At 67.2% G+C, this 57671-nt stretch carries 52 protein-coding genes and 1 pseudogene (2 of these 53 cut by a window edge); 18 read left to right on the top strand and 35 right to left on the bottom strand.

Features of this window, described 5'->3' with window-relative positions:
• Together EDF39_RS16040 and EDF39_RS16035 are read right to left on the bottom strand one after the other, a co-directional pair.
• Positions 1-572: the 5' portion of a hypothetical protein gene (locus EDF39_RS16040; protein ID WP_123944673.1), read on the bottom strand. 28 nt of this gene lie to the left of the window's left edge; only the first 572 of its 600 coding nucleotides appear in the window; it begins with the start codon at positions 570-572; the stop codon falls past the left edge of the window.
• 162 nt (positions 573-734) lie between these two features.
• A complete protein-coding gene (locus EDF39_RS16035; protein ID WP_123944671.1) occupies positions 735-1916 on the bottom strand; it encodes a cysteine desulfurase family protein in 1182 nt (393 codons plus the stop codon).
• 121 nt (positions 1917-2037) lie between these two features.
• Between EDF39_RS16035 and glgX the strand changes: the two genes are divergently transcribed.
• The 5 genes from glgX to glgB all read left to right on the top strand — a co-directional run bounded on the left by glgX (position 2038) and on the right by glgB (position 9459).
• The gene (glgX, locus tag EDF39_RS16030) at positions 2038-4053 is read left to right on the top strand and encodes a glycogen debranching protein GlgX (RefSeq protein ID WP_370275201.1); all 2016 of its coding nucleotides are present in this window, start codon (positions 2038-2040) and stop codon (positions 4051-4053) included.
• The gene (ybaK, locus tag EDF39_RS16025) at positions 4050-4532 is read left to right on the top strand and encodes a Cys-tRNA(Pro) deacylase (protein WP_123944667.1); all 483 of its coding nucleotides are present in this window, start codon (positions 4050-4052) and stop codon (positions 4530-4532) included. The genes glgX and ybaK overlap by 4 nt, the downstream gene beginning before the upstream one ends.
• Before the next feature lie 118 nt (positions 4533-4650).
• Entirely contained in the window at positions 4651-4941 is a 291-nt protein-coding gene (locus EDF39_RS16020) for a DUF3072 domain-containing protein (RefSeq protein ID WP_123944665.1), read from the top strand.
• 324 nt (positions 4942-5265) lie between these two features.
• Positions 5266-7278: an alpha-1,4-glucan--maltose-1-phosphate maltosyltransferase gene (locus tag EDF39_RS16015; protein WP_304999873.1), complete on the top strand. Its 2013-nt coding sequence runs from the start codon at positions 5266-5268 to the stop codon at positions 7276-7278.
• 9 nt (positions 7279-7287) lie between these two features.
• Positions 7288-9459, top strand: a complete 2172-nt coding sequence (gene glgB / locus EDF39_RS16010) for a 1,4-alpha-glucan branching protein GlgB (protein WP_123944663.1) — start codon at positions 7288-7290, stop codon at positions 9457-9459.
• 107 nt (positions 9460-9566) lie between these two features.
• On the opposite strand, the gene EDF39_RS16005 is transcribed toward glgB, so the two are convergent.
• The gene (locus EDF39_RS16005; RefSeq protein ID WP_123944661.1) at positions 9567-10550 is read right to left on the bottom strand and encodes a tetratricopeptide repeat protein; all 984 of its coding nucleotides are present in this window, start codon (positions 10548-10550) and stop codon (positions 9567-9569) included.
• The gene (locus EDF39_RS16000) at positions 10547-12325 is read right to left on the bottom strand and encodes a hypothetical protein (protein WP_123944659.1); all 1779 of its coding nucleotides are present in this window, start codon (positions 12323-12325) and stop codon (positions 10547-10549) included. Before EDF39_RS16000 ends, EDF39_RS16005 begins: the two co-directional genes overlap by 4 nt.
• A gap of 217 nt (positions 12326-12542) precedes the next feature.
• On the opposite strand from EDF39_RS16000, the gene EDF39_RS15995 reads away from it, so the two are divergent.
• On the top strand, positions 12543-14303 hold the full coding sequence (locus EDF39_RS15995; RefSeq protein WP_123944657.1) for a DivIVA domain-containing protein: 1761 nt from the start codon (positions 12543-12545) through the stop codon (positions 14301-14303).
• Positions 14304-14310: 7 nt separating this feature from the next.
• Entirely contained in the window at positions 14311-15369 is a 1059-nt protein-coding gene (locus tag EDF39_RS15990; protein WP_055958725.1) for an AI-2E family transporter, read from the top strand.
• Positions 15370-15402: 33 nt separating this feature from the next.
• On the opposite strand, the gene EDF39_RS15985 is transcribed toward EDF39_RS15990, so the two are convergent.
• The 10 genes from EDF39_RS15985 to EDF39_RS15940 all read right to left on the bottom strand — a co-directional run bounded on the left by EDF39_RS15985 (position 15403) and on the right by EDF39_RS15940 (position 24061).
• Positions 15403-16137, bottom strand: a complete 735-nt coding sequence (locus EDF39_RS15985) for an alpha/beta hydrolase (protein ID WP_233573172.1) — start codon at positions 16135-16137, stop codon at positions 15403-15405.
• Positions 16134-16433, bottom strand: coding sequence for a hypothetical protein (locus EDF39_RS15980; protein WP_123944653.1), 300 nt, complete (start codon positions 16431-16433; stop codon positions 16134-16136). The genes EDF39_RS15985 and EDF39_RS15980 overlap by 4 nt, the downstream gene beginning before the upstream one ends.
• Positions 16434-16484: 51 nt before the next feature.
• Positions 16485-17315, bottom strand: a complete 831-nt coding sequence (locus EDF39_RS15975; protein ID WP_123944651.1) for a transglycosylase SLT domain-containing protein — start codon at positions 17313-17315, stop codon at positions 16485-16487.
• Positions 17316-17361: 46 nt separating this feature from the next.
• Positions 17362-17928: a DivIVA domain-containing protein gene (locus EDF39_RS15970; RefSeq protein WP_055958734.1), complete on the bottom strand. Its 567-nt coding sequence runs from the start codon at positions 17926-17928 to the stop codon at positions 17362-17364.
• 58 nt (positions 17929-17986) lie between these two features.
• A complete protein-coding gene (locus EDF39_RS15965; RefSeq protein ID WP_084815904.1) occupies positions 17987-18964 on the bottom strand; it encodes a phosphatidate cytidylyltransferase in 978 nt (325 codons plus the stop codon).
• Complete coding sequence (gene frr / locus EDF39_RS15960) at positions 18964-19479, bottom strand: ribosome recycling factor (protein ID WP_055961960.1); 516 nt, start codon at positions 19477-19479, stop codon at positions 18964-18966. Before frr ends, EDF39_RS15965 begins: the two co-directional genes overlap by 1 nt.
• A 107-nt stretch (positions 19480-19586) precedes the next feature.
• Entirely contained in the window at positions 19587-20306 is a 720-nt protein-coding gene (gene pyrH, locus EDF39_RS15955; RefSeq protein ID WP_123944649.1) for a UMP kinase, read from the bottom strand.
• Positions 20307-20428: 122 nt separating this feature from the next.
• The gene (tsf, locus tag EDF39_RS15950) at positions 20429-21262 is read right to left on the bottom strand and encodes a translation elongation factor Ts (protein ID WP_055958740.1); all 834 of its coding nucleotides are present in this window, start codon (positions 21260-21262) and stop codon (positions 20429-20431) included.
• A 91-nt stretch (positions 21263-21353) separates the two neighbouring features.
• On the bottom strand, positions 21354-22337 hold the full coding sequence (gene rpsB / locus EDF39_RS15945; protein WP_123944647.1) for a 30S ribosomal protein S2: 984 nt from the start codon (positions 22335-22337) through the stop codon (positions 21354-21356).
• A gap of 284 nt (positions 22338-22621) precedes the next feature.
• Positions 22622-24061 carry a sugar porter family MFS transporter gene (locus EDF39_RS15940; RefSeq protein WP_123944645.1) on the bottom strand — a complete coding sequence of 480 codons (1440 nt, stop codon included), beginning with the start codon at positions 24059-24061 and terminating at the stop codon, positions 22622-22624.
• On the opposite strand from EDF39_RS15940, the pseudogene EDF39_RS17935 reads away from it, so the two are divergent.
• Positions 24046-24723: pseudogene (locus EDF39_RS17935) on the top strand (M23 family metallopeptidase); the annotation flags it as partial. The gene EDF39_RS15940 and the pseudogene EDF39_RS17935 overlap by 16 nt on opposite strands.
• Positions 24724-24802: 79 nt before the next feature.
• Here the strand turns inward: EDF39_RS17935 and EDF39_RS15930 are convergent.
• The 9 genes from EDF39_RS15930 to EDF39_RS15890 all read right to left on the bottom strand — a co-directional run bounded on the left by EDF39_RS15930 (position 24803) and on the right by EDF39_RS15890 (position 32152).
• Complete coding sequence (locus EDF39_RS15930) at positions 24803-25726, bottom strand: tyrosine recombinase XerC (protein ID WP_233573171.1); 924 nt, start codon at positions 25724-25726, stop codon at positions 24803-24805.
• Positions 25727-25792: 66 nt separating this feature from the next.
• A complete protein-coding gene (gene dprA, locus EDF39_RS15925; protein ID WP_233573170.1) occupies positions 25793-27001 on the bottom strand; it encodes a DNA-processing protein DprA in 1209 nt (402 codons plus the stop codon).
• Complete coding sequence (locus EDF39_RS15920; protein ID WP_123944641.1) at positions 26998-28533, bottom strand: YifB family Mg chelatase-like AAA ATPase; 1536 nt, start codon at positions 28531-28533, stop codon at positions 26998-27000. The genes dprA and EDF39_RS15920 overlap by 4 nt, the downstream gene beginning before the upstream one ends.
• Positions 28530-28901, bottom strand: a complete 372-nt coding sequence (locus tag EDF39_RS15915; RefSeq protein WP_123944639.1) for a YraN family protein — start codon at positions 28899-28901, stop codon at positions 28530-28532. Before EDF39_RS15915 ends, EDF39_RS15920 begins: the two co-directional genes overlap by 4 nt.
• A gap of 107 nt (positions 28902-29008) precedes the next feature.
• A complete protein-coding gene (locus EDF39_RS15910) occupies positions 29009-29332 on the bottom strand; it encodes a DUF2469 family protein (RefSeq protein ID WP_055958787.1) in 324 nt (107 codons plus the stop codon).
• A gap of 106 nt (positions 29333-29438) precedes the next feature.
• Complete coding sequence (locus EDF39_RS15905; RefSeq protein ID WP_123944637.1) at positions 29439-30074, bottom strand: ribonuclease HII; 636 nt, start codon at positions 30072-30074, stop codon at positions 29439-29441.
• Positions 30075-30108: 34 nt separating this feature from the next.
• Complete coding sequence (lepB, locus tag EDF39_RS15900; protein ID WP_123944896.1) at positions 30109-30903, bottom strand: signal peptidase I; 795 nt, start codon at positions 30901-30903, stop codon at positions 30109-30111.
• 138 nt (positions 30904-31041) lie between these two features.
• Complete coding sequence (gene rplS / locus EDF39_RS15895; protein ID WP_055958791.1) at positions 31042-31392, bottom strand: 50S ribosomal protein L19; 351 nt, start codon at positions 31390-31392, stop codon at positions 31042-31044.
• Between the two features lie 184 nt (positions 31393-31576).
• Positions 31577-32152: a hypothetical protein gene (locus EDF39_RS15890; protein WP_123944635.1), complete on the bottom strand. Its 576-nt coding sequence runs from the start codon at positions 32150-32152 to the stop codon at positions 31577-31579.
• A 38-nt stretch (positions 32153-32190) separates the two neighbouring features.
• Between EDF39_RS15890 and map the strand changes: the two genes are divergently transcribed.
• Positions 32191-32961 carry a type I methionyl aminopeptidase gene (map, locus tag EDF39_RS15885; protein ID WP_123944633.1) on the top strand — a complete coding sequence of 257 codons (771 nt, stop codon included), beginning with the start codon at positions 32191-32193 and terminating at the stop codon, positions 32959-32961.
• A 49-nt stretch (positions 32962-33010) separates the two neighbouring features.
• Here the strand turns inward: map and trmD are convergent, their stop codons facing one another.
• The 8 genes from trmD to aroA form a co-directional block, all read right to left on the bottom strand.
• Positions 33011-33715: a tRNA (guanosine(37)-N1)-methyltransferase TrmD gene (gene trmD, locus EDF39_RS15880; protein ID WP_123944631.1), complete on the bottom strand. Its 705-nt coding sequence runs from the start codon at positions 33713-33715 to the stop codon at positions 33011-33013.
• Positions 33716-33719: 4 nt separating this feature from the next.
• Positions 33720-34421, bottom strand: coding sequence for a ribosome maturation factor RimM (rimM, locus tag EDF39_RS15875; RefSeq protein WP_123944629.1), 702 nt, complete (start codon positions 34419-34421; stop codon positions 33720-33722).
• On the bottom strand, positions 34399-34635 hold the full coding sequence (locus tag EDF39_RS15870; RefSeq protein ID WP_055958803.1) for an RNA-binding protein: 237 nt from the start codon (positions 34633-34635) through the stop codon (positions 34399-34401). Before EDF39_RS15870 ends, rimM begins: the two co-directional genes overlap by 23 nt.
• A gap of 3 nt (positions 34636-34638) precedes the next feature.
• Positions 34639-35058 (bottom strand): 30S ribosomal protein S16, encoded by a 420-nt coding sequence (gene rpsP / locus EDF39_RS15865; RefSeq protein ID WP_055958806.1) that lies wholly within the window; start codon positions 35056-35058, stop codon positions 34639-34641.
• A gap of 233 nt (positions 35059-35291) precedes the next feature.
• Positions 35292-37406 carry an FAD-dependent oxidoreductase gene (locus EDF39_RS15860; RefSeq protein WP_199726230.1) on the bottom strand — a complete coding sequence of 705 codons (2115 nt, stop codon included), beginning with the start codon at positions 37404-37406 and terminating at the stop codon, positions 35292-35294.
• Complete coding sequence (locus EDF39_RS15855; protein WP_123944627.1) at positions 37378-38238, bottom strand: SDR family oxidoreductase; 861 nt, start codon at positions 38236-38238, stop codon at positions 37378-37380. The genes EDF39_RS15860 and EDF39_RS15855 overlap by 29 nt, the downstream gene beginning before the upstream one ends.
• 35 nt (positions 38239-38273) lie before the next feature.
• Positions 38274-39452: an acyl-CoA dehydrogenase family protein gene (locus EDF39_RS15850; protein WP_123944625.1), complete on the bottom strand. Its 1179-nt coding sequence runs from the start codon at positions 39450-39452 to the stop codon at positions 38274-38276.
• A complete protein-coding gene (gene aroA / locus EDF39_RS15845; protein WP_123944623.1) occupies positions 39449-42601 on the bottom strand; it encodes a 3-phosphoshikimate 1-carboxyvinyltransferase in 3153 nt (1050 codons plus the stop codon). The genes EDF39_RS15850 and aroA overlap by 4 nt, the downstream gene beginning before the upstream one ends.
• Positions 42602-42746: 145 nt before the next feature.
• Here aroA and EDF39_RS15840 point away from each other — a divergent pair, with 145 nt between their 5' ends.
• Positions 42747-43901, top strand: coding sequence for a glutamate--cysteine ligase (locus EDF39_RS15840; protein WP_123944621.1), 1155 nt, complete (start codon positions 42747-42749; stop codon positions 43899-43901).
• 30 nt (positions 43902-43931) lie between these two features.
• Here the strand turns inward: EDF39_RS15840 and ffh are convergent, their stop codons facing one another.
• Together ffh and ftsY are read right to left on the bottom strand one after the other, a co-directional pair.
• The gene (gene ffh / locus EDF39_RS15835; RefSeq protein ID WP_123944619.1) at positions 43932-45494 is read right to left on the bottom strand and encodes a signal recognition particle protein; all 1563 of its coding nucleotides are present in this window, start codon (positions 45492-45494) and stop codon (positions 43932-43934) included.
• Positions 45495-45864: 370 nt separating this feature from the next.
• The gene (gene ftsY / locus EDF39_RS15830; RefSeq protein WP_055958824.1) at positions 45865-46734 is read right to left on the bottom strand and encodes a signal recognition particle-docking protein FtsY; all 870 of its coding nucleotides are present in this window, start codon (positions 46732-46734) and stop codon (positions 45865-45867) included.
• Between the two features lie 242 nt (positions 46735-46976).
• On the opposite strand from ftsY, the gene EDF39_RS15825 reads away from it, so the two are divergent.
• The 8 genes from EDF39_RS15825 to EDF39_RS15790 all read left to right on the top strand — a co-directional run bounded on the left by EDF39_RS15825 (position 46977) and on the right by EDF39_RS15790 (position 53899).
• Positions 46977-47978 (top strand): TerC family protein, encoded by a 1002-nt coding sequence (locus EDF39_RS15825; protein ID WP_055958828.1) that lies wholly within the window; start codon positions 46977-46979, stop codon positions 47976-47978.
• A 77-nt stretch (positions 47979-48055) separates the two neighbouring features.
• Positions 48056-48685: a histidine phosphatase family protein gene (locus EDF39_RS15820; protein ID WP_233573169.1), complete on the top strand. Its 630-nt coding sequence runs from the start codon at positions 48056-48058 to the stop codon at positions 48683-48685.
• Positions 48686-48841: 156 nt separating this feature from the next.
• Positions 48842-49132, top strand: coding sequence for a hypothetical protein (locus EDF39_RS15815; protein WP_055958831.1), 291 nt, complete (start codon positions 48842-48844; stop codon positions 49130-49132).
• Positions 49129-51030: an alpha/beta hydrolase gene (locus EDF39_RS15810; protein WP_055958833.1), complete on the top strand. Its 1902-nt coding sequence runs from the start codon at positions 49129-49131 to the stop codon at positions 51028-51030. Before EDF39_RS15815 ends, EDF39_RS15810 begins: the two co-directional genes overlap by 4 nt.
• Positions 51031-51229: 199 nt before the next feature.
• Positions 51230-51583 (top strand): hypothetical protein, encoded by a 354-nt coding sequence (locus EDF39_RS15805; protein ID WP_055958836.1) that lies wholly within the window; start codon positions 51230-51232, stop codon positions 51581-51583.
• Positions 51584-51593: 10 nt separating this feature from the next.
• On the top strand, positions 51594-52091 hold the full coding sequence (locus EDF39_RS15800; RefSeq protein ID WP_123944617.1) for a hypothetical protein: 498 nt from the start codon (positions 51594-51596) through the stop codon (positions 52089-52091).
• Position 52092: 1 nt separating this feature from the next.
• Positions 52093-52992 carry a hypothetical protein gene (locus EDF39_RS15795; RefSeq protein ID WP_055958842.1) on the top strand — a complete coding sequence of 300 codons (900 nt, stop codon included), beginning with the start codon at positions 52093-52095 and terminating at the stop codon, positions 52990-52992.
• 4 nt (positions 52993-52996) lie between these two features.
• A complete protein-coding gene (locus EDF39_RS15790; protein WP_123944615.1) occupies positions 52997-53899 on the top strand; it encodes a hypothetical protein in 903 nt (300 codons plus the stop codon).
• Between the two features lie 106 nt (positions 53900-54005).
• Here the strand turns inward: EDF39_RS15790 and EDF39_RS15785 are convergent, their stop codons facing one another.
• The gene (locus EDF39_RS15785) at positions 54006-55028 is read right to left on the bottom strand and encodes a PrsW family glutamic-type intramembrane protease (protein WP_123944613.1); all 1023 of its coding nucleotides are present in this window, start codon (positions 55026-55028) and stop codon (positions 54006-54008) included.
• 9 nt (positions 55029-55037) lie between these two features.
• On the bottom strand, positions 55038-57671 hold the 3' portion of the coding sequence (smc, locus tag EDF39_RS15780; RefSeq protein WP_123944611.1) for a chromosome segregation protein SMC. 1050 nt of this gene lie beyond the right edge of the window; 2634 of the gene's 3684 nt are visible here — the last part of the coding sequence; its start codon lies beyond the right edge, outside the window; the stop codon is at positions 55038-55040.

Below are 57671 nucleotides of genomic sequence, written 5' to 3'. Positions count from 1 at the left end.
GCGAACTCGGCGAGCTGCCGCTGCTCGAGATCGTCGCCGGCGCTCCACGCCGCCACCGGGTTCGGGCTGAGCCGCAGCAACCCTGCGGAGTCGCCGGTTGCAAGCGCCCGGAACGCCAGCAACTGGAGCCCGCCGTCGGTCAACGAGAGCCCGCGAACCTCGGCCACCCGCCGTACAAAGCGCAACCGGGGGCGCAGCCACACCACGAGGATGACGGCGATCGGTACGAGGCTCACGACGAGCCCAGCCGTGAGACTGAGATGCCCGATCAGCTCCTGCTGCCGCTGACCGGCATCGACGAAGGTGTCGCCGACCTGACTCGCCTGCTGCAATGGCGCGCTGGCCGATTTACCGACGAGGGGCACTCCCCCGAGCGTCTCGGCGGCGTCACCAAGCGTTGATCGAAGGCGGGAGCCGGCGTTCTCGACGGTCCGGCCGACGTCGGCGAGGGCCGCTATGACTCCCGCGACGACCACGCCGAGCACGACGAACAGCACTATGCCGACGACGGCCACGACATCACCGGCGATCTGGCGGGTGCGGGCGGCCGGAGCTGCCGAATAGATCTGCATACCGGCGATCCTGGCCCGTGCTTCGCCCGGCCGCCGACATTGGCTAGCCGTTTTCTGCATTGCTTACCGATAATTCGGTAAGCGATGCGGGAAACGGTAAGCGACGCAGCACGAGCGCGACAGCGCGAATCGCAGCAGCGCGTGGCGCAGCCGACCGCGCGGCTAGTGCCCGAGCGCCGGCACCCGCGCCGAGAGCCCGGCCCGGCTCGCCCGCGCCACGGCCTCCGGCAGTGCGCCGAGGAAGGCGTCGACGTCGGCGTCGGTCGTCGAGTGCCCCACCGTGATGCGGAGAGCACCGCGTGCCTCGTCGTCGTCGAGCCCCATCGCGAGAAGCACGTGCGACGCCTCCGGAATGCCCGCCTGGCACGCCGAGCCCGTCGACACCGAGACGCCGGCAGCGTCGAGCAGAAAGAGGAGTGAGTCGCCCTCGCACCCGGGGAAAGTGAAGTGAGCGTTGCCCGGCAACCTGTCGATCGGCGCACCCCGGAGTACGGCCGACGGCACGGTGGCCCGCACCCCGTCGATCACGCGGTCGCGCAGGCGCTGATAGCGCGACGGGTCGGCGGCCGAGGCCGACGCCGAACGGGCCGCGACGGCGAAGGCGACCGCCGCGGGGGCGTCTTGCGTGCCCGAGCGCACCTGACGCTGCTGCCCACCCCCGTGGATGAGCGGCACGACCGTGGCGGTGCGCGAGAGCACGAGAGCACCGATGCCGATGGGCCCGCCGACCTTGTGCGCCGAGACGCTGAGCGCCGCCAGACCGGTCGCACGGAAGTCGATGGGCACCTGCCCGTACGCGGCCACCGCATCCGAGTGCACCGGAACGCCGAATGCCCCGGCGAGCGCGACGATCTCGCGCACCGGCTCAAGGGTGCCCACCTCGTTGTTGGCCCAGAGGAACGTGACGAGGGCGATGTCGTCGTGGGCCTCGAGCGCCGCGGCGAGCGCTTCGATCTCGATCGTGCCCTCGGCGTCGAGGGGAATCCACTCGATCACTGCGCCCTCGTAGCGTTCGAGCCATTCGACCGTGTCGACGGTCGCGTGGTGCTCTCCTCGGGCGACGAGGATCCGGGGGCGCGACCTCTCTGACTGCCTGGCCCACCAGAGCCCCTTGACCGCGAGGTTCACGCTCTCGGTGCCGCCCGAGGTGAAGACGACCTCGATGGGATCGCAGCCGAGCGAGGAGGCCACGGTTTCGCGGGCTTCTTCGAGCACCCGCTTGGCGCCCTGGCCCGCGCTGTGAATGGACGAGGGATTGCCGACCGCTCCGAGTGCCTCGGTGTACGCCGAGATGGCCTCGGGGAGCATGGGGGTCGTCGCCGCGTGGTCGAGGTAGACAGGCAAGGCTCCTCCTTCGTCGGTCACTACTCTAGATCGCGTGTCTGACGTCGAACTCCTCCCCCGCGACGGCGGCGATGCCGCGACGCGCGATTCTGCCGAGGCTGAGAGCGCTCGGGCCGATCCTCTGAGAGATCTCGGCGTCCGCGTCACCGCCGACGGTCCGACGATCCGTGTCTGGTCGGGGCGGGCGACCGGTATCGACCTCGTGATCGACGATGCCCCCGCCGAGCACGTCGTTCCGCTCACGCGCGACGTGCACGGGGTCTGGAGTGGCTCGGATCCTCGCCTCGCGCCCGGTCGCCGCTATTGGTTGCGCGCCGACGGCCCGGTCGTCGGTGACGACGGGGTGCGCACGCCGTTCGATCCGGGGGTGAACCTCCTCGATCCGTACGCCCGAGGGCTCGGTCGCACCGGTCGCGGTGAGTGGCGCGGTGTCGTCGTCGATGAGTCGTTCGACTGGGGCGGGGTCGAGAAGCCGCGTACGCCTCTCGACCACACCGTCGTCTACGAGGCCCACGTCCGCGGCCTCACTCGACTCGCTCCGTTCGTCCCCGACGATCTGCGCGGCACCTACGCGGGCCTGGCCCACGAAAACACGATCGCCTATCTGACCGATCTCGGAGTCACGGCCGTGCAGCTCCTGCCGGTGCACCAGCACGTCGACGAGCAGCGACTGGTCGCTCAGGGCTTCGAGAACTACTGGGGCTACAACACGCTGTCGTATTTCGCGCCCCACGCCGGCTACGCCTCCCGCGACGCTCAGCTCGGTGGGCCGAGCGCGGTGCTTCGCGAATTCAAGGGCATGGTCAAGCTGCTGCACGCCGCCGGCATCGAGGTCTGGCTCGACGTGGTCTACAACCACACCGCAGAAGAGGGCGAAGACGGCCCGGTGACGAGCCTGCGGGGGCTCGACGGCAGCTACTACCGGCACGACGCCGAGGGCAACCCCATCGACGTCACCGGGTGCGGCAACACGCTCGACACGAGCCTCCCCGCGGCGTCCCGCCTGGTGCTCGACTCTCTCCGCTACTGGGCGAACGACCTGCAGATCGACGGCTTCCGTTTCGACCTCGCCGCGACGCTCGGTCGTGGCCCCGACGCCGTCTTCTCCCCCGATGCCCCGCTGCTGACGGCCATTCGCGACGACCCGGCGCTCGAGGGCGTCCGGCTCATCGCCGAGCCGTGGGATGTCGGCCTCGGCGGCTGGCAGACCGGCAACTTCCCTGTCGGCTGGAGCGAATGGAACGACCGCTTCCGCAACCGGGTTCGAGAGTTCTGGCTGCGCGACATCGCTCACGCGAGGGGCTCAGGATCCAGCACGAACGGTCTCGGATCCTTCGCTTCGAAGCTCTCGGGGTCGAGTGGCCTCTACGCTCACGATCGCGGTCCGCTCGCGGGCGTCAACTTCATCACGGCGCACGATGGCTTCACGCTCGCCGACGTCGTGGCGTACGACCAGAAGCACAACCTCCGCAACGGCGAAGACAACCGCGACGGCACCGACGACAACCGCTCCTTCAATCACGGGGCCGAGGGGCCGACCGACAACCCGTGGATCCTCGACGCCCGAAGGCGAGCCTCGCGCAACCTGCTCGCGACGCTCTTCCTGTCGGCTGGAGTGCCCATGCTCACCGCGGGTGACGAGATCGGGCGGACCCAGCGGGGTAACAACAACGGCTACTGCTCCGACGACGAGACCTCGTGGGTCGACTGGAACCTCGACGACGAGCGGGAGGCGCTGCTCGCCGACACGAAGGCGCTCATCCGGCACCGGCGCGAGAACCCGGCGCTTCGCCCCGTGCGCTTCGGCACCTTCGGCGACGTGACCCCGAGTGCCACCGACATGACCTGGTTCGGAGCCGACGGCGGGCCCCTCGAGCCGGACGACTGGCGCAACCCGGCGCACCGCACCCTGCTGTATCTGGCCGCGTCCACTCCCGAGTTCGAGGCGTTCAACCGCGTTCTCATCGTGGTGCACGGCGCCGAAAGCCCGGTGACCGTCACACTGCCCGAGTACAGCGACATCGAATCGTACGAGGTGCTCTGGACGAGCGGCGACGCCTTCGACCCGCGGCCGCGGCTGCCCGGGGAGTCGTACGGGATCCTGGGGCCGACGGTGACGCTCTGGCGGGTCGTGTGACCGCCTCGCCCGCTACCCCGGCCACCGCACTGCTCGGTGACCTCGGGATCGTCTTCACTCCTCACGCGTACGAGCATGCCGACACGGTGACGAACTTCGGCGAGGAGGCCGCGGCCGTGCTCGGGCTCGACGAAGACCGCGTGTTCAAGACCCTCGTCGTGCAGGCCGACGATGCACTCGTCGTCGCCGTCGTGCCGGTGTCGGGCAAGCTCGACCTCAAGGCGCTGGCCGCGGTGGTCGGGGCGAAGAAGGCGGCCCTCGCCGACCCATCGGTTGCTGCGCGCCGAACCGGCTACATCGTCGGGGGGATCAGCCCGATCGGTCAGAAGACGCGGCTCCGCACCGTGATCGACGAGACGGCGGAGCTGTTCGACACGGTGTTCGTCTCGGGAGGCCGGCGCGGATTCGACGTGGAGCTCACGCCGAGCGATCTCGCTCGGGCCACTGACGCGACGTTCTCCGCGATCGCCCGGTCCTAGCTGTCACCGGCTGGTACGGAGCCGATTCGCGAGCAGAACCGGGGCCGAGGATCCGCCAGCCGCCGCGGGGTACAGCGCATGCCGGGCTGTGTCGGTGGCTCGGCGTACCGTTCCCCGCATGACTGATGCACCGGAAGACCAGACCCCCACCCCCGCCGACGCCCCCGAGGCCACGCCCGACACCGCCACCGGCGAGACCCTCGGCGGCGCCCAGCCCGAGCCGGGCAACTCCGCCTCCAAAGACCCCGAAGAGTGGGTGACGGGCGACGAGCCCATCACCGGGCCGCAGAAGAGCTACCTCGACACGCTGGCGCGCGAGGCCGGCGAAGAGCTGTCGGCCGACATGACCAAGGCGGAGGCGAGCGAGCACATCGACCGCCTGCAGCAGAAGACCGGTCGCGGCGCGTAGCCACAAGGTACTGACGCACACTGCACGCCCGCACCGACCGACAGGGCCCATTCGGGTGAGGTCCTGGCGGTCGGGCGGTGCCGCGGCGGTGAGCCGGAGCGGGTGTGCCGGAGCGATTTCGGGTCTTCTCGGCGCACGACCGACATTAGCGGTCCCCCATTCTGCGGACACGATTCATTCGTGATTGACCTGCACCCAGTTCGGGGGCCAGCACCATCTGCTCCCATCTGTCCCACGTCGTCCGGGAGACGCCTTCCGATCGACCGGGGTACCCCGAATGCGTCCGCTAGGCCAGGGCCCGGGCGAACCGGGTACGGTCAAGGTGTGGCGAAGCGAACAGAATCCAGAGCCGGAACATCCACAGGACGAATCCCCATTGCGGGCCTCAGTCCCCGAACTCCCGACGACGTCTTCGATACGAAGGCTTTCGTCGGAGAAGTCGTGCCCTTCGAGGCCACGGTCTTCCGCGAGGGCCACGACATCATCGATGCCGCGCTGGTCGTCGCCGACCCGACCGGCGCCGTCACGAGGTCGCCGATGATTCTCGGGATCCCGGGCACTGACCGGTGGAGCACCGAGCATCTCTTCGAGGTCGAGGGCACCCACACGTGGTGGATCGAGGCCTGGAACGACGACTGGGCGACCTGGATGCACGCCGCCGAGATCAAGGTGCCCGCCGGGCAAGACGTCGACAACATGCTGGCGCTCGGCACCGAGCTGCTGCAGCGGGCCGCGCAACGCGATCCCGCCTCCGCTCTCTTCCGCGACGGGGCGAAGGCCCTCGGCAATGCCTCCCTGAGCGCAACCGCCCGCATGAGGGTCGCGAGCGACTCCCGCATCGCCGCCGCACTCGCGGCGCAGCCTCTGGCGAGCCTCGTCACGGCGAGCCCCAAGAAACACGTCCGAGTCGAGCGGACTCGTGCAGCGGTGGGCAGCTGGTACGAGTTCTTCCCTCGGAGCGAAGGGGCGAAGATCCGCGACGACGGTTCGTGGACGAGCGGCACCTTCCGCACCGCCGCCCGTCGCCTTCCCGCAATCGCCCGCATGGGCTTCGACGTGGTCTACATCCCGCCGGTGCACCCGATCGGCCGTACGTTCCGCAAGGGGCCGAACAACACCCTCGAGGCCGGCCCCAACGACCCAGGGTCCCCCTACGCCATCGGCAGCGCCGACGGCGGGCACGATGCCGTCGACCCCGCGCTCGGCACCGTCGCCGACTTCGAGTGGTTTGTCGGCGCCGCCAAGAACGTCGGGCTCGAGCTGGCCCTCGACCTCGCTCTGCAGTGCTCCCCCGACCACCCGTGGGTGCAAGAGCACCCCGAGTGGTTCACGACGCTCCCCGACGGCACTATCGCCTACGCCGAGAACCCGCCGAAGAAGTACCAAGACATCTACCCGCTCAACTTCGACAACGACTACGAGGGCTTGAGCGCCGAGATCCTCCGCATCGTCCGGCTCTGGATCGACCGCGGGGTCACCATCTTCCGAGTCGACAACCCGCACACGAAGCCGGTGCACTTCTGGGAGTGGCTGCTCCGCGACATCCGCGAAGACCACCCCGAGGTGGTGTTCCTGGCCGAAGCGTTCACGAAGCCCGCCATGATGCAGGCACTCGCTCAGGTGGGCTTCCAGCAGTCGTACACCTACTTCACCTGGCGCAACGAGAAGTGGGAGCTCGAGGAGTACCTCGCCGAGCTCTCCGACGAGACGGCCGCTTGGTTCCGACCCAACTTCTTCGTCAACACGCACGACATCCTCACCCCCTACCTGCAGTACGGCGGGGTTCCGGCCTACAAGGTGCGTGCAGCGATCGCGGCGACCGCTTCACCGACCTGGGGGGTCTACTCGGGCTACGAGCTGATCGAGAACGTCGCACGACCGGGTTCCGAAGAGAACATCGACAACGAGAAATACGAGTTCAAGCCGCGCGACTGGGCCGCCGAAGAAGAGGCCGGAGCGAGCATCGCGCCCTACCTGACCCAAATGAACAGGATCCGCGGGCAGCACCCGGCACTGCGTCAACTGCGCAACCTGACGATTCACGGCAGCGACGACGACGCGATCCTCGTCTACTCGAAGTTCCTCGCCGGAAAGCACACCCGCTCCGGTCGCTCCGACGCCATCATCGTCGTGGCCAACACCGACCCGCACTCGGCCCGCGAGACCACCGTCCGGCTCGACCTCCGGGCCCTCGGGCTCGAACCCGGGTCGACCTTCACCGTCCGCGACCTCATCACCCAGCAGACCTGGACATGGACGGACGACAACTACGTTCGCCTCGACTCGTTCGTCGAACCCGCCCATGTGCTGTCCGTCGACTTCACCCGCACGCCCTAGGAGGCACCCGTGAGCACACAGAACCTCGTGATCCCCGCCCTCGACCCGAACGAGGCGCACCTCGTCTCGGTCGGCAGCCACCCGCGACCGCACACCGTGCTCGGGCCGCACCACGTCGACGCCGGCGTCCTCGTTCGCGTTCTCCGACCGCTCGCCTCGCAGGTGACGCTCATCATCGAGACGGGGGCGCGACTCTCCATGAGCCACGTCACCGACGGCGTGTGGGAGGCGCTCGCCATCATCGAACCGGGCGCATACCGCATCGAGGCGACGTACGACGGAGGGGACGCCCCCTGGGTCGCCGACGACCCGTACCGGTTCTGGCCGACGGTTGGCGAGCTCGACCTCTACCTGTTCGGCGAAGGACGCCACGAAGAGCTCTGGAGGGTCTTCGGCTCGCACGTCCGCGAGCAGCAGGGCACCCTCGGCACCTCGTTCGCCGTCTGGGCCCCGCACGCGCAGGCCGTCCGGGTCATGGGCGACTTCAACGGCTGGTACGGCGTCGCGCACGCCATGCGCCGTCTCGACGGCAACGGCATCTGGGAGCTCTTCGTCCCCGGTCTCACCGAAGGCACCTACAAGTACGAGATCCTGACGGCCGACGGCCGCTGGGTCGAGCGGGCCGACCCGATGGCACGGCAGGCCGAGATCCCCCCGTCGACCGGCTCCGTCATCACGAAGGCCGCCCACGAATGGGCCGACGCCGAGTGGATGGCCAAGCGTGCCAGCGTCGAACCGTCCACGCAGCCGATGAGTGTGTACGAGCTGCACGTCGGATCCTGGCGTCCTGGCCTCTCGTACCGCGAATTGGCCGACCACCTCATCGGCTACGTCTCCGATCTCGGGTTCACCCACGTCGAGTTCATGCCGTTGGCCGAGCACCCGTTCGGCGGATCCTGGGGTTATCAGGTCACGGGCTACTACGCCCCGACCTCGCGCTTCGGCTCCCCCGACGACCTCCGGTACCTGATCGACCGTCTCCACCAGGCCGGCATCGGCGTGATCATGGACTGGGTTCCCGGGCACTTCCCCAAAGACGAATGGGCCCTCGCCAACTTCGACGGTCAGCCCGTTTACGAGCACAGCGACCCGCGCCTGGGTGAGCAGCCCGACTGGGGAACGCTCGTGTTCAACTTCGGTGACTCGCAGGTGCGCAACTTCCTGGTGTCGAACGCGCTCTACTGGCTCGAGGAGTTCCACATCGACGGCCTCCGGGTCGACGCGGTGGCCTCCATGCTGTACCTCGACTACTCCCGCAACGAAGGAGAGTGGGTGCCGAACAAGTTCGGCGGCCGCGAAAACCTCGAGGCGATCTCGTTCCTCCAGGAAGCCAACGCGACGGCGTACAAGCGCAGCCCGGGCATCATGATGATCGCCGAGGAGTCGACGTCGTGGCCCGGCGTCACGCGCCCCACCAGCGAGGGCGGCCTCGGCTTCGGACTCAAATGGAACATGGGCTGGATGCACGACTCGCTCGAGTACATCCAGCGAGACCCGATGTACCGCAGATACCACCACTCCGAGATGACGTTCTCGTTCGTCTACGCGTTCAGTGAGAACTTCATGCTGCCCATCAGCCACGACGAGGTCGTGCACGGCAAGGGCTCCCTCATCGGCAAGATGCCAGGAGACGAGTGGCAGAAACTCGCCAACCTCCGCGCCTACCTGGCCTTCATGTGGGGCCACCCGGGCAAGCAGCTGCTCTTCATGGGCTCCGAGTTCGGCCAGCAATCGGAGTGGAGCGAGCAGCGCGGCCTCGACTGGTGGGTGCTCGACCAGCCCGAGCACCAGGGCCTGCACTCACTCGTGCGCACCCTGAACCTCGTCTACAGCGCCGAGAAGCCGCTCTGGGAGCACGACTTCGACACCGACGGCTTCGAGTGGATCGACGGCGGTCTCAGCGAAGACAGTGTCGTCGCCTTCCTGCGCAAGTCCGATGACGGATCGAAGGTGGCCGTTCTCGCCAACTTCTCCGGTCAGCCGGTCACCCGTCGACTCGGGCTTCCCGTTGCCGGCGAATGGCACGAGATCCTCAACACCGACGCCGGTGAATACGGTGGATCCGGTGTGGGCAACTTCGGTGGCGTCACGGCGACCAACGACCCCTGGGGCGGACGCCCGGCCTCGGCCGAGGTCACACTGCCGCCGCTCGGTGTCGTTTGGCTGAAGCTCGGCGCCTGAGCCGCACGGCCCGGTGCCGTAACACGTATCCCGGTCTCTCCGACCAGCCTCGGCAGGCCGGTGAGACCGGGATTCGTGTGTCGGCGGATGCCGAGAGCGGTCAGCGCTTAGTACAGCAGCATCGTCAGGCGACGCCGCGCGGCCACGACCTCGGGTGCGTCGAGCCCTGCGACCTCGAAGTACTCGAGCAGACGCGTGCGCGCCGCGTCTTTGCCCGGCTGGTCGAGCTTCGGAAAGAGCGTGAGGATCCGATCGAAGGCGTCAGTCACGTGCCCACCGCTCAGGTCGAGATCGGCGACTGCCAGCTGGGCGTCGAGATCGTCGGGCGACGAGGCTCCCGCAGCCCTCACGTCGGCCATCGTCACTCCCTGGAGGCGAGCGAGCAGCGAGACCTGCGCCAGCCCCGCTACCGCTAGGCTGTCGCGGGGATCCTGAGCGATCGCCGTGGTGTACGCCGCCTTCGCCGCGTCGTAGTCACCCCGCTCGATGGCGTCGTAGGCGTCTTGGTGGTGCGGCGGCAGCGGCTCGGGCTCGGGTTCGCCAGTGGCCTCGGCAGCGGCACCGTCGACGGAGAGCCGCCCGGTCACGCCGTTCTGCTCGGCCAGCTCGAGCACCTGCTCGAAGACATCGCGCACCTGCGCTTCGGGAAGCGCGCCGACGAAGAGCGACACGGGGCGCCCCGCGATGACGGCCGCCACGGTCGGGATCGACTGGGCCTGGAAGGCCTGCGTCAGCTGCGGGTTCGTGTCGGCGTCGACCTTGGCAAGCACCAACCGGCCGGCGTATTCGACGATCAACTTCTCGAGGATCGGCGAGAGCTGCTTGCACGGGCCGCACCACTCGGCCCAGATGTCGACAATGACCGGCACCTGGTTGCTCAGGTCGAGGATGGACGAGAACGTAGCGTCGGTGACGTCGACCACGAGCGAGGGGACGCCCGCTGCGGGTGCAGCGCCCTCGGAGCCGGATGCTGCGGGCGTCGCCGGGGATCCTTCGGTGTGACCGGGAGCGGGTGCTGCCGGACGGTTCACCAGGGAGGAGAGGTCGACGGCGCCGCGAAGACTGGCGGCGCTCGGAGGGACGTTGCTCATGAGACTTCTTTCGCTGAGATCAGTGCTTGGCTGAAGCCGAGGAGGACGATCTTGTCGTCGCTGCCGACGGGCGGGACGGAGAAGAGGAGTTCGACGCCATACGTCGCCTCGATGCCCTTCGTCGACTTGTCGACACCGGAGAGCGATTTGACCTCGCCCTCGGTGTTGACCTCGGCACCCTTTTTAGTCGGTGTGACGGTCTCGGTCTCGTTGATGGCCACCGAGACGATCGCACCGGCGTCGTTGGTCGCGAAGGCGATGCTCGGCTCGTCGTTCACTGAACTCGAGTAGGCGATCTTGGCCGTGGCAGGCAGTGCCGCCGCCTTCTTGTCTTTGTACGACTTGCCGATCTTGGGGCGGAGCGTGTCGCCGCTCGTCTGGAACGCCGCGGCTGAAGCGCTCTCCTTGCCGTCTTTCAAGACGTCGGCGTAGGCGGCGGCGATCTTGTCGGGTTCCATCGCGAGCAACTTGACGTCGGGTGCGAGACGAGCCGCCCCGGTCGTCGCCGGAGCGACCTTGGGAATCTCGGCACCCGCCTCGAGGCCGACGAGATAGTCGACCTTGAACGCGTCGCGCGCGGACTCCTGCGTCAGCATCACGCCGACCGGCGCGACCTTCGTCGAGTCGTTGTCTTTGACCAGCGCGAACACGGTGCGCGGCCACGAGTCGGTCTGCTGCGGAAGCGTCAGCGTCACCGAACCCGTCGGGATCGACACGGGCAGAGCGGCCGAATCGTCGTTCTTGCGGATCGCATAGCTGGCGGTGCGCTGCTCAAGTGCGGGGCCGGTGAATCGAGTCGACGCCAGGTCGGTGCTGCCCGCCTTGTCGGCTCGGGTCTGCACGCTGACGATGCGCTCGATGATTCGCTTGGCCTGCGCGACCGTTACTGCCGGCGGCTGGAGGGCGTCGCCGGGTGCCTCGGCGGAGGCGGACGGTGTCGGCGTTGCCGTGGCGGCCGTCGAATCGGACGGCCCCTGGGGCCAGTAGTCGGACGAGCAGCCAGCGAGGCCGAGGGCCCCGACGAGCACGATCGGCACGACGGCGACCATGCGCCGACCGCGACTGCCCTTGCCCGCCGACGCACCGAGCGCTGCACGGCGTGACGAACGCACAGAGCCCTGACGCTCGGCACGAGGAAGCTTGGGGCGGCGACCGCCACCTGATGAACGACGAGGCCCGCGGGTGCGACGGTGGTGGACGATCGCCCACACGAAGAGGCCGATGCCGATGAGGAACACGAGGAGGCCGGCCGTCACGAGCGGTCCGACGAGCGGGGTCGCGGTCGACAGCGGCCAGCTCACCGAGAGGTTCGACGGCGCCGGCTTGGTGCCGTCGGTCGCCACGATGAGAGAGATGTCGTCGGGCGCGTCGAGTGAGAAGTTGAGGGCCTGGCCGGAGAACTCGGTGTACCAGAGATCGGAATCACGAGGATCCGGCACCGACCCCGATGTTCCCTCGACGGTCTTGCTCACCAGCTTCTTCAGCGAGGTGTCGTACGAAACCGTGTTGTGAGCGGAGTCGCCGACCCAGGCGGTGATGTCGGCGGTCTTCGCGTAGGCGGCGAACGACGTGCCATCCCCTTCGATGTGGATGCTCTCCCGCCCCGGGTACGCCTTCAGGGCGCTGGCCGGGATGATCGTGACGGGGGCGGACGACGTGGTCGTCACGGACGAGGTCACCGAGTCGGGCGGCGCGAATACCGTCCGCTGAGCAAGCCCGAGGAGCACCAACAGAGCCGCGATCACCAGGGTGATGACGGCCAAGACGAAACGCACGAGATTTTCTCCCTTCGTGCCACCATCCGGGTATCTGGCGGCAGCGAATTTAAGACCCTTCAGGGTAGCCGACGACTCTGAGAGACGCCTAGCCAGCATGAGAGGCCGGGAATCCCGCTAAAATGTGGAGGTTGGCCGCCCTCGGGCATGCCACCGCCGTCCACCGTTCTCGTGTCCCGTTAGATATCCGGGCTCGCCCCAACCACAGGGAGACATCGTGGCCACTGATGAGGCTGAATTCGGAACCGAACTCCGCGGGTACAAGAAGGAGGAGGTCGAGAAAGCTCTCGGCGATCTCCGGCGAGAACTGATCAAGGCGAACAACGACCGAGCCGAACAGGCCGAATCGGCACGGCAGCTGTCGCACCGCATCGAAGAGCTCGAAGACGAACTCGAAGAGGTCGGGGAGCCGAGCTACAAGGGCCTCGGGGCCAAACTGGAAAACACGCTTCGGCTCGCGGAAGAGCAGTCGAACGACCTCATCGCCAAGACCGAGCGCGACGCAGCCGAGCTTCGCTCGACGACCAGCGCCGAGGCCGAGCGAGTCACCGACGAAGCACGTGAGCGCGCCGCCGACATCCTCGACGACGCTCGCGGCCGCGCCGCCGCCCAGGTCGAAGAGTCGACCGGAGAAGCCGATCGTCTCGTGGCCCGGGCTCGCGACGATGCGGCGGCAATGATCGCCGATGCCGAGCGCGATGCGGCTGCTACGCGCACGAACGCCTCCACCCAGGCCGCCGAGGCCATGTCGACAGCAAAGCGCGAAGCCGCTGCCCTTCGTGCCGCCGCCGAACGCGAGGTCGCTGACCTCAGGGCGGCCGTCGAGGCCGAGGTCGCCGAGGCACGCGAAGGTGCAGCCGACCTCGCACGCGACACCGAGGAGGGCCGCGCCCTCCTCGCAAGCGACACCGAGCGCCAGCGCGCCGAGCTCGAACTCGAGTCCACCACCGTCCGCGACGATCTGGCCCGGCTCGACGAGACGACCCGCGCCGACCTCGAACGCGAGGTCGCCGCACGGCGCGACTCGCTCGATCGCGAGGTCGTCGGCACCCGAACCGAACTTGCCGAAGAGATCACGAACGGCCGAGCCGAACTCGACCGCGAGATCACCGCGGCCCGGGCCCTTCTTGCAAGCGACACGGCGACCGCCCGCGAGGCCCTCGCTCGAGAGGCCGAGAGCACCCGCGCCGAGCTCGACCGCGAGGTCGCCGACGCGCACGCCGATATCGAAGCCGCCCGGCTGGCCAGCGCGGAAGAGATCGAACGCACCACCCGCGAGACCCGTGAGCAGATCGACCGCGACTTGACGCAGACCCGCGACCGCATCGAGCGCGATCTCGCTGATCATCAGGCCGGGATCGCCGCCGAAGCTGCTCGCGCCCGCTCCGAGCTCGACGCTGATCTCGCCGAGACGCGCGCCCGCCTCGCCCACGACGACGACGAACAGCGCACCCGCCTCCGTGGCGAGCGCGAGACCTTCGATGCCGAGATCGCCGCCGATCGCGACCGGATCGCTGCTGAACTCGAGCGGGAGGCGCACACGGCCCGGACCGCTCTCGAGGTCGAGCTGGCGACGCGACGCGACGAGGCCGAGCAAGACTACGTCCAGCGGCACCACGACGCCGTCGAAGAGACTCAGACCTTCCTCGACGAGGCGAACGCTCAGCTCGCCGACGTGACCGAGCGTGCAGAGACCAAGCGCAAAGAGGCCCGCGAGGCGGAGGCGAACGCCTACGCCGCGGCGCGCAAGACCCGCGCCGAGTCGGAGCGAGTGGCGAACGAGACCCTGAGCAATGCCCGCTCGCGCGCCGAGTTCCTCGTCACCGATGCGGAGCGCCAGGCGCGCGGCATCATCGGCGACGCCGAGGAGCGCCTGTCGGCAATCAACCGGGAGCGCGACTCCGTGGCGGCCTACTTCGAGAACCTCCGGGGCATGGTCGGCCAGGTAGCCGAGTCGCAGTCCCAGCAGGGCGAGTGATCCTCGCGTGAGAATCTCCAACGCTTACCGTCTCGGCCTCCTCGGTGGCCTCGGCGTCTTGACGGCGATCCTCATCGGCACCGCCCTCGGCGAGCTGTCGACGATCATCACCTACGTGGGCGTGGCCCTCTTCCTCGCCCTCGGGCTCGACCCGGTGGTGCGGTGGCTCGAGAACCGTCACGTCCCCCGGCCTCTGGCGATCACCATCGTCATGGTCGGAGTCCTCCTCGCCTTCGTCGGCGTCGTCTTCGCGATCGTGCCCACCATCGTGCAGCAGACCTCGACGCTCGTCACCAACCTCTCGACCTACCTGCAGAGCGTGACGGCGCAGCAGTTCGTCGACAATCTCCAGTCGCTCGTCCCCAAAGACGCCTTCGACGTGCAAGACAGCCTCAACTCCGTCGTGGACTTCCTCACCGATCCGAAGAACGTCGTCGCCATCGGCGGAGGCGTGCTCGCGGTGGGGGTGGCGATCTCGAACGGCCTCGCCGGGGTCCTGATCGTGCTGATTCTCACGCTCTACTTCATGGCGTCGCTCGACAGCATGAAGCGCGGGGTCTCGCAGTTGATTCCCCGCTCGAGTCGACCCGAATACATCCGGCTCTCCGATCAGATCTCGAGCTCGATCGGTCGCTACGTCATCGGGCAGGTGGCTCTGGCGCTCCTCAACGGAATCCTGAGCTTCGTCGTGCTGTCGATCTCGGGTGCGCAGCTGCCGGCCTTCTTCGCCTTCATCGCGTTCATCGGCGCCCTGATCCCGCTGGTAGGCACAGTCGGGGCGGCAGCCGTCATCGTCCTCGCCCAGGTAGCGCTCCTTCCCCTCTCCCCCGCGACCTGGATCTTCCTCGCGATCTACTACCTCGTCTACATGCAGGTAGAGGCGTACATCCTCGCGCCGCGTGTGATGCGACGCGCAGTCAAGGTTCCGGGCGTGATCGTGATCATCTCAGCCCTCGTCGGCGGCACTCTGCTGGGCGTGCTCGGCGCTCTCATCGCCGTTCCCGTCGCCGCGGCTGTCCTCTTGATCGTGCGCGAGGTCGTCATCCCTCGCCAGAACACGAAATAGGCGCCTTCGGCCGCTCCGGCAGGGGCCTGCTCTCTACGACCAGATCTCGCCGAGAGGGAGTGCCGTCGGGTTGACGACCTCGACAATCTCGGTAAGCACGCGCCGGGTCTGATTCTCTCCGACCCACAGGTGCTTGCCGCCGGCGACTTCGATGAGCTCTGTCTCGGGCGCGACCGCGAAGCGTTGACGGGCTGCCTCGGGGCGGAGGAAGTCATCGAACTCGGGAATGATCGCGACGAGACGACGCCCACTCCCTGCCCACCGACGCAACTCATCGTCGGTCGTGCGGGCGAGGGGTGGCGAAAGGAGAATGGCACCCGCGATGTCATGCTCGAGGCCGTGCTTGAGCGCCACCTCGGTGCCGAACGACCAGCCAACCAGCCACGGTGTCGATAGCCCGCGCTCGGCGACGAAGGCGATCGCCGCTGCAAGGTCGAAGCGTTCGGTCTCGCCGTCGCCGAATTCACCTTCGGAACGACCCCGGGGCGACGAGGCGCTACGGAAGTTGAACCGCAAGACGGCCATGTCGGCCTGGGCCGGCAGACGAGCGGCGGCTTTGCGAATGACGTGGGAGTCCATGAACCCTCCTGCGGTCGGCAGGGGGTGCAGGGTCACAAGGGTGCCCGAGGGCGCAGCATCGACCGGCAGCGCCAGCTCTCCCACTAGCGTGAGCCCATCGGCCGTGTGCAGCTCGATGTCGCTTCGTCTCGCCGGAAGCTCGACTCCCCCGCGAACGTCGATGGTCGATCTGGACGGCTGCTCTGTCACGCGATCCTCCAACAGTGGGTGTGCCAGTGACGCCGCGCAGCGAGGTCGCTCTCGGCGCCGAAGAGACCGTCGGCGCGCCAGGCGACCACGTGGGGTGTGCCAGGTTCTATCGACTTGCTGCACCCGGGGCAGACGTACGCCTTCAGCGACGAGGCCCCCGAGATCGACTGGACGACGAACTCGCGCCCCCGCTTGACCTCGGTCTGTTGACCACCGAAGAGGATCCGGCCGAGGTCGCTCGACTCCGACTCTGCCCCACGACCCCGGGGGCGCCGAGGTCGGTTACTTCGAGGCATAGATAAAATCTTATCGAACGAGACGAAAGTAAGCCTCGATCGAGGAGTCGCTCAGTACCAGTTGTTGGCGACCGAGTGCGCCCAGGCGCCACACGGGTTTCCGTAGCGACCCTGGATGTAGTTCAGGCCCCAGGTGATCTGGGTGGCCGGGTTGGTCTGCCAGTCGGCACCGACGGACGACATCTTGCTGCCAGGAAGGGCCTGCGGGATTCCGTAGGCACCGGACGGGTTGGCCGCGTAGACGTTCCAACCCGACTCCTTGTTCCAGAGCGAGACGAGGCAGTTGTACTGGTCCGTGCCCCAGCCTCGGGCGGCGACGAGCTCGGCGCCGATCGCCTGGGCGCTGCCGGGCGTCGCGGCCGCAGCAGCGGGAGCCGCAGTGACTGCAGGTGTCGCCGATGCGGACGAGTCGGTCGCAGTAGCGGTGTCGGTCTCGGTCGTGTCGGTCGTCACCACCGGTGCCGCCTTCTTGACGACGGGCGCGGTGTACTCGACGGTGTAGGCGTCGCGACTAGTCGCCACGGTGGTACCGGAGGCGACCGTGTAGCTCTGGCCGGCTGCTACCTGAGCCGAGGGTGCAGTTGGCGCGAGTGAGACGGGCGCTGCGGTTGCGGCCACGGCCCCCGACAGCGGGTTCACGAGCGAGGCGGAGACAAACGCGAAGCTGGCCGCGAAGCCGACCAGGGGAACGATGACTCGCTGGCTGGTACGACGCCGATCTGCGGGGCGGGCCGCGAAGGACGCACCCGCCGCTTCAGCAGGACGAACCTGGCGGACCGGAGCGGAAACGCGAGGTCGGGGAACGACTGCCCGGTGCTCGTGCCTCGACGTGCGGTCGGAGGACGGAACTGCGGATGCCTGAACTGCGGAGTGCCTACCCATAAGTTCGACAACTATAACGGATGGATCACGCTCCGCCAAGGGCGACTCACCGGACGGCGAGCATCACATCGATCACCGAATCGAGCACCAGGTCGACCTGGCCCTCGCGGTAACCGCCGCGTTTCGGGCGGAACACACTCGTGCGCACCTCTTCGATGCTCAGCGCGCGCCCCTCCGAGAAATACCCCTGCAGCCGCTCGACCAGGCTGTCGACGTCTTTGGGGTGGTACCCCGCCGAAAGGAACGTGACACGGTCGAAACGCCGCCCCTCCGGCCTCTCCAACCGGGCGACGATGGCCTCGGCGGTCGATCGGGCCTCGGCGAACCAGGTCTCGTCGCCCGTAGCCCGGAGCACCCGGTCGCGCTCCCTCATGGCGAAGGCGTCTTCGAGACGCTCGAGTGCTGCGTCGACATGCGCGGGCTCGTAGCCCTTCTTGACCATGCCGAAGGCGGTGTGCCGAATCGTCTCGGCCGAGACGGTCGCCTCGGAGACGGTCGTGGAGTCGCTCGAATACGCGGCTCTAGCCCGCTTCAAGAACTCCTCCACCTGATCGATGTCGTAGCCGCGGGTCGAACCGGTCACTCTCGGGAAAGTCGCACTCACGCCGACCATTGTGCCGCACGAACAGCCCGGCCCGAACTCCCAGAGCAGAAGAGCCCAGGATCCGACGTCAAGCGAAGATCAGATAGAGCGCATACGCGACTACCGCCGACGGCAGAGTCGAGTCGAGTCGATCCAGGAATCCCCCGTGGCCGGGCAACCAGGCCGAGATGTCTTTGATGCCCAGATCGCGTTTGATCAGCGACTCCGTCAGGTCGCCGACGGTCGCGGTCAACGTGAGAACGGCTCCGAGGATGATGCCGAGCCACCAGGGCTCGTGAATCATGAACACGGAGATCAAGACTCCGGCGATCATGGCGGACGCCGCGGATCCTGCGAAGCCCTCCCAGGTCTTCTTGGGCGAGATACGCGGGGCCATCTTGTGCTTGCCGAAATTGAGCCCGGTCGCGTACGCGCCCGTGTCGACCGCGATGACGATGATGAGTGTGCCGAGCGCCCACCACTGGCCGCCCTCCTGGGCGGTGAGGAGAACGAGAAACGATCCGAGGAACGTCGTATAGATCTGCACGAAGGCGCCGGCTGCGAGGTCGCGACCGGTGTCGGCCGCCGACGCCCGTCGAGACGGCAGAGCTTGTTCGACAAGCCGCCAGACGGAGATGACGACGACGCCGCCCAGAAGGACGAGCCACTGCCCCTCCGCCTTCCAGACGTAGGAGGCGACGACCACGGCCATCGCCACGACCACGCTTGGGATGCGCGGCACCTTGCGACCCGCTGACCTCAGCGCGTTCGTCAGCTCGATGACGATGAAGAAGATCAGCGCGGCCGCGACGATGACGAAGACCCACTTGACCAGAACCAGGCTAAGTAGCACAGACCCGCCGAGACCGACCCCAATGCCGATAGCCGCAGGGAGATTGCGGCCCGTGCGCGCCGTCAGCTTCTCGTTGCTGGCCTCGAGTCGCGCGCGCTGCGCACGGAGATTGGCCTCGAGCTCGTGGCGAGCGTTGTGCGCGCGCTCGTCGAAGTCGGGTCTCTTCTGGTTCGACGAACCAGACTGATCAGGATCGGAAGGAGCCGTGCCCATCAGACTTCGAGCAGCTCCGCTTCTTTCTTCTTCAAAGCGTCGTCGATCTGGTCGACGAAGCCCTTCGTGATCGACTCGAGCTCTTTCTCGGCGCGAGCCACCTCGTCATCGCCGACCTCGGTCTGCGAGTCGAGGTCGTCTTTCGCCTTACGGCGGATGTTGCGGACGGCGATCTTCGCGTCTTCACCCTTGCCACGAACGATCTTTACGAACTCTTTGCGGCGATCCTGCGTCAGCTCGGGAATGGTCACCCGAATGATAGTGCCGTCGTTCGACGGAGACGCGCCGAGATTCGGGAAGGTCGTGATGGCCTTCTCGATCTCTTTGAGAGCGGTCTTGTCGTACGGGGTCACGATGAGCGTGCGTGCCTCAGGCGCCTGTAGTGAGGCGAGCTGAGCCAACGGCGTCGGGGTGCCGTAGTAGTCGACGGGGATCTTCTGGAACAGCGCCGGGTTGATGCGTCCGGTTCGTACGGTGTTGAAGTCGTCTTTCGCAACCTCGACCGCCTTGCGCATCTTGTCTTTGGTCTCGGTCAATACGTCGGTGATCGCCACAGTGCTCCTTAGTTCGTCGTCAGCTTACCCGGGCCACCCCGGTGGTTACCGGGGCCGCGCCGAGCCCGTCAGTTGCTGACGAGCGTTCCAATGCGCTCGCCACGGATTGCGCGAGCCACGTTGCCCTCGCCCTCCATGCCGAAGACGTGCATCGGCATTCCGTTGTCCATGCAGAGGCTGAATGCAGTCGAGTCGACCACTTTCAGACCCTTGACCAGGGCGTCTTGGTAGGTGAGATGTTCGAGCTTGACAGCTGTCGGATCGAGGCGGGGGTCGGCCGAATAGACGCCGTCCACTCCGTTCTTCGCGACGAGCACCTCTTCAGCACCGATCTCGAGGGCCCGCTGAGCCGACACGGTATCGGTCGAGAAGTAGGGCAAGCCGGCGCCGGCACCGAAGATTACGATGCGGCCCTTCTCGAGGTGGCGTGCGGCACGGCGCGGAATGTAAGGCTCAGCGACCTGCGTCATCGAGATGGCCGACTGGACCCTTGTGGAGGCTCCGGTCTGCTCCAGGAAGTCTTGCAGGGCGAGGGCGTTCATCACGGTGCCCAGCATGCCCATGTAGTCGGCGCGGCCGCGATCCATTCCGCGCTGGCTTAGCTCGGCCCCGCGGAAGAAGTTGCCTCCGCCGACGACGATCGCGACCTCGACCTCGCTAGAGGCCTCGGCGATCTCGCGGGCCAGTGCGCTCACGACGTCGGGGTTCACTCCCAGCGAGCCTCCGCCGAATGACTCTCCCGAGAGTTTCAGGAGGACTCGCCTGCGTGCGATCTTCGGTGTCTTCATCGTGCTGGTCTCCCTCTGGTGATGTCTCAGGTCAGGTTATCGAGAAATGGTGGCGGTGAAATCAGGGCAGAGAAATGGGGCCCGAGACGAGTTATCGTCTCAGGCCCCAATCATGCAGGACGCTACGCGCCGACCTTGATCCGGGCGAAGCCCTGAACGGTCATGCCGGCCTCGTCGAGGACCTTCTGCACGGACAGCTTGCTGTCTTTGGCATAGGCCTGGTCGAGAAGGGCGATCTCCTTGAAGAAGCCCGTCAGGCGACCCTCGATGATCTTCGGCAGAGCAGCTTCCGGCTTGCCCTCGTTCTTCGCGGTCTCGGTGACGATGGCGCGCTCGCGCTCGACCTCGTCGGCCGGAACCTCGTCGCGGCTGATGAACTTCGGGTCAGCGAAGGCCACGTGCTGCGCAATGGAGCGAGCGGTCTCGGCATCGCCACCGGTGTACCCGACGACCACGCCGACCTGCGGGGGCAGGTCTTTGGATGTCTTGTGGAGGTAGATGGCGAACTCGGTGCCCGGCACGGTAGCGACGGTGCGGAGTTCGACCTTCTCACCGAGAAGGGCGGCCTCCTGGTCGACATACGCGGCGACCGTCTGGTCATCCGCGAGGATGGCAGCGTTGCCGGTCGCGGCATCGTCGGCGCCCGAGGCGGCGACGGCGTCGAGAACGGTCTCGGCCAGAGCGATGAACTTGGTGTTCTTCGCAACGAAGTCGGTCTCGCTGGCGAGCTCAATGATCGTGGCGGTGCCGGCGGTACCGGGCTTGGCGGTCACGAGACCGGCGGTCGTCGTGCGACCCTCGCGCTTTGCAACGCCCTTCAGGCCCTTGACGCGGAGGATCTCGATCGCCTTGTCGAGGTCGCCGTCGGCTTCGACGAGTGCGTTCTTGCTGTCGAGCATGCCCGCGCCGAGACGGTCGCGAAGCACCTTGACATCGGCAAGTGAGTAGTTGGCCATAGATGTGCCCACCTTTCGTGGATCAGAGGCTGAATCGTGAGGAAGGGATCACCGGGCGCCGAAACACCCGATGATCCCGACGGGGAGGGTGTTACTTGGCGTCGGCGGCGGCGTCGACAGCAGCAGCGTCGGCGTCGACCGCGTTCGCGACCTCGGGGTCGGCCTCGGCGACCGGGTTGGCGACGGGCTCGCCCAGTGCCTTCTCGGCGACATGAGCGTCGGCGTCGTTCTCTTCGGTCGGCTCGGCAGCGGGGGCTGCGTCGGCGGCAGGAGAGGCGTCGGCAGCCGGGGCAGCGTCAGCGACGGGAGCGTCGGTCGACTGCGCGAGCAGCTCGGCCTCCCACTCGGCGAGGGGCTCGACCGGGGTCTCACCGGCCTCGGGCTTCTGGTGACGCTGAATGAGGCCCTCGGCAGCGGCGTCGGCGACGATGCGCGTCAGCAGACCGACGGAACGGATCGCGTCGTCGTTGCCCGGAATCGGGAACTGGATCTCGTCGGGGTCGCAGTTGGTGTCGAGGATGCCGATGACGGGGATGCCGAGCTTCTTGGCCTCGTCGATCGCGAGGTGCTCTTTCTTGGTGTCGACGACCCAGAGAGCCGACGGCGTCTTCGTGAGGTTGCGGATACCGCCGAGAGTCTTGTGAAGCTTGTCGAGCTCGCGCTTCTTGATGAGGAGCTCTTTTTTGGTGAAGCCCTGAGTCGTGTCGTCGAAGTCGATCTCTTCGAGCTCTTTCATGCGAGCGAGGCGCTTCGAAACCGTCTGGAAGTTGGTCAGGAGACCACCGAGCCAGCGCTGGTTGACGAACGGCTGGCCGACGCGGATAGCCTGCTCGGAGATGGACCCCTGAGCCTGCTTCTTGGTGCCGACGAAGAGGATGGTGCCGCCGTGGGCGACCGTCTCCTTGACGAAGTCGTACGCCTTGTCGATGTAACCGAGCGACTGCTGGAGGTCGATGATGTGGATGCCGGAGCGCTCCGCGAGGATGAATCGCTTGACCTTCGGGTTCCAGCGCCTGGTCTGGTGTCCGAAGTGAACGCCGCTGTCGAGCAGCTGGCGGATGGTGACGACGGCCATGGCCGTTCTCCTTCTCTACGCGCGAAGACGCGCGTCTTTTCGGTTGAATGGACGACCGGTCGGTCGCCTCTGCCTGGTGCCCGGCCTCACACCCGCCCCCGAGATCGTGATGATCGTCGAGAGACCGAATGGGTGGAATTGCCGCCGCGTCTTGTGCTGATGCACATACGGCTAGGGCACGCGAAGTCAGCCTGCAAGCAGACTGCTTGCTAATAGTAACACCACGAACGCCCCGTCTCCGTCTGGAGAACAGGGCGTCCGTGTGTGTCGCGAGCGGTGGGATCCTAAGCGTTCGCTCCGACCGCCGCCGTGCCCATCTCTTCGAGTGAGCGACCCTTGGTCTCTTTGATCTTGAAGAACACGAAGATCAACGACAGAAGGGCGAAGAAGGCGAAGATGCTGTACGCGAGAGTCAGGTTGATCGCCGACAAGACGGGGAACGCGACGGTCACGACGAAGTTCGCGATCCAGTTGGCGGTCGAACCGATGCCGAGGGCGGCCGCACGGATGCTCGGCGGGAACATCTCACCGAGCAGGACCCACATGAGCGGGCCCCAGGTAGCGCCGAACGAGACCACGAAGAGGTTGGCCGCGACAAGGGCGATGGGGCCCCAGGCACCGGGGAGCTGCGGGTCTCCGGAGACGATGTCGGCCTGGCTGAACGCGACGGCCATCGCGGCGAGGCTGAGGGTCATGCCGATCGAACCGGCGAGCAGCATCGGACGACGGCCCACCTTGTCGACCAGGGCGATCGCCACGAAGGTGACGGCGACGTTGACCACGGAGGTGATCGTCGAGATGAGGAATGCGTCGCTCTCTTGGAAGCCGACGGCCTTCCAGAGGGTCGTCGAATAGTAGAAGATCACGTTGATGCCGACGAACTGCTGCAGGACGGCCAGGATGATTCCGACCCAGACGATGCCCTGGAGACCGGCGACCGGCCCGCGGACGCTCGACTTCTTGGCGAGCTTCGCCTCGGTGTTGATGGCGTCTTCGATGTCATGGAGGCTGGTCTCGACGGTCTCGGTCGGGACTATCTGGCTGAGCACGCTCCGGGCTTCGTCGCGACGGCCCTCGCCCGCGAGGTAGCGGGGCGACTCGGGAAGACGCAGAGCGAGGATGCCGTAGACCGCGGCGGGGACGACGCCGACGATGAACATCCAGCGCCAGGCCTCCAACGGCCCGAGCATCGCCGAGGCACTGCCCGCACCGGTGGCGAGAAGCTGATCGGAGAGCAGCGCGGCGAAGATACCGAGCGTGATCGCCAGCTGCTGGAAGGAGCCGAGACGGCCACGGATCCCCTTGGGCGAGACCTCCGAGATGTACGCCGGAGCGATGACCGACGCGATGCCGATGCCGATGCCGGCGATGACGCGCCAAAGCACGAAGTCCCAGACCGCGAAAGCGAGACCCGCGAGGATCGACGAGGCGAAGAACAGGATCGCCCCGAGGAGCATGACCTTGATGCGACCGAAGCGATCGGCGAGACGGCCGGCGACATAGGCGCCGACGGCGCAGCCCAGAAGGGCCGAGGCGACCGTGATGCCGGTGGCTGCCGCGGGGATGCCGAATTGCTGAGCGATCGAGTCGACCGCACCGTTGATGACGGAGGAATCGAATCCGAAGAGGAACCCGCCGACGGCCGCGGCGACAGCGAGGGCCGTCACCCGCCTCTCGAGCTTCTTCGCTTCTCCGGGCGGAGTGGTGGATGTCGTGTCGGACACTGTTCTCTACTTTCCAAGCCGTCGATCCAGCCTGGGGCGGCGAGACCGACAAGATTATTCAGGAAGCAGCGACTCGTGACCGCCGCCTCCCCACATGCGACGTGCACGAATCGTTGTGCACAGAAAGACCCTACGCCCGCCGAGGCGCTTGCGCCGACGCGAGCATTGGGGGCATGGTTCTCCGCCTTCTCGCAGCGCTCCTGCTCGCCGTCGCTCTCGGCCTGGCCCCGCAGCTTTCCCCCGTCCGAGCGGTCACGACTGCCGGAGCGACTGTCGCCACGGTCGTCGCGAAGGATCCCGGTGCTGCGGTCGCAGGGCGCTGGTCGTGGCCGTCTCCCCCACCCCACCGGATCGTCACACCGTATGAAGCACCCGGCGCGGTCTGGTCGCCGGGGCACCGCGGTATCGACGTGGCGTCGATGCCGGGCGTGGTCGTCGTCGCCCCGGAGGCGGGCGTCGTGCACTTCGCCGGAACCGTCGTCGATCGGCAGGTGCTGTCGCTCGAGCACGCGGGCGGAGTGCTGTCGAGCTTCGAGCCGGTGCGCGCGATTGTGGCCCGTGGTCAGCACGTCGACCGCGGGCAGCCCATCGGCGTAGTCGAGCCGGGCCATTGCGCGTCGTCGTCGCCCTGCTTCCACCTCGGGGCCCGGGTCGACGGCCGCTACGTGTCGCCGCTCCTCCTCCTCGGCGAGCTGCGTCGCTCCGTTCTCCTGCCGACACGGCCCCTGTCGCCCGAGAACGTCAGGCGCGGGGGTGCGCCGATCGATAGCTTTCGCGCAAGCGTTCGGTCGAGACGTGCGTATAAATCTGCGTCGTGCCGAGGCTGGCGTGACCGAGCTGCTCCTGCACGGCACGGAGGTCGGCCCCGCCGTCGAGCAGGTGAGTCGCGGCCGTGTGCCTCAGCGCGTGCGGCCCCGCCGGTCCTGAACCCGGAAGAGGCTCGAGGATCCGGGCCACCAGCGCGTAGACCGACCGTGCCCCCAGACGCGAGCCCGATCGCCCCACGAAGAGCGCTGCACGATCGGCGTCGGCGCCTGGTGCGAGCTGTGGCCGGCCTCGGGTGAGGTAGTCGTCGAGAGCGGCCGACGCCGGCACGCCGAAGGGGACGACGCGCTGCTTCGCGCCCTTTCCGAGCACGCGCACGACGAGCCGTTCGAAGTCGACGTCGCCGAGGTCGCAGCCGACGAGCTCGCCGACGCGGAGCCCCGCCCCGTAGAGCAGCTCGACGACGGCCAGGTCGCGGAGGGCGGTCGCGTCGCCGCCGACGGCTGCGGCGGCCAGCTCATCGAGAATCCCGCCCATTTGGTCCCGGGTCAGCACCCGCGGCAGGTGACTCTCCGCCTTCGGCGCTCGAAGCCGGACGCCCGGATCGACGTCGACCCGCCCGGTCTCGTGCAGCCATCGCGTGAAGGCGCGGGCGGAAGCCGATCGCCGGGCGATGGTGGAGCGGGCGAGGCCCCGGTCGGTGGACTCCCACAGCCAGTCGCGCAGGGTCTCGAGGTCGAGGCCGGCCGTGCGCGGATCCTCGTCGAGTCGGCCGCGGACGAAAGCGAGCAGATCGGCGAGATCGGCCCCGTACCCGCGCACGCTGTGCTCGCTCAGCCCGCGGGCGGAGCGAAGCCACGACCGGAAGTCGTCGATGTCGCGCGCGAGGGTGTCGTCCACGACGCCAGCGTAAGCCCGCCCGGACGGCGACGAGGCGCGGCACCCCGTCGCCCGGATGGCGCCTCGTCATCTCACGAGCCGCACCCACCCCCGCTCGCGCTCTTCGACCTGACCGGCGAGCTCGAGCACGGCGAGAGTCGCCTGCACCTCGGCCGCCGTCAGCCCCGACTCCCGCTCGATGCGATCCTCGTGGCGGGCCTGCCGCCCGCTCAGTGCGTCGAGCACGCGGTGTTCGGCGGCGGACCTCCGGCGTCCGGTACCGCCGGAAGACGTATCGACCAGATCGGGGCTAGCGGCGCCCACGATGTCGTCGACCCCCTGGATCAGCACGACCTCGGGATCGCGCAGCAATCGATGGCACCCGGCCGACGAGGGCGACGTGATCGGCCCCGGCACCGCACCCAGGGGCCTTCCGAGGCTCCGCGCGTGACCGGCCGTGTTGAGCGCGCCCGACCGATGACCCGCCTCGACGACCACCGTCGCTGCCGTCAGCGCGGCTATCACGCGATTTCGCTGCAGAAACCTCCAGCGCGACGGCACCGTGCCGCACGGCACCTCCGACGCGACCGCGCCGGTCTCGGCCACGCGCACGAGAAGATCGTGGTGCCCTGCCGGATAGAAGCGGTCGACTCCCCCGGCCATGATGGCGACGGTAAGGCCGCCGGAGGCGAGCGCGGCTCGATGAGCAACGCCGTCGATGCCGTAGGCGCCGCCCGACACCACGCCAAAACCGCGGAGCACCAACCCCGTGCCGAGCTCGGTGGCGACCTGCTCCCCGTAATTCGACGAGGCTCTTGATCCCACCAACGCCACCGAGGGTCGAGAAGACAGCGCGCCCGCGTCACCCCGGATCCAGAGCGTTGCGGGGGCGTGCACCCCCAGCTCGTCGAGGCTCGTCGGCCAAGCCGGATCGCCCGGGAGCAACAGCCGGGCCCCCGCAATGCTCGCGGCGCGAAGGGCAGAGCGGATCGCGACCGGCTTGAGCCGCGGAGCCCAGCGGGCTCTTGCCGCAGCGATGTCGAGACCCTCCGTGCCGAATCCTGCCTCCACCAGCGCTCGAACGACGTCGGAGTCGTCGCGGCGGAGGACATCGAGGGCCCCCGCGGGCCCGAAGGCCGCTCGGAGCAACCCGCCCACCGAATCGCCCGGTTCGACAAGGCACGACCAGACAACCGAGGCGAAGTCGTCGCCAGCAGTCTCGGTGCGGTCTCGACCCACACCCCCGAGGAGGGCGACGACCTCGGCATCGCCGATTCCGCCGAGGCCCGGGATCACCGCGGCCTCCTGAGCGCGAGGGCCGCTCCGACGTGACCGGCATCCGGGCGGTCCTGGGCGTCGAGGTCGGCGAGCGTCCAGGCGAGGCGCAACACGCGGTCGTAGCCCCGCATGGTGAGGGTGCCGCCTTCGAGCGCGCGGTCCATGTCGGCGGTGTCTGCGGCGGCCAGGCGCTGGGGTTCAGCGCGCAACCACGCACCCGGTACCTCCGAGTTGAGGCGCCAGGGTGTCGACGCCAGCCGAACGGCGGCTCGCTCTCGAGCCCGTTCGACCCGAACACGCGCCTCCGCCGTGCTGTTCGTGTCTACCGCGCCGTCGGTCGCGAGGTGAAACTGCGCCGCGTCGATCCGCGTGAGCCGCAGGTGGATGTCGATGCGGTCGACGAGCGGCCCGGACACCCGGGTGAGGTACCGCCGCCTGGCGAACGGAGTGCACTCGCAGGGGACGTCGCGACTGCCGTACTGCCCGCAGCCACAGGGGTTCGCGGCGAGGACGAGCTGGAAGCGCGCCGGAAATACGGCACCGACGGCGGTGCGCTGGAGCTGGATCTCGCCGGACTCGAGGGGCTGACGGAGCCCGTCGAGCACGTGGGCCGGAAACTCGGGTGCCTCGTCGAGAAAGAGAACCCCGCGCGACGCCCTTGACACGGCACCCGGTCGCAGCACACCGCTTCCGCCACCCACGAGAGCCGTAGCGCTGCAGGAATGATGCGGGCTTTCGAAAGGCGGGCGCCGCTCCAGCTCGCCGCTGAGGGGCAGGCCGCAGAGCGAGCGGATCGACGACACCTCGAGGGCCGATTCGACGTCGAGGTCGGGCAGGAGACCGGGTAGCCGCGCCGCCAGCATGCTCTTGCCCGACCCGGGCGGCCCGACCATCATCGTGTGGTGCCCGCCCGCCGCAGCGACGACGAGACCCTCGACGGCCGCCCGGTTGCCGATCACCTCTCCCAGGTCGAGCTCGCTCTCCGGTCGCGGGACGGCCGCCGGGAGCGTCAGCGGCTCGACCTTCTCGGGCGTGAAGTCGCCGCCGTGCCAGATCGCCGCCTCTCGAAGACTTGCGACGCCGACCACCCTGACCCCGGGCACGAGTGTCGCCTCGGCCGCATTGGCCGTCGGGACCATCACGCGTTCGGCGCCGGCGCGGACAGCCCCGAGTACGGCGGGCAGCACACCCGACACCGGCCGGAGTCGACCGTCGAGCCCGAGCTCTCCGATGTGGACGACCCGGTCGATCGACTGGCGGTCGACCAGATCGGATGCCGCCAGTGCGGCGACGGCGATCGCCAGGTCGAACGATGCGCCCTGTTTCGGCAGTGCGGCCGGCGACAGGTTGACCGTCAGTTTGCGCGGCGGCAGCGCGCAGCCCGAATTCGCCGCAGCGGCTCGCACCCGGTCGCGGGCTTCGCCGAGCGACGTGTCGGGCAGTCCGATCAAGACGAAGCCCGGCAGACCGTCGCTGATGTCGGCCTCGACTTCGACGAGCTGGCCACCCACTCCGACGAGGGCCACTGCCTCGGTGCGTGCGACGGTCACGCGACGTTCTCGAGGTGCTCGATGACGGGTCGCGTCGAGGCATCAGCCTCGAGGGTGACCGCGACCACGTCGACCCGCAGCCGCTGGCCGGAACGCGGGTTGCCGTGAGCCCAGGCCAGCGCCAGTCGCCGTAGCCGCTGCACTTTCGCGGGCGTCACCGCCTCGAACGGATGCCCCGCCGCGTGGCCCGTGCGCGTCTTCACCTCCACCACGACCACGTAGTCGTCGTCTTCGGCGACGATGTCGACCTCACCCTCGGGGCATCGCCAATTGCGATCGAGGATCCGGTAGCCCCGCTCAGCGAGATGCTCGGCAGCCGCCTCCTCGCCGAGGGCACCGACTTCTTGATTCGTGTTCTTCTTCGTCATCACGACCTCCTGCTTCGAGGATCGCGAAACGGCGCCGTCTCAGACGGAAGAGACGTCAGACTGGGGAGAACTCGAGGCGGTCGACCGCCTGGGGAGACGAGGCCCGGCTACTCGTCGAGCGCGAGCTCTTTGGGCAGTTCGAGATCGCGCGTCGTGAGCTCTTCGACGTTGACGTCTTTGAAGGTCAGCACCCGCACCGACTTTACGAACCGGTCGGAGCGGTAGACATCCCACACCCAGACGTCGCTCATGGTCAGCTCGAAGTAGAAGTCGTGCTCGGTGTCGCGGCGCAACAGTTCGACCTCGTTGGCGAGGTAGAAGCGTCGCTCGGTCTCGATCACGTACCGGAACTGCGACACGACGTCACGATATTCGCGGTAGAGAGCGAGCTCGACCTCGCGGTCGTAGTCTTCGAAATCGTCGTCGTCCATCGAGGAGTCATCTTACCCGCGACCACTGGGGAGCCGAGCGTCGCCGCATCGGCGCAGGAGAGCCGAGTGTCTCGTCGCCGGCGCGGGAGCTCCGGCCTTGGCCGGGTCAGTGCAGCCAGGTCAGCCGGTGCAGCGGAGACGGCCCGAGAGCCTGGAGCGCTTCGTAGTGCGTCGCCGAGCCGTAGCCCTTGTTGCCGGCCCAGCCGTAGCCGGGATGCAGGGTGTCGAAGTCGATCATCATGCGATCGCGGTGCACCTTGGCGATCACCGAGGCGGCGGCGACCGAGGCGCAGTCGCGATCCGCCTTGATTCGAGTGGTGATGCGCGGAGGATGCGTCAGTGCGGACGACAGGTAGTCGTGGTTGCCGTCGAGCACCACGACGGAATCGAGGATCCCGACGCCCTGCTCATGCAATTGGACGAGCGCGCGTCTTCCGGCGATCCCCAGAGCGGCGATGATGCCGAACTCGTCGACTTCGCCGGGCTCTGCCAATCCGACTGCCGACGCATGCGACCAATCGACGGCCAGCGGATACATCGACTCGCGACGTTTCTCGCTGAGCATCTTGCTGTCGCGAAGGCCAGCGGGGTGCGGATCGCACGCGGCGATCACCGCGCTCATGCCGACCGCGACCGGCCCGGCGATGGCGCCGCGGCCTACCTCGTCGCAGCCCACGACCCAGGTGACGCCCTCGGCGTGCAGTGACCGCTCGAAGTCGAGGGTCGGATCGGCGACCACCATCAGCAGCAGCCCGGAATCAATCGGATGCGTTCCATCACTGTGTCGATTTGTCGGTGCCGCGGAAGACGCTCTGGTAGTCGTCGAGCCACGTCCAGCGACTGACCGGCCAGGTGATGACGAAGGCGCGACCCACGACGTCGGACTCGGGCACGAAGCCCTTCGACGGCGTTCCGGTCTGAAGACGGCTGTCGGCGGAGTTGTAGCGGTTGTCGCCCTCGACCCAGAGCGAGTCGGCCGGAACCGTCACGCTGAAATCGTCTTTCGACTCTTTGGTCACACCGGCCGGAAGCTTCGTGTAGGCCTTCTCGTCGAGCGGAACACCGTTCACGGTCGTCTGGCCGAAGTCGTTGCAGCAGGCGACCTTGTCGCCCGGCAGGCCGATGACCCGCTTGATGAGGTGGTCGTCGCTGTCTTGCGTGCCGAGCCCCACCTGGGTGAGCGCCCACTGGAATCCGTCGATGACCGGGTTGCCGGTGGTCGACGACACCTGGTCGGTGGACCCGAGCCATCCGCCCGGGTCTTTGAAGACGACCACGTCGCCGCGCTTGATCGGAGTCACGCGCGGCACGAGCTCGTTGACGATGATGCGGTCGTTCACCTGCAGGGTGTTCTGCATCGATTCGGACGGGATGTAGAACGAGCGCACCAGGAACGTCTTGATCAGGAAGGAGATCAGCAGGGCGACAAGGAAGATGATGACGATGTCGCGGAGAAACCGCCCGGCACCGCCACGGCGCTTCTTGCGGCCGCCCGTGTCGGCGGGATCGTCGTCTGAGCGACGGCGACCGCGAACGGCCTCGCTGTCGGGCGTCACCGACGGGAGCTGCATGCCTCGACGCAACCTACCCATGAACGTGCTGTTATCTGTCATTTAACCACCAGAGCTCCCCGCCAAATGGTACTGGACGGGGAGCTCGGAAGCGGCGAGAGTGCTGAGCGTGTCAGCCCTGCCACCGGGACGCGCGGACTAGTTGTCGCGCTTCTCTTTGATCTTTGCCTTCTTGCCACGGAGTTCGCGCAGGTAGTACAGCTTCGCGCGGCGCACGTCGCCACGGCTGACGAGCTCGATGTGGTCGATGACCGGCGAGTGCACGGGGAACGTACGCTCGACGCCGACCTGGAAGCTGACCTTACGGACGGTGAAGGTCTCGCGGACGCTGTCGCCCTGGCGGCCGATGACGACGCCCTGGAACACCTGGACGCGCGAGCGCGTGCCCTCGATGATGTTGACGTGGACCTTGACGGTGTCGCCGGCGCGGAAGTCGGGGACATCGCTGCGAAGCGACGCGGCATCCAGACTGTCGAGGATGTGGCTCATGATGATTCGCTCTCTGCAACCGCCACAGGTCGATCGCGGTTTCGGGGCGCCTGTCGATCGAGTCGAGCTCGTTGCCGACCGGCGCATTTCGAAGAGTGTTCGTGCCTCGTAATGGCAGACTCCCCTGTGGCAGAGTCGTGCGCGGGCACAATCAGCCATTGTGCCACAGGCGACACGCCCGGCGCTACGCGCGAGGGGTGATGCGGATCGTGTGTTCGGGATCGGCAGCGAAGGATCCGGGCGACGTCGGGCTGGATCCTGGTGTTCCGCCCTGTACCACCCGCTCCATCTCGGCCAGCGTGGAGCGGAAGCCCTCTCGGGCCGCCCGGATCGACTGCCAGATGCTTGCGACCAGGAGTGCGGCCCCGGCCGCGATCGTGACGACGATCGACGCGGCAGAAAGCGCGGTCGACAGAGCCACCGCGTCGTTGCCGACCAGGGCGCTGAACGCAGAACCCGCCGACCGCGACGAAGTCGAGTCGACCAGGAAGAAGCCGATGCCCAACTGGCCAAGCCAGGTGAGCGTCAGGAGCCCCGCGTCGATCCACGAGACGGCGCGACGAGTGCGGTTGTCGCGTCGGAGAAACACCAGGGCGATGGCGACGGCCTGCACCGCGAAGAGGATCGGGACGAGCACGATCTGCGCGACGAACTGGTAGCCGAGCGGGGCACCGAAGAACGCGCGAGCGAGCAGGACCCACGCCGGCAGCACGATTGCCCCCACCCACAGAGCACGGTACAGACCTCGACGAACCCACATGCAGTGAAGACTATGCACGGACAGTGAAGAATGGCTCCATGATCGATCTGCGAACACCCGGAGAAATAGACGCCATGCGACCGGCTGGGCGGTTCGTCGCCTCAGTGCTCGAGGCCACACGCAAAGCCGCGACGCCCGGCACCAACCTTCTCGAGCTCGATGCCCTCGCCCACCGCATGATCACGGCGGCGCGAGCGGAGAGCTGCTACATCGACTACCACCCGTCCTTCGGCGCGATGCCGTTCGGCAAGGTCATCTGCACCTCGGTCAACGACGCCGTGCTGCACGGACTCCCGTTCGACTACCGCCTGCAGAAGGGTGATCTGCTGAGCCTCGACTTCGCAGCGAAGGTCGACGGCTGGGTGGCCGACAGTGCCCTCAGCATCGTCGTCGGGGGCGATGAGACCCCCGAAGACCGAGCCCTTATCGACGCCTGCGAGCAGGCCCTTGCGGCCGGCATCGCCGCGGCCCAGCCCGGCGGGCGCATCGGAGACATCTCTGCCGCGATCGGCGACGTCGCCCGCGCAGCCGGCTACGCGGTCAACCTGCAGTTCGGCGGACACGGCGTCGGCACCGAGATGCACGGCGACCCTCACATCGCTAACGACGGGCGCGCGGGCCGCGGGTTCCCGCTGCGACCGGGCCTGGTCATCGCGATCGAGCCGTGGCTCATGCAGAGCACCGACGAGATCTACACCGACTCCGACGGCTGGACGATCAAGAGCGCCGATGGCTCGCGAGCGGCCCACGTCGAGCACACGGTGGCGATCACGCCGGAGGGCCCGCTCGTTCTGACCGCGCGGGGATAGCCGGATCCTTCGGCGTCGCGCCCTGCGTGTACCTAGCCGGTTCGACGCCCTACTCGGACGCTTCGCCGAGAAGGTCGGGCCGAACCCTTCGGGTGCGCTCGACCTGCTGCTCGTGACGCCAGGTCGCGATGGCGCCGTGGTTGCCGCTCAGCAGAATGGGCGGCACCTCGTGCCCGCGCCACGTCGAGGGCTTCGTGTAGCTCGGGTATTCGAGGAGGCCGTCTTCGTGGCTCTCTTCGGTGAGGCTCTCGGGGTTGCCGACGACGCCGGGCACGAGGCGTCCGATGGCTTCGACCATCGCCATGGTGGCGACCTCGCCGCCGTTCAAGACGTAGTCGCCCAGGCTGATCTCGCGCACCTCGACGTTGGGTCGGGTGCGCGCGTGGTCGATGACGCGCTGATCGATGCCCTCGTAACGGCCGCAGGTGAAGACCAGCCGAGGGGCGAGCGCTAGTTCGCGTGCCTGAGCCTGCGTGAAAGGCGTGCCGGCCGGTGAGGGCACGACCATGACAGTGCCGGGCTCCGCGTCGCCGAGCAGGGCGTCGAGGGCTTCACCCCACGGTTCGGGCTTCATCACCATGCCGGCGCCGCCGCCGTACGGGGTGTCGTCGACGGTGCGGTGCCGGTCGTGCGTGAAGTCGCGGAGGTCGTGGACCCTGGCGTCGAGCAGCTTCTGCTGACGGGCCTTGCCGAGAAGCGAGACGTCGAGCACTCCGAAGAACTCCGGAAAGATCGTGACGATGTCGATCCGCACGGAGCTACTTCTGGTCTTCAGAAGCGGCGACGTCAGGATCCGACGCGGTCACCGGAGCGGTCTCGTTGCGTTCCGCGCCAGCCTCCTCGTCGCTCTCGGCGGCATCGTCGACAAGCTCTTCGAAGAGACCGAGCGGCGGCGTGACGGTGATCGTGCGCGAGGCCAGGTCGACCGAGGGGACGATCGCGCTCACGAAGGGCACGAGCACCTCGCCCGTCGGCGTCTCAACTGCGAGCAGGTCTTGGGCCGGCAGGTGATCGACGCGCGCAATCGTGCCTACCTCGCGGCCGTCGCGAACAACGGAGAGACCGACCAGCTGGTGGTCGAACCACGCGTCGGGCTCGTCGCTGACCTCGAGCCCCTCGTGCTCGACCCACAGGATGGCCTTGGCGAGGGTTTCGGCCGCACTGCGGTCGGAGATGCCGGTGAAAAAGCCCACGGGGTGGGAGTTGTACCAGCGGAGTTCGCCGAGCTCGAGCGTCTTGCCGTGCCAGGGGCTGTCGGTCGGCACTTGGAGTGCGAAGACGGCGCCGGGGACGAAGCGCTTCTCAGGAGCGTCGGTGAAGAGTTCGAGTTTCAGCCCACCCTTGAGGCCGTGGGCCTTGGTGAGACGGCCGACGCGCAGACGCGTCCCCTCGGGGGACGGCGCGTCGACTCGGGTGTTCGTGTCGTCTGCCACCGATTCAGGAATCGGTGTCGACGACATCGACGCGAACGCGCTTCCCGTCGGCGAGAGCCGTGACGAGAGTGCGAAGCGCCTTGGCGGTGCGCCCGGAGCGTCCGATGACGCGTCCGAGGTCTTCGGGGTGGACTCGGACTTCGAGCACGTCGCCGCGCGGAGAAGCCTTGGAGACCACCTGCACCTCGTCCGGGTGATCGACGATCCCCCGGACGAGGTGTGTGAGTGCAGGTGCGAGCACTGACTACGCCTCGGTCGTCTCTGCGGACTCGTCGGCGGCAGGAGCCTCGGCCTTGGGGGCCTCGGCCGGCTTCTCAGCCTTGGGCTTCAGCACGGGCTTCTTCTTCTCGTCAGCGACGAAGGCCTCTTTCGCGACCTTGGTCTTGACAGTGCTGACGGCGTTCTTGTCGCCCTTGAACTGACCCCAGTCGCCAGTCAGCTTGAGGAGCGCAGCGACCTGCTCGGTCGGCTGAGCGCCGACGCCGAGCCAGTACTGTGCACGCTCGGAGTCGACCTCGATGAACGAGGGCTCTTCGGTGGGGTGGTACTTACCGATCTCTTCGATGACACGACCATCGCGCTTGGTGCGCGAGTCGGCGACGACGATGCGGTAGTAGGGAGCGCGCATCTTACCGAGACGCTTCAGACGGATCTTGACAGCCACAATTCTCCTGTAGGAATTTCTTTTTGGGGCGAGTTGCTAGCCGTGAGCGTGGGGGCACACTCGGCTCGAAAGCTCTGATGAAGTCGCACTGACACCTGATTAGAGGGTCGGGTGCCGCGGACTCGACCTCTCATTGTTGCAGACCGGCAACGTTCTGGCGAATCTTTGCCGCGGCCGTGTCGCCCTAGTGGCGCGACTCCCGCACGACGGCTCGGACCCGCCGCCGAATCGCGTTAGGGAGAGACGAGTCGAGACGCGGCCAGACCCTCCGAGGTCGCACGCACGGCATCGACAGCGCGCGCATCGAGAGCTCCCCCGATCACGGTGTGAGCGATGCCCGCGACGTCGAGCGCCCCGGCGAGGTCGCCGCGCGACTCCTGGCCGGCGCAGACGATGACCGTATCGGCGGGGATGCTGAAGAGAACCCCGCCCTCGGCCTCGATTTCGAGGGCGCCGGGCCGGATCCTTCGGTATTGGGCATCCGTAACGAAGTGGACACCCGCCTGCCGCAGCCGGCCGACGGCGACCCACCGCGAGGTCGGCCCGATACCCCTGCCGAAGCGCTCCGAGCGCGAGACGATCGACACGGAGGATCCCGAGCGGGTCGGGTGCGGGCGCGTCGCGTCACGACGGTGAGGGGACGAGGATCCGCGCACGCCGTCAGCCGGCAATCCGTTCTCGCGGACGAACGATTCCGCGCGGATTATCTCCTGACCTGACTCGACCAGGAAGTTCGCGGTGTCGATGGCGATGCCGCCCGAGCCGATCAGAGCGACCGTTCCTGCCGGCACCCCCTCTCGAAGCGCGCGCTCGTACGAGAGGACGTGCGGGAGGTCGATTCCGGGCAGATCGAGCACACGAGGACGCACACCCGTGGCGACGACGACGTGGTCGAACGCGACGAGATCGGAGGCGTCGACACGGCGACCGGTCTCGATTCGAGCGCCGAGCTGGTCGAGTTCGGCGCGCCACGAACGCACGGGGCCCGCGTAGTCCTCCTTACCGGGAATTGACGCGGCCAGATCGAACTGACCGCCGAGACCCGCGCGCTCCTCGAAGACCACGACGTCGTTTCCGCGTCGGGCGAGATCCACAGCGGACGCGAGACCCGCGGGCCCTGCTCCGACGACGGCGACCCGTCGACGCGACCGAGACGGAACACGCGGAAACTCCAGCTCGCGCGCGGCACGGGGGTTCACGAGGCACGACACGGCCTCTCCGAACAGGGAGCGATCGATACACGCCTGGTTGCAGCCGATGCAGGTCGTCACCAGATCGAAGCGTCGGTCGGCGCTCTTCTGCACGATGTCGGGGTCAGCCAGGAAAGGCCGCGCGAGGGCGACCGCATCGACGACGCCGCGAACGAGGACGTCCTCGGCATCACGGAGGTCGGTCAGCCGGTTGCTCGCGATGACGGCCACCTCGGGTCGGCCGGACGACCGGACCACCGCGGCGAGTCGTTCGGCGTATGGAACCCAGACGCCATGGGGCACCGCCGCCTGCACCGTCGGAACGCGGGACTCGTGCCAGCCGACCCCGACGCTGACCGCGTCGACACCGGCCTCGACGACTTCGAGCACCAGCGCGTCGACGTCGGACGGGGTCGACGAACCGGGCATGAGGTCGTCGCCCGAGACGCGGATGCTCACCGGGAAGTCCGGCCCCACGGTGTCTCGAACCGCGCGCACGACCTCGACGGCAAACCGTCGACGACGTCTGGCATCGCCACCCCACTCGTCGTCGCGCAGATTCGTGATCGGCGAGCAGAACTGGTTGATGAGATAGCCCTCCGACGCCATGATCTCGACGGCATCGAAGCCGAGACGCTGCGCTGTGCGCGCGGCGTCGGCGAACGACGAGATGGTGCGCAGGATCCCACGCTCGTCGAGCGCAATCGGCACGGCCCCGCGGGCGCCTCGCCAGGCGACAGCCGACGGAGCGACGGCCTGCGCGGGCGCTCCCCCCTCGTCGACGAGGCCCTCGGTGAGGGCGTACCGACCGGCGTGGAACAGCTGTGCCGAGATCGCTCCCCCGGCGTCGTGCACGGCCTGCACCGCGCGGGCGAACCGTGCATCGGCGGCGGACTCGCCGAGGACGGCGTAGTCGGCCCCGCCACGAGCCTCCGAGTTCACGGCGAGACCACCCGTGATGATGAGTGCCGCCCCGCCCTCGACGCGCTCACGGTAGAACGCCGCCAGAGCGGCTCCGCCGTCGTCGCGCACCTCGAGCCCCGTGTGCATGCTTCCCATGACGACGCGGTGCGGCAGACGGAGGGAGCCCAGCGACCACGACGTCATCGTGACGCCGAGGAGCTCCGACTCAGGAGACGTCGGCAGCACCGGAGGCATCGCCGTCGACGGTCGACCCGAGCACGGCCTCGCGCAGCGGGCTCGTGGTGTCGGCCCAGAACGGCGGCGCTACGACGGTCAGGCCGCCGTCGACGGAGAGGGTCTGGCCGGTGATGTAACCGGCCTTCTCGGAGAGGAGGAAGTCGACCGCGTCGGCGACCTCGTCGGCCGTGCCCTTGCGCTGCAACGGAATCTTCTCGAGCACCGTCTCGATCGGTGCCATGCCCGGAACCGAGTTGTAGAAGTAGTCGAGCGAGTCGGTGTCGATGAGCCCACCGTTGACGGCGTTGACCGTGATGCCCCGGGGGCCGAACTCGGTGGCCATGAACTTCACGTACGCCTCGTTGGCGGCCTTGGCGGCGCCGAGCGAGGCGTAGGTCGGGAACGCGCGGAGCGAGCCGTAGCTCGTGATCGCGACAATGCGTCCGCCGTCGGGCATGATCGCGGCCGCCGCCTGGGCGCCGAGCACGAACGACCGGATGTTCGTCGCGTAGTTGCGGTCGAGGTGGTGCAGCTTGAGCTCGGCGACCGGCTTGAACGCCGAGGCCGCCGCGCTGGCGATGAACATGTCGAGCTTGCCGTACTTCTCGGTGACGGTCGCGAAGAGCGCCTCGATCGACTCGGGCTGCTCGACATCGAGCTGCACCGTGATGCCGTCGGCCCCGAGGGCGCGGATCTTGCGCAGGGTCTCGTCGGCGAGGTCAGCGTTCTTCTTGTAGGTGACAACGACATCGACGCCGCGCGCCGCCAGCTTGAGCGCGAGCACCTTGCCGATGCCTCGGGATGCACCCGTGATCAGAGCGAGCGGTCGGGTGGATGTTTCGGGAGCCAAGGAGGGCCTTTCAGGAGAGAGGGGAGGTAGGGAGGTCAGTACGAGACCGCGCCGGTGACGACGGCCCGACCGACGATCAGCTTCTGGATCTCGTTCGTGCCCTCTTCGAAGCGCTGCGCCCGGGCATCGCGGTAGACACGCTCGATCGTGTTGCGCTTCCAGTAGCCCTGCCCGCCGTGGACCTGCAGGGCTTTGTCGGTGACGCGCGCCAGCATGTCGACGGCGATCATCTTCGAGGCACTGGAGAGTGCGCCGGCATCGGCGCGGCCCTCCTCGTAGGCTTTCGCTGCCTCGATGACGAGAGCTCGAGCCGCGGCGATGTCAGCGTAGTTCTCGGCCAGGTAGAACTGGATCGCCTGGCGGCTGGAGAGCTTCTTGCCGAAGGTCTCGCGCCGGTTGGCGTATTCGACGGCGAGCTGCTGAGCCCGCTCGGCGAGGCCGACGGCGCTCATGGCGACGGAGACGCGGCTCGGCAGGAGGAAGCCGCCGAGCGCGACCTCGAGGCCGTCGCCCTGCTCCCCCAGAAGAGCCGATGCCGCAACGGGCGTCTCGGTGAACCGCAGGATCGCATGGTCGGTGCCGCGCACCCCCATCGTCTCGGAGTCGTCGATGACCTCTGCGCCCGGAAGCCCCGTGTTGGGCATCAAGAACGCGACGAAGCCGTTCTTGTCGGTCGAGCCTTCAATGCGCGCCGCGATGAGCCAGTAGTCGCACTTCACGCCGAAGGTGATGAGGTGCTTCTCGCCGTTGAGGTACCAGGTGTCGCCCTCGAGGCGTGCCGTGGTGCGGAGGTCTTGGCCGGTACCCGCCGTCGCCTCGGTGAGCGTGAAGGCGACGAGCTTCGTTCCGGCGATCGACGGTTTGACGACCTCCTCGATCTGCTCCGGCGTCGCGAAGGGCACCATGGCACGCCAGGTGCCGTTGATGACGTGCACGAGCATGCGGATCGACGCGTGCGAGCGCGACACGATCTCCATCAGCTCGAGGTAGCGCGAGAACGGGATGCCTCGGCCGCCGAGCTCGACCGGCGCCGCGAGACTCAGGTAGCCGCGGTCGCGCAGTTCGGGCAGCAGACGGTCGGGCACCGCGCCCGTGGCCTCGATCTCGTTGGCGATGTCTTCGCCGGGGCCTTCGACCCACGCGGTGATGTCGGCTTTGATGGCCTGGAATTCGGCCTCGTCGAACGAGACGGGGGCCGGGGCGGTGAGGGTCATGACTGTGTCTCCTGGACTGCGGTGTGGGAGGTTCGGGCTTCGTCGGCGACCAGGGCAGCGGCCCTCTCGCGAAGCACGTTCTTCTGGACTTTACCGACGACGTTGCGCGGTATCTCGTCGAGGAACTCCAGCCGCTCGGGCCAGTAGTACTTCGAGACGCCGGCTTCGGCGAGGTAGTGCTGCATTGCGGCGAAGTCGAGCTGCTCGCCGTTCTTGGCGGCCACGACGAACGCGCACGCTCGTTCTCCGAGACGAGGATCCGGCATGGCCACGATCGCCGCATCGCTGACGAGCGGGTGCTGGTAGAGCAGGTTCTCGATCTCGACGACCGGGATCTTCTCGCCGCCGCGGTTGATGACGTCCTTGATCCGTCCGGTGATGTGCAGGAAGCCGTGGTCGTCGAGTCGCGCCAAGTCGCCCGTGCGATACCAACCGTCGGCGGTGAAGACGTCGTCGGTGAGGTCGGGACGATCGAGGTACCCGCCGAACATCGTGGGCGAGAGGAGCTCGAAGTTGCCCTCCTGACCGGCGGGCACCTCGGATCCTTCGTCGTCGACGATGCGGAGTCGGATGCCGGGCAGGGCGCGCCCGTCGGCACCCCACGCGTCTTCGGGCGTGTCGGACGGCGTCGAGAGTGCGCCGAGGCAGGTCTCGGAGGTGCCGAACGCGCCGAGCACGCTCGTCTGGAGCACGGAGGTCGCCTTCTGCGCGAGTGCCCGTGGGACGGCGGCCCCTGTGGCCACGAAGATGCGGAGGCTCTCGGGCGGGTTGGCGCCCTGTTCGACCGCCTCGACCAGGTCGGTGAGGAAGGGCGTGGCGCACTGGACGAAGGAGGCTCTCGCCTGGCCGAAAGCCTGCTCGAGAGCGACTCCGGAATCCCAGACGGGCTGGATGACGCTTGCCACTCCGAGCCGCCACGACAGCAGCATGCCGTAGAGGAAACCGGTCTGATGCGCCAGCGGAGACGGGATGTAGATGCGGTCGGAGTCTCCGAGCCCTATGTGAGCCACCTCCATCGCGGTGGCGAGGCCAAGGGTGCGGTGCGGGTGCTGCACGCCCTTCGGTTCTCCCGTCGTGCCCGAGGTGAAGAGCAGCTGGCAGACGTCGTCCGGTCGGGGCGAGAGCGAGGTGATGAGCTCGACGTCCGGCGTCACCGCCGCGAGAGCCCGGTCGTAGTAGCGCCAGTTCCATTCGGAGGCCTCGACGGCCTTGGCCGCGTCGGCGGGAATCGGCGCGACGTCGCTTCGACCGGCTTCTTCGCCGCGACTTTCGCTGCGGATCACGACGACGTGCTCGACCGAGAGTCGTCGTTTCTGAGCGCGGGCCTCGTCAATGACGTCCAGAAGCTCGAGGGCGGGGCGACGGCGGCGGAAGACGTTGGGGAGGAAGACGACCCGGGCACGAGATCGCGCGAGCGTCATGGTCGTCTCGCGCGGACCGAACACCGGCATGATCGGCGTGGCCACGGCCCCGATCTGTACGGTGCCGAGCGTGATCGCGACGAACTCCATCCAGTTCGGCAGCTGCATCGCCACCGACTCGCCTCGCTGCACCCCGAGCTCGAGGAGCAGCTGCGAGACGCGGTCGGCCTCGTCTTGAAGCTGACGCCAGGTCGTGGTGACGGGTTCGATCCCGCCCACCTCGATCACGGCCGCGTCGTCGGGGTGACTCGTCGCCATTTGGCGAACCTTCTCGCTGAGCACGAGCGGATCGGCGTCGACCCCCTGCAACTCGAGCGGGGCCTGCTGCAGCGCGGCGCCCTCGGTGAGGGTGTCGCGCTCGACCTCGACGTTCTCCGCGCTCTCGAGGGCCTTGGGATCGCCCATGTCGAGGTCAAGGCCGATCGAGGTCATCGCCTCGAGGAACGTCGGGTACGAGATGCGGTAGGCGCGCGGATAGGTCAGCGAAGTTGCACCTCGAGCACGAGTACCGGCGATCGCCAGCGACATGAGGACGCGGTGGTCGTTGAACGACGAGAGCGGCGCCCCCGTGAGGCCACGGGTGCCCCCCGTCACGCGGAGTTCGTCGTGAGTCTGGTCAGCCTTCCCGCCGAGAGTGTTGAGCTGGAGCATCGCCGAGACCCGGTCGCTCTCTTTGAGGCGGATGTGCCCGACGTTGCGGAAAGTCGACGTGCCCTCGGCGAAGGTCGCCATCGTCGCGAGGATCGGCAGCAGGTCGGGGATCGGCTGGCAGTCGATGTCGATGGCCCTGAGCGGGGAGCCGTCGCTCTGGATCCGGACGAAGCCGGTCTCGTCGTCGATCGAGAGATCGACGCCCATCTGAGTCGCCAGGTCGAGGAACTCCGACTCGGGGTGGTCGGTCTCCGCGGTCGTTGTCGCCGAGAGGCCGCGGAACAGGACGTCGGAGGGGTGGATCGCGGCCGCGGCGATACCGAAGGCGGCCGAACCGATGTCGGGCGGAATCACGTAGTCGTGCGGGGTCGCCGACTGGTTTCCGCGGACCCGGAAGGTCAGCCAGTCGTCGTCGTGCTCGACCTCGAGGCCCCACAGGCGCATCATGCGGATGGTCAGATCGACGTAGGGCTGTTCGTTGAGGGTGCCGCCGGTCACGTGGATCACCGTGTCGTTCTCGGCGAAGGGGGCGACGAGAAGCAGGCCGGACAGCCACTGGCTGAGCGTGCCCGCGATCGAGACCTCGCCCCCGATGGGCCGGACCGGCTGCACATGGACCGGCGGTCGATCCTGATCGGCCTCCAGCTGGACGCCCATCTGCTGGAGGGAGTCGAGGAGAGCCCGGATAGGCCGCCTGCGGAAGTACTTCATTCCCGTCAGCGTCATCGGCTGGTCGGCGAGAGAAGCAAGGCCGACCATGAAGTAGAGCGTCGTTCCCGACGAGCCCATGTTGAGTAGACCCTCGGCGCCTTTCGAACCGTGGTCGACCACATCGGTCGCCCGGTAGGGCCCGCCCTCGACGATGTAACGGTCGCCGTCGACCGTGATTTTCGTGCCGAGGGCCCGGAGCGTACCGATCGTCCACTCCACCTGACGAGTGGTCGAGACCCCCGTGATGACGCTACGGCCCGGTGCCAATGACGCCAGCACGAGCGCCCGGTGCGCGTGATATTTCGAGACCGGCACATCGAGAACGCCCTCGAGGCGGGTAGTTGTTCCACGAACGACAAGCTGCATTTGTCTGTTCTCCTCCTGCTACGACGGGACCCATCTACGTCATTGGAGTGCGAACCTCGGAATGCGGCGGTCCCGCCACAACACGTTACGCCTGTTGACGCCCTCCATTGCACGTTCCAGGGGCCGGGGCTGGCAGGATTAACGCATGAGAGCACCGCAGCCCATTCCGTTCGCGTCGTCGGAGCGGTCGACGCTCGGTCTCGAATGGGAGTTGGCTCTCGTCGATCGGGCGAGCGGCGAACTCGCGCCACACGCACCCGCGATCCTCCCGGCTCTGCGTCACCTGAACGACGACGGCGATCGCGTGACCAAGGAGCTCCTGACGAACACGGTCGAGATCGTGACCGGGGTGCACCACCGGGTCGACCAGGCGATCGCCGACCTCACCGGTACGATCGACCTCGTGCGCGCCGAAGCGGAGATCCTAAACGCCGACCTCATGTGCGCCGGAACGCATCCGTTCAGCCAGTGGTTCCAGCAGGACGTCACCCCCGGCTCCGAACGCTACGAGACGCTGATCGACCGGACCCGCTGGTGGGGCCGCCAGATGATGATCTGGGGCGTCCACGCTCACGTCGGCATCGAGGATCACCGCAAAGTGCTCCCGATCCTCAACGCACTGCTCACCTACCTCCCCCACTTCCAGGTGCTCAGCGCATCGAGCCCGTTCTGGGTCGGCGAGTCGACGGGATACGCCTCCAACCGGGCGATGATGTTCCAGCAGCTGCCCACCGCGGGGCTGCCACCCCAGTTCGACTCGTACGCCGAGTACGAGGCGATGGTCGCCGACATGACCCACACCGGCGTGATCGACGACTTCTCCGAACTGCGGTGGGACGTCCGCCCTTCGCCGAAGTGGGGCACCCTCGAGGTGCGCGTCTTCGATGGCATCTCGAGCGTCTCCGAGGTCGCGGGTGTCGCGGCACTGGTGCAGTGCCTCGTCGACGACCTCTCCGACCGCCTCGACCACGGCGAGAAACTCCCCCGCATGCAGCCCTGGTTCGTTCGCGAGAACAAGTGGCGGGCAGCCCGCTACGGCATGGACGCCATCGTGATCCAAAACTCCGAGGGAGACGAGCGGCTCGTCACCGACGACACGATCGACCTGCTGGCCCGGCTCGAGCCGGCAGGCGAGCGTCTCGGCTGCCAGGCCGAGCTGCAGTCGGTGCGGACCATCATCGACGGAGGGGCCTCGTATCAGCGCCAGCTGGCAGTGGCCGCCCGCAACGAGGGCTCGCTGAAAGCCGTCGTCGCCTCGCTCGTCGCCGAACTGCGCGACGGGGTGACGACGACCCGGTAGACGCGCCCGAGACGGCGAGCCCGCCCCGGCCTAGCGGCCGAGGAACTTCTGGAGGCTCGCGAGCTCTTCTTCGGTCGGAGCCGCCTGGCCCTTGCGGCCACCGAGACCGAAGCCGCCACCGGTGGGTGCCGCGGGCGCAGCCTTCTCACCACTGGCGATCCGAGCGTTCTCTGCCGCGCGCTTCGCCGGGTTGCCCGCCTTGGATCCTTTTTTCTTGACGACCTGTTTGCGGCCGCCGCCGAATCCGGCGCCGGGGATCGGCCCCATTCCAGGCACCTGAGGCACGCCGCCCTTCGCCACGGTCTTCATCATCTTCGCCGCCTGCTCGAAGCGGTTGACGAGCTGGTTGACCTCGGTGACGGTCGAACCGGCACCCTTGGCGATACGGAGGCGACGCGACCCGTTGAGAAGCTTGGAGTTGGCCCGCTCGGCCTTCGTCATCGACTGGATGATCGCCTCGGTGCGGACGATCTCGCTCTCGTCGAAGTTGTCGAGCTGCTCGCGCATGCCCTTTGCCCCGGGAAGCATGCTGAGCATGCCCTTGATGGAGCCCATGTTGCGGAGCTGCTGCATCTGCTTGAGGAAGTCGTCGAGGGTGAAGCTGTCGGTGGCGAACTTCTCGGCCATCTCGCGCGCTTCGGCCTCGTCGAAGGCGCCCTGCGCCTGCTCGATGAGGGTGAGGATGTCACCGAGGTCGAGGATCCGAGACGCCATGCGGTCAGGATGGAACGGCTCGAACTCGTCGAGCCCCTCACCCGTCGAGGCGAACATGATCGGGCGGCCCGTTACGTGCGCGACGCTCAGGGCTGCACCACCGCGAGCATCGCCGTCGAGCTTCGTGAGCACCACGCCGGTGAAGTCGACGCCCTCTTGGAAGGCTTTGGCCGTGGCGACGGCGTCTTGACCGATCATCGCGTCGATGACGAAGAGCACCTCGTCGGGATCGACGGCCTTGCGGATGTTGGCGGCCTGCTTCATCATGTCGGCGTCGACGCCGAGGCGGCCGGCCGTGTCGACGATGACGGTGTCGTAGAGCTTGTCGGCGGCGAACTTCACGCCGTTCTTCGCGACCTTGACCGGGTCGCCGACACCGTTGCCGGGCTCAGGCGCGAACACCGGCACGCCGGCCTGCTCACCGACGACCTGCAGCTGCGTCACGGCGTTGGGGCGCTGGAGGTCGGAGGCCACGAGGAGGGGCGTGTGGCCCTCTTTCTTCAGCCACTTCGCGAGCTTGCCCGCGAGTGTCGTCTTACCGGCACCCTGGAGCCCCGCGAGCATGATGACGGTCGGCGGACGCTTCGAGAACTCGAGGCGACGCTGCTCGCCACCGAGGATGCCGACGAGCTCTTCGTTGACGATCTGGACGACCTGCTGAGCCGGGTTCAGCGCCTTGTTGACCTCGTCGCCGAGAGCACGTTCGCGGATCGCCGCGGTGAACGACTTGACGACGTCGAGTGCGACGTCGGCGTCGAGCAGGGCACGCCGGATCTCGCGGACGGTGCCGTCGACGTCGGCCGGGCTGAGTTTGCCCTTGCCGCGGAGGTTCTTGAGGGTTTCCGCGAGGCGGTCAGAGAGGGATCCGAAGGTTGCCATGGTGCTCCGATCTTAACGCACTCGTGCCCGCGCCGAATTCGAAGGAGATTCGCGCAGGCGACCCCGGCCGATCCGCATGCCTTCGTCGGACCGAGAGGGTTTCTCCTTCAAATTCGGAGGCGGACCCGGACGAGCTTGCAGCGCCGGACGGCCGGAGCTTGTCGAAGGCCCGGCGCCGCGGGCGTGAGTCGCACCGCCCGCACGACGGAGGTATCTCGGCGCCATGGCGTTGATCGGGGGCGGCAGCGCCGGAAGGCCGGAGCTTGTCGAAGGCCCGGTGCCGCGGGCGCCGATCAACTAAGAACAGTGATCGGGGCCGGCAGCGCCGGACGGCCGGAGCCTGTCGAAGGCCCGGCGCCGCCGACCCCGATCAACCAATAAGGTTCTGCACGAACACGTGCGGGGTGAAACCCGTCAGGTCGCCGATCTTCTCTCCCTGCCCGACGAGCTTGATCGGGATTCCGGTCTGCTCCTGCACGGCGAGCACGAACCCGCCTCGGGCCGATCCGTCGAGTTTGGTGAGCACGAGGCCGGTCACTCCCGCGTGCTCGATGAATGCCTGCGCCTGCGCGAGGCCGTTCTGCCCGGTGGTCGCGTCGAGCACCAGGAGCACCTCGGCGATCTCGGACTGCTTCTCGACGACGCGCTTGATCTTGCCGAGCTCGTCCATGAGCCCGGACTTGGTCTGGAGGCGACCGGCGGTGTCGATGATGACGATCTCGATACCTTCGCGCTTGGCGAGGTCAACGGTCTGAAAGGCGACGGACGCAGGATCCTGCCCCTGTGCCTGGGGCTTGACGATCTGCACCCCTGCGCGTTCTGCCCAGGTCGCCAGCTGCTCGACCGCTGCCGCTCGGAAGGTGTCGGCCGCGCCCACCACGACTGTGCGGTCGTAGTTGCGGAGAAACTTGGCGAACTTGCCGATGGTCGTGGTCTTGCCGACTCCATTGACGCCGACGACGAGCACGACGGCCGGGCGATTCGTGAGCTTGAGGGTGGAGTCGAGCTTGGAGAGGCGCTCTTCGAGGGTCTCGCGGAGCATGCGGCGGAGATCGGCCGGGTCGGTCGTGTTGTAGCGCGCGACCTTCTCGCGCAGGTCTTCGGTGATCTGCTCGGTGACGTCGGGCCCGAAGTCGGCACCGATGAGGGAGGTCTCGAGGTCGTCCCAGGTGGTGTCGTCGATCGTCTTGCGGGCGAAGACGCCTCGGAGGGCACCGGAGAGGGACCAGGGATTTGCCATGCCTGCAACTTTAGCCGGGAGGCTTGCCTCGGTAATCGCCGTCACGTAGCGTGGTCTTCGTTGAAGGGGAGTATTCCCAACGCGGCGGTGTCGTCAATACGTTCCAGGAAGATCTGGTTCCGTACCGTCGGCCCTGATCCAGGTCGTTACAGTCCTGGCTAGGGTGTTAGAGACCTTCAGTGAATCGCCCTGCCTGAACGACCCGTAGAACGGCGTGCAGGGCCCTGCACTGAAAGAGTCCAATGGAAACCTCTCTTCTCGTCTGGCTGATCACGATCGCCGGCATCCTCGGCCTTCTGATCTTCGACTTCTATAGCCACGTCAAGACGCCGCACGAACCGACCATCCGCGAGTCGGCCACCTGGTCGATCGTCTATATCGCGATCGCCATCCTGTTCGGTGTCGGCGTCGGTGTCTTCGGTGGCTGGACCTCCGGCGGCGAGTACTTCGCCGGGTACATCACCGAGAAGGCGTTGAGCGTCGACAACCTCTTCGTCTTCCTCATCATCATGACGAGCTTCGCCGTGCCGCGGATCTACCAGCAGAAAGTGCTGCTCGTCGGTATCGGAATCGCGCTTCTGTCGCGTGGTGTGTTCATCGCTCTCGGTGTCACGATCATCGAGAACTTCTCCTGGGTCTTCTACCTGTTCGGCATCCTGCTGTTCTGGCTGGCGTACAGCCAGGTCAAGGGCGGACACGACGGCGACGAGAAGGACGAGGCCGATAGCCGCCTGATCCGGATCCTTCGCCGCATCGTCCCTACCAGCGACGACTACGTCGAAGACCGCCTGACCACCCGTGTCAACGGCCGTCGCCTGTTCACCCCGCTCTTCCTGGTGATGCTGGCCATCGGTCTGACCGACGTGCTGTTCGCGCTCGACTCCATCCCGGCGATCTTCGGCCTGACCCAAGACCCCTACATCGTGTTCACCGCGAACGCGTTCTCGCTCCTCGGACTGCGTCAGCTGTACTTCTTGATTTCGGGCCTGCTCGAGAAGCTCGTCTACCTCGCGCAGGGCCTCGCCGTGATCCTCGCGTTCATCGGTGTGAAGCTCCTGTTCCACGCCCTGCACGTGAACGAAGTACCCTTTATCAATGGCGGTCGTCCGATCGAATGGATCCCCGAGATCCCCATCTGGTTCTCTCTCGGATTCATCGTGCTCACGATCGCGGTCTCGACGATCCTCAGCCTTCGCAAGTCGGCCCAGATCGAGCGAGCCGACGAGGTCGCAGCGAAGCACTAGTTTCCCGGCCTCGGTAGCCGAAATCCACCGACGGATCCGAGGGCCCCACGGCCCTCGGATCTTTCGTGTTGCGGGCCTTGCCCGACACGAACGACCACGAGAAGAAGACCGATCGCATGCGCCTCGAACTGATCCGACACGGACAGACCGACTGGAACCTCCACGACCAGCTGCAGGGGTCGAGCAACACTCCCCTGAACGACACGGGGCGGGCCCAGGCTCATACCGCCGCCGCGCTCCTTGCTCCCTACGACTGGGCGGCGATCGTGTCGTCTCCCCTCTCCCGGGCTCGCGAGACAGCTGAGATCATCGCGGGTGAGCTCGGCATCGAGCTGGGCGCGGCCTACCCGGAGCTGATCGAACGCGACTACGCCTCGCGTGAGGGCACCGTGGCGACGTCGAAGATCCCGGACGAGCCGGACGAGGACTTTCCTGACATCGAGCCTCGCGAGTCGGTTGCGCGGCGCGGCATCGGCGCGCTCGAAGACATCCGCGACACGCGCCTTCCGCTCGACGGCGACGACAGCAACATCGTCGTGGTGTGCCACGGCACGATCATCCGGTTCACCCTGTCGGCGATCCTCGGCTTCGAGGTCGGCCATATCGACAACGCGGCGGCGAACACGGTCGAGTGGGCGAACGGCGAATGGCGCGTTCTGACGGTCAACGGCGCCCCCGTCGACGAGATCGTGCGCAGCGACGCCTGAGGGCGAGCGACGTGTGAGGCGGAGCGACGCTGAGGCAGCGGGTGGCCCGGCAGGCAGTGGAAGCCCCGAGATCGTAGGTCTAAGTGCCTACGTCGGGGGCCGGATCCTGCGCCCCGTGTTGGGTAACGTGGTGAGCGACACGAGATCGGGGGATCTATGGCTGACTACCGCGTCGATCCTGATGTGGTGCAGGGCGCCGCGTCGAGCCTGAGTGCCGGCGCCGACTCCGGGCCGAGTGGGTTCGTGACCGAGGCGTGGGATGTGGGCAGTTCGCGGGTCACCGGCGTTCTCGACACCGACGGCGACAAGTTCCATGCCCTCTGGCGCACGACGAACGCCGCCACGATGGCCCTTGCCACAAGCGCGACCAAGGCCGTCGAGACGTACCGCACGACCGAAGAGGGTGTTGCGGCGGCGTCATCCGATGCAGGCGGGGGCTCGCGATGAGCGACTGGACCGACGACGATCCCGGTGCCGGCGACCTGTCGACGCTAGGCGACCGGGCCCAGAAACTCGCGCTGCAGGCGCAGCACGCCGGCGAGATGCAGGCGCTCGTGGGGCAGCAGGAGGCCGTCGTCGCCGGGGCGTGGACGGGCACCGGCCACGATGGGTGGGCGAACAAGGCCGCTCAGACCACCGTCGCGTGGGCGACGCTGCAGACCTGGGCGTCGAACGAGCAGAAGGCTCTGGGCAGCTACGTCGAAACCGTCACCGGCATCAAAACGCGTGCCGACCGACAGAAAGGCCTTCTGGCCGACGCCAAGGCGGACGCTACGAGAGCCGAACAGGCGACGAGCGTGTCGCAGGCGGTGGCGTCCCCTCAAGGATCGGGCCTGCCGTCTCCCTCTCCCGGCCCGTCTCCCTCGATCGCCCCGGAACAGCTCGCCCTCGAACAGGCGCAGTCGTCCTATCTCAGCGCCATGAAAGCGCTTGCGGCAGAGCGTCAGGCAGCCGACGACGCCCTCGTCGCGAGTATCCGCGAAGCCTACGTCGAAGTCACCGCGGCCGGAACGCCAGTGTTGCCAGCCGGGCTGACCGAGGAGTCGCTTGCGGGTATGACGCCGACGACCCTCCTGACGACGCTCAGCGCCCTCTCGGCCACTGACCTGGCCGACCTGATGGCCGCCGAACCCGCGATCGCTCAGGACTTCTGGACGAATCCGCCCGAGCCCTCGACCGCGTCGAGCTGGTGGGCGGCCCTCTCTGACGATCAGCGCGCTGCCCTCCTCGCCGGGGCGCCGTCGGTGATCGGCAACCTCGGTGGCGTGCCCTACGCCGACCGGATCGTCGCCAACCAGAACCAGCTTGATCAGGCGGCGGCACGGAGCGACCTCACCAAGGCGCAGCGCGGGACGGTGGAGCAGGCGAAAAAGGCGTTGGGCAGTGGCCAGGACGGCCCCCCGCGTGGTCTCGTAGACCTCAACCTCGGCTCTAACCCGCCATTCGGCGCTGTTGCGATCGGCGATGTCGACACGGCGGATAAAGTCACGTGGTCGGTGCCCGGCATGGACAATTCAGCGTCGGAGAACCTGAACGGCTGGACGGTAGCGGGGCGGAATCTCCTGGACCAGCAGAAAGCGGTAGACAGAACGGCGACACATGCAGTTGTGTCGTGGATTGGTTACGAGACCCCCACGCTCGACTCGACGAAACGAGACTTTGGCGGAAGTGACAGTGTGCTCTCCAACTCTCTTGCTGAGAAAGGCGCCGGTCGGTTGGCTTCAGAGCTCGACGCGCTTCATACGACCCGAGCACTAGGCCAATCGGGTCTGCCCCGAATCGCCGTCGCCGCACACTCGTATGGCACCACGGTGTCGTCCTACGCACTTACCGAGACCCAATACAACGTAGATTCAGTGACGTTCACCGCCTCGGCGGGTATCGATTCGTCCGTCGTCTCAAGCGCAAATGACCTTCACGTTAAATCGAGTGAAGGGCATCAGAACGTGTACGCCACGCAAGCTTCCGCCGATTTCATCGCGAGCATCGGTAGGAACACAGACCCGCACTTCCTTGGTCTGCTTCTCAGCGGGGTGAGTAGCGACCCGAGCGGCATGAATTATGGCGAGACCCGTGAATTGCAAACTATTCCGCAGAACCATCGAGTCAATCCGGACTCGAACTTTGGCGCAATTCGTTACAGCTCAGACGGAAACGGTGATCTCTTGGGCACTGGTGGCCACGACGCCCTAGGCACGGGAGGACCGCCCTTTATTTCTGCCTCCAAGGGACATGGATACTATGACTACTACACCCAGTCCCTCTGGAACATGGCCGTCACGACCACCGGTACGGGAGAGTTATCTCCCATCGCGCCACCACAGTCAGTGATGCCCCAACCATGAAGGTAAAAAGACACCTGTGACCCTGCAACCACGCCGACTTGCCACGCGCCGTCGATTCCGAACCTGGGCCCTTGCGACTGTCGGGCTCTTTATCGTTGCCGTCCTCATCACTGGAGCAATTCTTGTGAACCGATCATCCCCGGCTCCTTCTCCGTCCCCGACGACGACCCAAACGGCCCATGAGGCCTTTCTCGGACTCGTGACCGATGCAATCTCTGTATCCGGTGGCGACTGGACGTTCGCCGACGAAAAGACTCCCTTCTCGGTCCGCCGGGCTCTCACGCACAAGCGCGAGGAATGCCTTTCGGATTCCTCGACCGAGCAGTACTCGTTGACTTTGTACGGCCCGGCCAAGGTCGACCCCACCGAGGCCACGAAACAGATGACTCTGCATTGGCAGGGACTCGGTTACTCAGTCAGGAGAGTTGTCGCGACAAGCGACGACATCGAGATCGCCGCCACCGTTCCCGGCGGCTCGCAGATCGGATACTTTGCGTCCACTGGCGTCACGTCCATCACCGCACAGGGGCCCTGCGTCACGTCGGCGAGGTGAAATCGTGCTCTTGACGCGGATGCTCGGCTTGCCGACGGTGGGCGGCATGCTCTGTGTCGTTGCAGCCGGGGTGACGCTCGTGGTTCTCCTTGGAGCAAGAGACACCTCCCGTGACAAGCCCTCCGTGTCTCCCCACGAATCCTTCCGTCACCTCGCAACTGACACAACCGCGGTGCCGGGCGGCGAGTGGACATTTGAAGATAAGAAGACGCCGTTCTCTATGTCTGAGGCCTTCAAGGATGAGCGCCAGGAGTGCCTTCCGGACCCCACTACGGAGCAGTACACGCTTACCCTTTTTGGCCCAGCAACAAGTCACCCCGCGAGGGCTGTTGAGACTATGACGCAACATTGGCAAGGACTCGGTTACAAGGTCAGGGTCGTGACCGAAACGAGTGACGACACCGAAATTACGGCGACTGTTCCCGGGGGTTCTTACATCAGCTACTACGCTTCGACAGACCCGACAGCCGTCACGGCAGAAGGCCCTTGCGTCAAGTCCGCGAACTGACGTGGTGCTCACCAAGCGAACACGCGTCCTGCTGGTACTCGGCGGCGTTCTCACGCTCATTGCCACCGGGGTTGTTATTGGCATTCTCTTTCGGCCGACCAACACTCCCCGCGTCACGGCATCCGCGTCACCACATGAGTCCTTCATCCACCTCGCTACCGACACCATGGCGGCGGCCGGCGGCGAATGGACCTTCGACGACAAGAAGACACCGTTTTCACTTCGCGAGGCTCGCAAAGATAAGCCGGAGGAATGTCTCTCGGATTCCTCTGCCGAGCAGTACTCGCTCACCCTCTACGGACCAGCCACAAATACTCCTTCAGAGACAATCAAAAGCATGACCCGCCATTGGCAAGCCCTCGACTACTCAGTAAGGACCGTTGTCGATACGGATGACGCCATCGAGATCGCAGCCGCCGTTCCCGGTGGTTCCGAGATCGGCTATTTCGCGTCGACGGGCACCACATCGATCACCGTGCAGGGCCCATGCGTTGAGGCTGCTCCCACGAGCACGACCAACGCACTGCAGGAGGAATTTCTCGAAAACGTCTCCAAGTCGGTCTCGACGGCCGGCGGCTCGTGGACTTTCGAGAACAAGAAGACGCCGTTTTCCGTGGCGCGGGCTCGAACGCACTCCGCCGCCGAGTGCCTCTCGGACAGCCGGATGGAGCAGTACGACCTCGTACTTTACGGTGACGCCCCCGCCGATCCGCGCGCGGCCTCTGACGCCATGGCGTCCCAGTGGAGCAAGCGGGGGTTCAACGTCACCACGGTCGTCGACAATTCCGACGGCATAGAGATCAGAGCCGACACCCCCGACGGGTCGCTTCTCGATTTTGCGGTCTCGCCCGAACTCAGCTCGCTTCTGTTTCAGAGCGCCTGCACGAGATCGGTCGGGTAACAGAGTGGAACGGAACGGGCGTCGGATCCTTGTCGTCACCGTCAGCACTGTCGCGGCCGTCGCGATCCTGGTAACAGCCGTGGCTGTGTTCCGCAGCACACCGGACAGTCGGGCGACCGTGGCGGAGTCGAAGCAGGCCTACCTGACGCACTTGGAGGAGACAATGGGGGTGGCCGGTGGATCCTGGCTTTTCGAAGACGGCAAGACGGCCTTCTCTCACGAAATAGCCGAGACTTATACGCCAGAGCCCTGCCTGAGTTCGTCGAGCGATGAGTTGCAGTACCAGATCAATACAGTCGGCCCAGGTCGCACCGACGTCGGACACTCGGTCGACCTCGTCACGGCCGATTGGAAACAACGCGGTTACAGTGTGCGGACAGTCGCTCCACCAAACCCAAGCATCTCCGATAACACCGAGATTGCAGCAGACCTGCCGGACGGCGGCACCCTCGTGTACAGCGTCTCGACGAGGCGGAGCAGCATCGACTCACAGAGCCTCTGCTTCGCCGGTGACGCCAGACCCGCCCAGCCGCACGAGGTCTTCCTCGATCACGTGACCGATGCGATCGCGGTATCCGGCGGCCAGTGGACATTCGGAGACAAGACGACGCCGTTCTCTGTTGGTGAAGCCCGCAAAGACAAGCCTCAGGAATGCCTCTCGGATTCATCGGCCGAGCAGTACGACCTCGGCCTTTTCGGACCGGCATCGGACGACCCCGCGAAGACGGTCGACGAGATGACTCGCCATTGGCAGGATCTCGGCTACACCGTCGAGTCTGTAGCCGACACGAGTGACGACATGGAGATCACCGCATCGGTTCCTGACGGCTCGACTCTTAACTTCTTCGCGTCGACCGGCGTCACTTCGCTCATTACGCAGAGCCCGTGCGTGAAGGCGGAGGGGTAGCAGCGCCCTCATTCCGTCTGCCGGTGAGGCACCCCCGAATGGCCAAATAACCCTGAGATGCCACCCCGAAAATGGCCAGGCGGGGGTGCGTCGGCGCGGAGCGGCGTCAGGCGCGAGTGTGCGGGGCGGGCGGCGCCCACGACGGCACGGCCGGGGGCGGGAACGCAGGATCCTGCGGCAGCGAAATCGGGCCTCCACCCGGGGGCGCCGCCAGCCACCACAGCACCCGTGAGTGGAATGCGTGCCGGGCGCGGCGGGCGACTTTGATCCAGATGAGACCGGAGCCGACGATGATGCCCGGGTAAATCACGAGCACGACGAGCGGGGCCAGCACGAGCTGGAGGCGCGGGGGCACGATCTGGAGGAGCCCCGCCGAGGCATCCCAGAGGCCGTGGGCAAAGCTGACGGCGAGGTACGCAGCGATGACAGGCGGACGAACGCGGAACCGGCCATTTTTCGACGCTGCGAACAAGGCCGCACCGAGCAAGGCCGTGTAGAGCGGATGCAGCAGCGGCGTCAGAAGGCCACGCACCGGCACGAGCACGAGGGCCGACAGGATCGGCGTCAGATGGAGTTGCTCGGGCGGGTGCTGGTAGAAGTTGACGGCGTAGGCCAGGTCTTCGAGCGCGGCGAAGCCGAGACCGACTGCTCCGCCGAGAAACAGCCCGTTACGCATGCTCTTGTCTCGGAGCTTGTACGAGACGGCCATGACCGCGATGATCTTCGCGAGCTCTTCGGTGATGCCGGCCAGGGCGAGCACCGTGAGGGTCGGCGCCGATCCCCCACCGGTGAGCTTCAGCACGGAGCTGTCGAGGGTGGAGCCGAGCGCGACCGCGATCAGGCCACCGAGGCCGAAGGCGAGCAACAGGCGCGACAGGCTCATGGTGTCGCGAGGCACGAGTCGGTAGGCCATCGTGTAGACGAACGACGCGGCGACGGTGACGGCTCCGACGAGAAGACCGACCGTGACGGCGGCGCCGTTGTCGAGCAGCAGGCCGCCGACCAGGATCAAGAAAACGAAGAAGACAGCGCCGACGGCGGCGATCCAGAGTCCGCCGAAGCGGCCGATCCAGCGATCGACAGGCTTCTCGCCGACGAGCCAGATCGGCGGTGGCCAGTTGGTGCGCATCACCCGAGGCTAGTCGGCGGTGGGCGCAGGATCCTGACCCCGTTCGGGGCCCGGCCCGCTGACAGCGTCGGCCGCGCCGCCGGCATCGACGGCTGCTGCAGCGGCCACCTGTTGTTTCTCGTCGGGCGATACGACGCGCTGCCCGACGACCGCGGAGACGCCGTCCTGTCGCATCGAGACGCCGTAGAGAGCGTCCGCGATCTCCATGGTGCGCTTCTGGTGCGTGATGACAATGAGCTGCGACGATTCGCGCAGGTCGCGGAAGATCGTCAGCAGCCGCCCGAGGTTGGCGTCGTCGAGCGCGGCTTCGACCTCGTCCATGATGTAGAACGGCGACGGCCGGGCCTTGAAGATCGCGATCAGCAGCGCGACGGCGGCCAGAGAGCGTTCGCCGCCCGACAGCAGCGACAGGCGCTCGATCTTCTTGCCGGCGGGTTTGACCGTGACCTCGATGCCCGTCTCGAGGAGGTTCTCGGGGTCGGTCAGATGAATCGAGCCGCTGCCACCCGGGAACAGGATCGGGAACACCCGGTTGAATGCGTCGTGTGTGTCGTCGAAGGCGCTCTTGAAGATGACCTGCATCTTCTCGTCGATCTCGTCGATGATCGTGAGCAGGTCTTTGCGCGTCGACGTGAGGTCGGTGAGCTGGTCAGTGAGGAACTTGTGGCGCTGTTCGAGCGCAGCGAACTCCTCGAGCGCCAGCGGGTTGACGCGGCCCAGTTGAGCGAGGGTCCGCTCGGCCGCGGCGAGCCGCTTCTTCTGAGCATCACGATCGAAGGGCACGGGTTCGTCGTCTTCGGTGGCACCGGGCACCGGCACACCTGGCCCGTATTCGTCGACGAGCACCGATTCGACGAGACCCAGCTCGGATCCTGCGCGTTCCAGGAGGCTCGAGAGGTGCAGCTTCTTCTCGTAGATCTCCATCTCGAGTCCGTGCACACCCTCGGTGACGGTGTGGAGGCGCTCCCGCAGCTCGCGCTCGTCGCGTCGGAGGGCCGCGAGCTCGGAGTTCTGCTCGGTTCGAGCCGCCTCACGCGCCGCGAGGGTAGCGCGAGCCTCGGCGACGGAGCGATCGACCGCGTCGAGCACGGCGGGGAGCGCGTCGAGCACGCTCGTGGTGGCGACCATCTGACGCTGGCGGACGACTGTCTGCCGGGCCTGCTCCTCGGCGGCGGCGCGTTGCTCGTCGAGCTGCCGCTGCAGGTCTTTCGCCCGGGCCACTTCGGCCCGCACCCGCTCGCGGATCGTCTCGAGCTGGATGCGCTTCTCGATCTCGACGCCGCGTGCGTTCTCGACCTCAGCGAGCACTCCGTCACGCGCCGAGACGTCGAGGATCGGCCTGGGTGTCGAGCTGTACTCGTCGAGCGCGGTCACGGCGGCGACGACTGCCCGCTCGGCCTGGTGCACCGTCTCGGCCGATGCAGCCAGCGAGGCCGACAGGCGCTCCGCCTCGGCCTCGGCGGCCTCGACCTGGGCCCGGAGGCGCCCGGCGCGTTGGCCGTGAGCGGCGACGCGCGATTCGTGCTCGCGCGCGGCGGCCTGCGCCTGCTTGGCCGCGGTGCGCGCCTCGGCGAGTCGCACGCGCGCAGCCTCGAGCAGCGGCCCGACGCGTTCGATCTCGAGGCTGACGGCCGTCAGAGCCTCAGCCGCGGTGTCACGCTCGGAGACGAGTTCGAGACGAGACCGCCCCCCGGCCGAACCACCGCGGACGACGTAGTCGGTGAGCACCTCCCCCGACCTGGTGATGACCGTGAACGCCACGGCCTGGTCGGCCAACGCCGTCGAGGCCGAGCGAGCTGCATCGAGGTCGTCGGCGATCACGGTCGACGACAGGACGCCGAGGATCCCGTCCGGCGCCGTCACGACACTCGTCGCCGAGACGACCCCGGCGGGCAGGGGCACCGCGGTGGCACCGACTCCGCGCCCCGGGGCGGCGACGACGACCTCGACCCGCCCCAGCTCCTCGGCCGTCACGTGCTGGACGGCCCCCACTGCCGCATCGAGGTCGTCGGCGAGGACGGCGTCGGCCACCGAGCCGAGCGCCGCGGCGATGGCGACCTCGAAGCCCGGCTGAATCTGCACGTGTTCGGCCACCAGCCCGCGAACGCCCGGCCGGTCGGCCTTGACGAGCGCGCTGGAGGCGTCTTTCTGGTCGAGGGCCAGCGACAGGGCGCTCGTGCGGGCAGCCAGGGCATCGCGCTCGCGCTCGGCGCGGTGCAGGGTGTCGCGCAACCCGTCGACCTCCTGTTGAGCGGACTGGGCGCTCTCGTCGGCGGCTGCCGAGATCGCCGCGTGATCGGTCTCGGGTCGTGTGGTGACGGATCCTGCGCTTTCGCCTGCTGCTGTGTCGGCATCTGCTGGGTCGACTTCTGCCGTGTCGACATCGGCGAACTCCTCTTCGAGCGCGGCGAACTCGGCGCGGCTCTTCTCGCGCCGGGCCTCGGAGGCCTCCAGCGCATTCGCCTGGCGGAGCTGCTCGCCCTTGACCGCGGCGAGCTTCGACCGGGCGACCTCGACGGCGCTCGAGAGACGCGCCACCCCCAGATCATGCTCGGAGACCAGGGCGCTCTGAGCGGCGATCTCGTCGTCGAGGGAGTCGAGCGAAGCCCGCGACGTGGCCAGCTCGCCGGCAGCCAGCGCCAC

This window comes from Frondihabitans sp. PhB161 (genome assembly GCF_003814635.1).
Classification (GTDB): Bacteria; Actinomycetota; Actinomycetes; order Actinomycetales; family Microbacteriaceae; genus Frondihabitans.
The sequence above is the reverse complement of the archived record's forward strand: the minus strand, read 5'-3'. Positions and strand labels throughout refer to the sequence as shown.

Bases quoted from the DNA above. Each gene is read 5' to 3' on its own strand.
- EDF39_RS16020 (WP_123944665.1), top strand. From the start codon at position 4,651: ATGACTGATGCACCGGAAGACCAGACCCCCACCCCCGCCGACGCCCCC.
- EDF39_RS16005 (WP_123944661.1), bottom strand. From the start codon at position 10,550: ATGAGCAACGTCCCTCCGAGCGCCGCCAGTCTTCGCGGCGCCGTCGAC.
- EDF39_RS15980 (WP_123944653.1), bottom strand. From the start codon at position 16,433: ATGCCTCGAAGTAACCGACCTCGGCGCCCCCGGGGTCGTGGGGCAGAG.
- EDF39_RS15975 (WP_123944651.1), bottom strand. From the start codon at position 17,315: ATGGGTAGGCACTCCGCAGTTCAGGCATCCGCAGTTCCGTCCTCCGAC.
- EDF39_RS15970 (WP_055958734.1), bottom strand. From the start codon at position 17,928: ATGGTCGGCGTGAGTGCGACTTTCCCGAGAGTGACCGGTTCGACCCGC.
- EDF39_RS15965 (WP_084815904.1), bottom strand. From the start codon at position 18,964: ATGGGCACGGCTCCTTCCGATCCTGATCAGTCTGGTTCGTCGAACCAG.
- frr (WP_055961960.1), bottom strand. From the start codon at position 19,479: ATGCGCAAGGCGGTCGAGGTTGCGAAAGACGACTTCAACACCGTACGA.
- pyrH (WP_123944649.1), bottom strand. From the start codon at position 20,306: ATGAAGACACCGAAGATCGCACGCAGGCGAGTCCTCCTGAAACTCTCG.
- tsf (WP_055958740.1), bottom strand. From the start codon at position 21,262: ATGGCCAACTACTCACTTGCCGATGTCAAGGTGCTTCGCGACCGTCTC.
- rpsB (WP_123944647.1), bottom strand. From the start codon at position 22,337: ATGGCCGTCGTCACCATCCGCCAGCTGCTCGACAGCGGCGTTCACTTC.
- EDF39_RS15915 (WP_123944639.1), bottom strand. From the start codon at position 28,901: ATGACGAAGAAGAACACGAATCAAGAAGTCGGTGCCCTCGGCGAGGAG.
- EDF39_RS15910 (WP_055958787.1), bottom strand. From the start codon at position 29,332: ATGGACGACGACGATTTCGAAGACTACGACCGCGAGGTCGAGCTCGCT.
- EDF39_RS15905 (WP_123944637.1), bottom strand. From the start codon at position 30,074: ATGGTGGTCGCCGATCCGACCCTCGACTTCGAGCGGTCACTGCACGCC.
- lepB (WP_123944896.1), bottom strand. From the start codon at position 30,903: ATGCAGCTCCCGTCGGTGACGCCCGACAGCGAGGCCGTTCGCGGTCGC.
- rplS (WP_055958791.1), bottom strand. From the start codon at position 31,392: ATGAGCCACATCCTCGACAGTCTGGATGCCGCGTCGCTTCGCAGCGAT.
- EDF39_RS15890 (WP_123944635.1), bottom strand. From the start codon at position 32,152: ATGTGGGTTCGTCGAGGTCTGTACCGTGCTCTGTGGGTGGGGGCAATC.
- map (WP_123944633.1), top strand. From the start codon at position 32,191: ATGATCGATCTGCGAACACCCGGAGAAATAGACGCCATGCGACCGGCT.
- rimM (WP_123944629.1), bottom strand. From the start codon at position 34,421: ATGTCGTCGACACCGATTCCTGAATCGGTGGCAGACGACACGAACACC.
- EDF39_RS15860 (WP_199726230.1), bottom strand. From the start codon at position 37,406: ATGCCTCCGGTGCTGCCGACGTCTCCTGAGTCGGAGCTCCTCGGCGTC.
- EDF39_RS15850 (WP_123944625.1), bottom strand. From the start codon at position 39,452: ATGACCCTCACCGCCCCGGCCCCCGTCTCGTTCGACGAGGCCGAATTC.
- aroA (WP_123944623.1), bottom strand. From the start codon at position 42,601: ATGCAGCTTGTCGTTCGTGGAACAACTACCCGCCTCGAGGGCGTTCTC.
- EDF39_RS15840 (WP_123944621.1), top strand. From the start codon at position 42,747: ATGAGAGCACCGCAGCCCATTCCGTTCGCGTCGTCGGAGCGGTCGACG.
- ffh (WP_123944619.1), bottom strand. From the start codon at position 45,494: ATGGCAACCTTCGGATCCCTCTCTGACCGCCTCGCGGAAACCCTCAAG.
- ftsY (WP_055958824.1), bottom strand. From the start codon at position 46,734: ATGGCAAATCCCTGGTCCCTCTCCGGTGCCCTCCGAGGCGTCTTCGCC.
- EDF39_RS15825 (WP_055958828.1), top strand. From the start codon at position 46,977: ATGGAAACCTCTCTTCTCGTCTGGCTGATCACGATCGCCGGCATCCTC.
- EDF39_RS15815 (WP_055958831.1), top strand. From the start codon at position 48,842: ATGGCTGACTACCGCGTCGATCCTGATGTGGTGCAGGGCGCCGCGTCG.
- EDF39_RS15810 (WP_055958833.1), top strand. From the start codon at position 49,129: ATGAGCGACTGGACCGACGACGATCCCGGTGCCGGCGACCTGTCGACG.
- EDF39_RS15785 (WP_123944613.1), bottom strand. From the start codon at position 55,028: ATGCGCACCAACTGGCCACCGCCGATCTGGCTCGTCGGCGAGAAGCCT.